This is a genomic window from Bradyrhizobium sp. CCBAU 21365, from assembly GCF_015291305.1.
GTDB classification, from domain to species: domain Bacteria; phylum Pseudomonadota; class Alphaproteobacteria; order Rhizobiales; family Xanthobacteraceae; genus Bradyrhizobium; species Bradyrhizobium elkanii.
Genome location: NZ_CP030036.1, coordinates 5894725 through 5950743, shown reverse-complemented (window position 1 = coordinate 5950743; position 56019 = coordinate 5894725). Strand labels below are relative to the sequence as shown.

The following is a 56019-nucleotide window of genomic DNA, read 5'->3' as shown; positions in this document are numbered from 1 at the left end:
CGTCAGCTTGGCGGTGGTCGGCGTGGCAGCAAGTGCTGCCGTGGGCGCGGCTATTTGGCCGCACGCCCGTGATGCCGGCACCGTGCTGGCGGCGCGGGACGATCCCGCTGCGCTCGCCGACATCAGGCTCAATTCCGTGTTGCGCAACAACCCGGCGTTGATCTCGGACAATATCGAGGCGGCGCTGGCCTCCGGCGATGCAGACCTTGCGATGAGCTTTGTCGAACTCGCCGGCGAGAAGAACATCGCGCTCAGTGATGATCTCACCAAGCGTGTCGACGACGCGCGTGCCGAGCAATCATCCAGCATGCATTTCGCCAAAGGGTTCGCCACCGGTCTGGTGACCGGCAATGCCGACGATGTCGCAAGCCTGTCCGGCACGGTCGCCGGCGACCTGTTCGTGTTCGGTGATGTCAGGGACGTCGTGCGCGAGGGCAAGCACCTCGTGATGGGCGAGGACACCGACCAGCTGGTGCTCGGCCTCGCCGCCGCCGGGCTTGCGGTGACCGCGGCCACCTATGTGTCGGTCGGCGGCGCCGGGCCGCTGCGCGCCGGGCTGACGCTGGTCAAGGACACGCGCAAGGCCGGGCGGCTGAGCGAGGGGATGATCGAATGGGCCGGGCGCTCGACCCGCGAGGTCGTCGACCAGCCGGCGCTGCGCGAGGCGGTCGCATCCGGCTCGGTGCTGCGGCCGGTGGAAACCGCAACCGCGATCCGCGCGGCGTTCCGCGCCGAGAAGGCTGGCGCGCTGGTGCGCGTCGCCAAGGACGTCGGGCGCATCGGCGAGGCGGTCGGGGTTCGCGCTGCGCGGGATACGCTGAAGGTCGCCGAGAACCCGAAGGAGATCGCGCGGGCGGCGCGCATCGCCGAGGTCAAGGGCGGCCAGACCCGTGCGATCCTGAAGCTGTTCGGCCGCGGCGCGCTGCTGCTGGCCGCCGGCGCATTCAATCTCACCATGTGGCTGTTCGGCGCGCTGCTGGCGCTGTTCGGCTTCCTGTCGTCGATCAAGGCCACCACCGAACGGGCCACCGCCTGGTGGCTCAGACGAAGCAAGGCGCTGCGCCTGAAGCGGCAGATGGCCGCTCAGGCTACCTTGGCGAGTATGCCCGCCCAGGGTTAGGCTTGCGGTCGCCTGTCGATCGCCAATCGCAAATCCCAAGAAGAAACGGAATGGATGATGCCGAGTTTCCATCACGGCGATGTTGAAATTGCCTATATCGACGAAGGCGCAGGCGAACCGATCGTGCTGGTGCACGGCTTTGCCTCGAGCAAGAACGTCAACTGGATCTACCCGACCTGGGTCTCGGATCTCGTCAAGGCCGGCCGTCGGGTGATCGCGCTCGACAATCGCGGCCATGGCGAATCCGCCAAGCTCTACGATGCCGCGCAGTACGAGATCGCGACCATGGCCGGCGACGTGATCGCGCTGATGGACCATCTCGGAATCGCGCCCGCCGACATCATGGGCTATTCGCTGGGCTCGCGGATGACGGCGATCCTGGCGCGAGAGAATCCCGATCGGGTGCGCTCGGCGATCCTCGGCGGGATCGGCATCGGACTGATCGAGGGCGGCGGCCCCGGCGAGACGGTCGCGCTGGCGCTGGAGGCGCCGGCGCTCGACGATGTCACCGACCCGGTCGGCCGTACCTTCCGCGCCTTTGCCGATCAGACCCGCTCCGACCGCCGCGCGCTCGCCGCCTGCCTGCGCGGCTCGCGCCGCCTGATGACGCGGGAGGAGGCGGCCGGCATCCGCGTGCCGGTCTTGATCGCGGTCGGCAGCAAGGACGAGATCGCGGGCTCGGCGTCAGCGCTCGGCCGGATCATTCCGGGGTCGGAGGTGCTCGATATTCCGAACCGCGATCACATGCGGGCGGTCGGCGACAAGGTCTACAAGACCGGGGTCATCGACTTCCTGTCGCGGCGAAAATAGATCGCCGGCTTCATCCCTGGCGAAGGCGCGCGCGGCCGCGATCAGCACCACGAAGGTCGCGACCCACACCATGCGCGCGCCGTAGCGGTCGTGCGGCCCCGAGATCACGCCGCAGACGAAGGCATTGCCGAGCAAGGCGAGCGTGACCGTGCCCGCCAGCAGCGTCAGATCGTCGAGCCGCCGCTGCCACAGGCCGCGGCCGAACAGGATCACGACCAGGAGCATCGAGCCCAGCGCGACCGGCACGTGGATGCGGTTGATCGCGGTGAAGTCGAGGTGCCAGCGTTGCTGCCGCGCCGCGCGCATCGGCGCGACCTGTCTCGGGATGTAGCGCTCGATGATGCCGTAGGTATGCGGGATCCAGCCGTTGCTGCCTTCACCGGTCGCGACATGCATGAGCTGGTCGGCGGTTGCGGTCAGCGCTGCCTTGGCCTGCCATTCCGGATATTCGGCCAGCGAGCGCAGCACGATGTAGCCCATCTCGTCATTCAGTCCCTTGAAGCGGCCGAGCGTGTTGAACATGCTGTGGCCCCACAGGAAGTCGTCGGCGGTCGGCGGCAACTCGTCGCGATAGGGGCAGAGCTTGAGCTTCTCCGTCGCGCAATGATCGTGCAGGTATTGCGCGACGATGCCATCCTGCAGCATGCGGCCGAAAGCGACGCCATAGCCGCCGGGCGTCCAGGCCAACTGTCCGGACAGCGCAAAGTTCGCCGCCAGCAGCATCGCCGCGCCGGCGACGGTGGTCAGGCTGCCTTGTACGAGGCCCGCGACCGGGATGCGCCGCCCGAGCCACGGACGCAGCATCCAGCCGACGCAGCACAGGCCGAGCAGCACCGCCAGCGTCGCGCTATGCGTGGCGGCCGAAAACGCGATGAAGGCGAACAGCACCGCCTTCTCCAGCGTCGAGATCCGTTCGCCGTGCAGGATGAGGATGAAGAGCGCGAGCACCGAAAGGCCGGCGAAGATGTCGGTCAGCAGCATGCTGTCCAGCCAGGGCAAAGCGGTGGTCGCGATCAGCGCGAGGCTGATCGCGATCAGCCGGACCGGGCGGGCGAGGCCGAGCACGCGCAGCGTCAGCTGCAGGATCCACAGCGTCGCCAGGGTCTGGATGCCGAGGTTGAGCCAGAAATCCGACGTCTCGCCGACATGGAGGTAGATGCCGAATACCGTGGACCGGCTCGGCACCAGATAGCCCTCATACCAGCGCGCCAGATAGCCGCCGGTATCCCACTGGAGCAGCGGATAGCCGTTACAGAAGGCAGGGGCGAGCAGCAGGAGGGGGATGGCAATGGTAGCGATCCAGACCGACCGCGCGTCGGTCAGGCGGGCACCTAAACTCCGGGTATTGATGATGTTTCCCCCTTTTATTGGGGCCGACCATGCCCAAAACCACACTGGGGACGAAATCCGCCAATAGTTGCAGAAGCACGGCTTGATTTCGGCAAAATCCCGACCAATTCCCCTAGACGCCGGTCCGGGGGTGTTCGGCTGGGGTTTACCGTACCGAGCCATCCCGGGACGCGCTGGGTCCATCGTGCTATAACGCACATCAGAACAACCGAATTGCGAGAGCAGCTATGGCAGTTCATCAGGTCAATCCGCAGGGGAGCAAGCTGGCGGCGCTCGATCCAATCTGGGATCGAATCCGCGGCGAGGCGGAGGACATCCTGCGGCGCGAGCCGGAACTCGCATCCTTCATCTATGCGACCGTGCTGCATCATGAGCGGCTGGAAGATTCGGTAGTCCATCGCATTGCCGAGCGGCTCGATCACGCCGCGCTGTCGGGCGATTTGATCCGCCAGACCTATGGCGAGGCACTGCGCGATGAGCCCGATATCGGCAACGCGTTCCGCGCCGACCTCGTCGCCGTCTATGACCGCGATCCCGCGACCTCGCGCTTCATCGATCCCTTGCTCTACTTCAAGGGCTTTCACGCGCTGCAGACCCATCGTCTCGCGCACTGGCTGTATCAGAAGGGCCGCAAGGATTTTGCCTTCTACCTGCAGAGCCGCTCCTCGGCGGTGTTCCAGACCGACATCAACCCGGCCGCCAGGATCGGCCGCGGCATCTTCCTCGATCATGCCACCGGTTTCGTCTGCGGCGAGACGGCGGTCATCGAGGACGATGTCTCGATCCTGCATGGCGTCACGCTCGGCGGCACCGGCAAGGAGAACGAGGATCGCCATCCGAAGATCCGCCACGGCGTGCTGATCGGCGCCGGCGCCAAGATCCTCGGCAATATCGAGATCGGTCATTGCGCGCGCATCGCGGCCGGCTCGGTCGTGGTCAAGCCCGTGCCGCACAACGTCACGGTTGCGGGCGTGCCGGCGAAAATCGTCGGCGAAGCCGGCTGTGCCGAGCCGTCGCGCACCATGGACCAGATGCTCAGCGCGATCGGGCTTTGATTTCACTCGCTTTCTGATCGCGGCGAAAACGCGCCCAAACAAGAGTCGTGTGCGCAACATCACGTCGCCAAAGCCTGAAAAGGCTCTGGCGATCTTTGCCGTCTCGTCCTAAAACTCCCCCGAAAATCATCGACCCGATTGGAGACGGCCGTGGACGTTCAGGAAGTCAGGAAGCTCGACGCGTATCTCAAACGCGTGTTCAGCAATCCCAAGATCCGCGTGGTGCCGCGGCCCAAGAAGGACGACTCGGCCGAGGTCTATATCGGCGAGGAGTTCATCGGCGTGCTGTTCGTCGACGACGAGGACGATGATCGCTCGTTCCAGTTCCAGATGGCGATCCTGGAAGAGGATCTGGCCGAGTAGGGCTGAACGACCTCTCGCTGCCACCGGCGCCGGCGTATGATCGCCCGCGCCGGTGAGCATCGGCGCGTGCAGCGCGGATCAACCGATCCCACAAGCCCAGGCTCCGCGATGGCAAACAAGCCGGCTGCCGGGTCCAGGGCAAACGACTCAAGCTCCGCCTGAGACCAGCGGCGGCACGATCAGCGACAGGCCGGCGAGCAGCAACAGCGCCAGCACCGCCTTGCGGAACATCTCGTCATCGATCTTTCCGTACAGCCTGAAGCCGCTCCACAATCCGGCGAGCAGAAACGGCAGACCCAGGCCGTACAATTTCACGGTTTCCGACGTGAAGGCGCCGGTGATGCCCATCGAAATCGAGATCACCACAAAGGCGGCGAACAGGACCGGCTGGAACACCCCGCGCTGCACGTCTTTCGTCCAGCCGCGCCATTGGCAGGAAATGGTCGAGACGATGCCACCAAGCCCGGTGAGGCCGCCGACCAGCCCGTTGACGAGGCCGATGGCGATGTCCGCCATGATACCGATCTTCATCGGCTTGAATGCCGGTCGCGCCAGACTGTAGATCGCGTAAAGCGCCAGCAAGGTGCCGACACCAAATCGCAAATGGACGGGGCTGAGGTAGGTGAGCAAGACCACCCCGGTCGGGATGCCAATCGTCGTGCCGAGGGATAACGGCCAGATGGCGCGCCAGTTCAGCGCCTGACGCAATTTCAGGATGCCATAACCCTGTGTCAGCAGGCCGTAGCCCGCGATCAACGCCGCGGTCTGGACCGGCGTGATGATATGCAGCCACACACCGGACACGACGAGCCCCATCGCAAACCCGGAAAAGCCGCTGACGAACCCGCCGGCAAAGGCGGCGACTGCAAAAAGAACGAGTCCCATCTCATCCATCGGTCGCTCCTCCAAAAGCGAGGTGACGCACACTTGGATGGAGGGTCCATCTGATGGGGAGGATGCGGATCCCCGCGCTTGCTGATTTGGCGGTTACCGGCTTGCTATTTCGCTTCTCCGTGAGTGATTTGATCGAACACCGTCACGCTGTCGGACTCGAGAGGCTCCGCCGGCTCGGGAAGTTGATCGAATCCCGCGATTCCCATTGCACGTAGCGCAATGAGAAATCCTTGCCGGACCTCTTCTCCGTTCCGGTGATAGACGGCGACGAGAGATTCATCCGAGCAATCGTTCCCGCCCGGCGGCGTTGGCCCGGAGCAATCTTGCCGCCGGCCGGCGACGCATTCGTCTGACCTTGGGGCGGCAGGATCGATATCCGCCGAGGTCCGCGAAGACGCAGACCACAAGGGAAATTGGCTGGAAGGAATTGCTGGCTTGCTTTCGTCCATGTGCATATGCCCTCGACGAGTCGAGCGTTGCACAGTCTTGGACCGAAGCCTCAAGGGGAGACCGTACTTCCCCTAAACAAATTTTAGTCCAGCGAGGCGACAAACGCAACATGCGTCGACCGGTGCTGCCACGGAATGCCTCGCGGAGCCTGTCATCCGGCGGCGCCTTGCTTCGAACAGGTGGCGAAGAGGCGGCTATCCCTTCGCGCTGTGCATCTGCGCGGAGAGACGGTTCATCGCGGTGGCGATGTCGCGCCACTGCGCGAGCCAGCTGCGCGGAAAGCGGAAGGTCAGGTCGGCGCCGTCGATGCGCCGCTCGCTGAGGCACATGCCGGGCGTCGAGGTATCGCGCGTGCAGCGCGCGGTCAGCTGCGGCTCGCTCGCCGTGAACAGCTCCTCGCCGCCATAGGGCGTGCCGTCGCGGAACGCGCGCGCCGTCAGGCCGTCATCGGTGTTTGCGCGCTCGTCGAGATAGCGCGGATAGATCGTGCGCAGGCGCATGTCCGGCGCCAGTGAATCGTGGTGCGCCGCGATCGACACGAAGATCCTGTCGATCGGCTGCACCTTGTCCTCGACCGTATCGGCGCTGTAGTGCTTCGGCGCGGCAGGCGCGTCCAGCGACGGATAGAGGAAGCTCAAATCGACGCGCTCCTGCGGCCCGGAGTGGCGCTGGATCTTCATGCGCACGGCCATGGTCGGCACGTTGAACAGCGTGCCGCCGACGCTCACCGGCAGCCGCGACGGATCGCTCGGCGGGATGGTCGTGTAGGTCGGCCACAGCAGATAGGCGACGAGCGCAATCGCGCCGGCCGCGATGACGGCCGAGGCGATGATCGGAACGAGATGCGCGCGCGGGTTGCGGCGGGTGTCGCGGGCGAGATGCTGGGCGGTCGAGAGAAGCGTCATGAGCAGGGCATAGATCAGGTCGGGAGTGGCCGAATCATCTGCCGAATATGCCACGTGGCGGGGAATTTCCGTACGATTCCAATGGAATCCGGGACCGAATGGCCATGCGCAAACGCCGCGCCTGACCTGTCCGGTTAACCTTTCCTTAAGGATGATGTGGCGGCCGGCGGCCAATTCTGCGAAGCAGGGCAGGTGGCCTGTTGCGTAGCGGAAGTTCCGATGTCGCCCGATACCTTGAATTCCCTGTTCTCGCTCCTGATCGGTTTCGCGCTCGCGGGCGCACTGGCCAACGGCTACCAGGCGATGGCAGAGCGCCCGGCCGGTTTCGGCCTGCTGCAGGAGGGCGTGGCGCCGAAGACCTTCGCCGCAGTCCCGTTCCTCGTCTTCGCCGCACCGTTCATCATCATGCGCAACACGCTGCGCGGGGCACGCATCGAGCGCCGTCGCTTCGAATTCGTGATGATGGCAACCGTCATCTCCGGCTTCTGGAGCCTGATGTCGGGCACCTTCTTCGTGATGACGCTGCGCGCTGCGGGCGTGCTGGCCTGATCCGATCATGATCCGCGGCCGATCACGGTCGCGCTTGCTTGAAACCATGTCGGCCGTCGTGCCAAGGTCTCCTGCGATCAGAGCTTCGGTTCTGATTGAATCAGAAACCGAAGCTCTGGATTTTCGTTTCGACGCGTTTTCTTCACGCGAACCGGTGTCCACTTCGCTCGAAACGCTCCAGGGAGACCTCAATGGCGATCTACGAACTCGACGGGCAGGCGCCCGATCTTCCCGCCGACGGCAGCTACTTCATCGCCGACAATGCCGTTGTGATCGGCAAGGTCCGCCTCAAGTCCGCCGCGAGCGTCTGGTTCGGCGCGGTGCTGCGCGGCGACAATGAGTGGATCGAGATCGGCGAGGGCTCCAACGTCCAGGACAATTCCACGCTGCACGTCGATCCCGGCTTTCCCCTCAGCATCGGCAACAACGTCACCATCGGCCACAATGCGATCGTCCACGGCTGCACGCTGGAAGACGGCGTGCTGATCGGGATGGGATCGATCGTGATGAATGGCGCGCGGATCCGGCGCGGCAGCGTGGTCGGTGCCGGCTCCGTCATCACCGAAGGCAAGGAGTTTCCGGAAAATTCCCTGATCATCGGTGCGCCCGCGCGTGTGGTGCGTACGCTTGACGCGGCGCAGGCCGAAGCGCTGTCGCGGCCGGCGAAGTCGTACGCGATCAGGGGTCCGCAATACAAAGCGGGACTGAAGAAGATCGGCTGAGAAGCCTCAGCGCTTGCGGCCGCGCTTGCGCGCGGCGTTTGCTGCCGTGGTGCGAGGCTTCGCTCTGTCTTGCGGTCTCGTTGCCTCCTGAAGTCTTGCGCTCCTGCGCAGCGCATCCTTCAGGTCGATCGGAATGCCGTGCTTCTTGAGCAGGTCGGCGAAAGCCTCGTCGGCGAGCTCCTGCAAGGTCGCCATCCGGTCGCGCCCGAGCTGCTTCAGCTTGTCGAAAGTGTCGTCGTCAAACTCGATCAGTTTGCGCAAATTGCATTGCTCCCAAACTGTATTGCTCCAACGCCTGCGGGAACCGGCGTCTTGCGGACTCGTTGACGTCCGCAAGGGAGAATTGCCATGCGCAAACTATCTGTCACCACCGCGCTCGCGACAATCGCGATTGTGCTGGCGCCCGCGGTTACCGTCGCCCAAGGTACTGGGAGCGGCGGCCCTTCGTCAGCCAGCCCGACATCGCCGCAAGGGATGTCACCGCCCGGGACCAACAGCGCCGGGACCGCGCAATCCTCCGGCGGCTCCAATACCGGTAGAGGCGTTACCACCGGCTCGGCAACGACGACCGAGAGCGTCGACAAGGCCATCGCCGACGAGAACAAGGCGGTCGAGCGCCGTACGAAAGGCATCTGCCGCGGCTGCTAACTTCTGACGGCCGCGCTTCGATGAACGCGGGTCGCGCAGATGTGAGCGCGACATAGGCGCGCGGTAGAAGCCGCGGTCCTAGATTGGGTTAGCATGCGCAGGACGCGGCGGAGGAGGCTTGAAAGCAAAGCCTTTGAAAAAAAGGAGTAACGGGTGATGTTGCGTAAAACGATGATTGCCTTGCTGGCGACGGCCTCGGTCGGTCTGTTCACCGTCGATGCTGCGTCGGCACGCGGTGGCTTCGGTGGCGGCGGCTTTCATGGTGGTGGCGGCTTCCGCGGCGGTGGCGGATTTGGCGGCTTCCACGGCGGCGGCGCCGCATTCCGGGCCATGGGCGGTGGCGGTGGCTTCCGGTCGGCTGCGATCGGCGGCGGTTGGGCCGGCCGCGGCTGGCACGGCGGAGGCTGGCGTGGTGGCGGCTGGAATGGCGGTTACTATCGGCGCGGCTGGGGCGGCTGGGGCTATCCGCTCGCGGCGGCAGCGGTCGGCTTCGGGCTGGGCTATGGCGCCTACGATTACTATGACGGCTACTACGGCAATCCATACTACGCGGGCTACGGCTATGACGATGGCTACGGCTATGGTTACGGCGGCTGTTACATCGTGCGCCGCGGCGTGATGACACCGTATGGCTGGCGCGTTCGGCCGGTGCAGGTTTGCAATTGAGCCATTCGCTCACGCATGGCCGGTCCATTCGGTCGCCATGCTGATGGTCTTGCAATGATCGGCGCGGCCGGCGTTTCGATGCCCGGCCGCCGCGCTGGGTCGCGCACTGGTATGCAGCTTGCAGCGCCTTGCAGCAGTCCGTGCGTGAGCGCGCCGCGAAAACCAATGGTCCGGCTGCGATTGAAGCCGGGCCCAGAGGACATCAGAGATGCTGACCATTCCTGACCTGACATTGCTGCTCATGGTGGTTGTTGCGAGTCTTGCCGTTGCGCTGATCTTCACGCTCCGCGAGCTCGAGCCGAAGCTTGCACGGCTGCGACTGCGAGGTGGTCGCACCAAATAGGCGGCAGTGCCGTTCGCCGCGGCTTTTGCCGCGGTGGTGCTGCGCGGGCAGAGCCGTCGGCTGAGCACGCCGTATTCCTTCAGCCGGTCTGCATCTTTCGCGCGGTGAGGGCCGCGTTCTTGGTGGCGGTCCCGAGCGGGATTCAAGGGCCAAAAAAACAAGGCCGTCGACGTAGTATACCGTCAACGACCTTGCCAGCCCCGGATATTGAAATCGGCTCACGCCATCCGGTCGTTCGAAGATGACTCGGATTCGAGGGCCGATATGTGAACCAGTTCACAAAGTCCGGATTAATTCACGGTAGCGGGCACTCCTGATCGGCCGCTGCAGCGGCCCGTGAGCCCGAACGTTCCCCGTTAGATGATGATCTTGCTCGGGATTTGGCGCGTTTTTATGGCTGGCCACCTCGCCGGGCGCCGGCCTTTCGGGGGCTCAACCGCGCGACCTGTGGCGCTTCCGGTTGGCGCTGCGGGTCGCCTTTGAGCGCTTGCGCGGCGCGGGCTCGGCGGCCGGCTCGTTGGCCTGCGCGCTCGCCAGCGACTGGCGCAGACCCTCGACCTGTTCGGTCAGCGCGGCGACCTGGTCGGAGAGCCTCTTCGCATCGGCCGCCTGCAAGGCGGACTGCTTGCGCATGGTCTGCAGCTGGTCCTGCACCTCCTGCAACTGGTCGATGGATTCCTGCTGGGTCACCTCCATCCCCTTGGTCTTTTCCACCAGGGCCTCGGAGACCTGGGCGGTCCGCGCCTGCAACTGACGCGCGGCGACCATCCGGTCGGTCTCCGGCACGTTGCCGGTAAAGGCGCGCCACAGCGCAATCGAGCCGATCCCGAACAGCACGAGCACCAGTGCCACGGCGCCGATCGCGATCGGCTGCACGCCAATCAGGCTGCTGGCTTGTGAATTCCGGGGGGCAAGTTCGACCATGCGACCAACAACCGGACATCAATTGAAAGGTTCGAAATAGCACAAACCTCGGCGCGGGCAAAACCGGGGGGTGTGTAGACCACTGCGGCAGCAGGGAAATTTGTATCACATGTTAATCTTCGGCCGCGCTGCTCGGCCTGCTCGAGGCGCCGATCGGCCACTGGCCGACGCGAATCCAAGCTCCCGAATTCAGCCTCTGGGCGCGATCAGGCCGACCCTCATGTCCTTTGCCAGATAGACGCAGGCGCCGTCGGCGAGCACCCGGCCGTCGGCGATGCCCAGCACCAGCCGACCGCGCCGGGCCTGGCGTATGTCGACCTCATAGCGCACCACCCTGACGTCCGGCGTGATGTGCCCCCTGAACTTGACCTCGCCGACCCCGAGCGCGCGGCCCTTGCCCGGCGAGCCCGACCAGCCGAGCCAGAAGCCGACGATCTGCCACATGGCGTCGAGGCCGAGGCAGCCGGGCATCACGGGGTCGTCGGCGAAGTGACAGGCGAAGAACCAGTGGTCCGGAGCAATCTCGAGCTCGCCGGCGACATGGCCCTTGCCGAAGGCGCCGCCGTCCAGGCTGATCTCGGTGATGCGGTCCATCATCAGCATCGGCGGTGCCGGCAGTTGCGCGTTGCCCGGGCCGAAATAGCCGCCTTCGCTCGAGCGCAGCAGATCCGGCTTGCTGTAGGACGATTGCGGAGCGTGAAAATCGTGCGGGTTGAACAAGATGGTCACCGATGTTCGGGTTCTGGCTGAAGCTTAGCTGCGGCTGCGCCGCGTGGCTCTTGGCCGCGCGGACAGGGGTTTGGCAGGCAAGCCCAACGCGGCGGCCATGAAGGCCCAGATGTCGCCGGTCAGCCTTGCCGGATCAGGACGTCTTTCGCTCATGAGCGCCCCGATCAACGCCTGGCGGATGCCGCCGATCATCAGCGCGATGGCGAGGTGAGGGTCGATGCCACCGGGCACGATCCCGTCGCGCTGGGCCGCCTCGAGCATGCGGGCGCCGGCTGCAAGCTGCCGGCCGGTGAAGGCGGTCTCGACATCGAGCACCTCGGGCGCGCGGCTGAGCGGTCCGATCACGAGGGGCGCAAACGGGTGATCGTAGTGAAAGGCGACATAGGCGCCGATCCGCGCCTTCTCCCGGTCCGCCCAGTCGGTGGCGGACAGCTTGGCACCGCCGAATGCCGCCGCATCAAGCTGTTCATAAAAGCCTTCGACCACGGCGGCGATCAGGCCGGCCTTCGATCCGAAGTGATGGTAGGCGAGCCCGACCGAGACCTGCGCCCGTCTCGCGACGGCCTGCATCTCGAGATGTCCGTGGCCCTCGATGAGTTCGGCCTGCGCTGCCGAGAGCAGCCGTTCCCGTGTCCCCAGGTTCGCGTCCATCGTGGGCTCATTCGCTGAATTGAATTCAATTCAATAGTGACAATGCCAGGATGTCAAGCTGGGGCCTTATCGCCAGGCCACCAACAAGATCGTCGGCATCTCAGACGAGACCGCGGCGTTTCTCGAGCGGTTCTTCCAGACGTCGATCGAGGCCGCTCAAAAAGGTTGCGGCCAGCCTTTGGGGGAAGGCTGGCCGCGCGCGAACCGGTCTGGGACGGGGAGGGGTGGGGATGTGACCGGGTCGCGAACTCGAAAATCCTCAGGTCTGCTCAGCGCGAGCTTGCCGTTGCAACTGCGGGGCGGTTGTCGCCGAGCGAGACCCACACATTGGGATCGCCCTGCGACTGCCGCTTGACGAAGCGGTAGCCAGTGTCGGTCCAGGCGACGATGCTCTCGCTCTGGTTATCGAGCACGAACTCGCCCTTGTCGGTCTTCACCGTCAGCACCGCGTGGCCTTCGCCCTTCTTGTCGCGGACCACCGTGATCAGCAGCGCCTCGCGGGGCCAGCCGGCGTCCATCAGCATCTTGCGCTTCAGGAGCACGTAGTCCTCGCAGTCGCCATAACCGTCTGATGGCAACGACCATTTCTCGATCACGCCCCAATGATCCATGTCGGTCATCGGCTTGATGGACTCGTTGACCCACTTGTTGACCCGTACGAGGTCCCGCCAAGCGGTCTGCGACAACACGATGTCGCGTGGTTGCGTCGCACCGCCGCGGCATTCGCCCGGATTGTCGGCACAGAATTCGACCCAGCCGATCGGCGAACGCGCAACGTCACCCAGGCTGGCGTAGACCACGTCGCCGGCCTTGGCCGACACGCACGTCGCAAACAGAATGGCGGCAACCGCCAAACCTTTCCCCTGTCCCCTGAACCCAAACATCGCGGCCCCCGTTCTTCTTGTTGGGACCACGTTTCGCACAAAGCTTTTGCGCCGCCGCTAAGTACGCAAAGTAGATTTGACGCGAATACTGGTAAAAGCTGCGGCGAATTCGAACTGTACTTGAATCGAATTCGCGTAAAATTTGAAACAACTGCAATTGATTCAAACTTTATGCATTAACCCGACAAGCGCTGCGCCAGAGCGGTTTGTTGCGTCAAGCGCTGCGGCCGTTAACCGCCGATTTTCACCGGGCCGAACGCGCCGAAGGCGGCCACCGGTGCACCGGTGGCCGCCTTCGCGGGCCAAAACAGGGGTCTTGAGCGGTTTTTCGCTTTACCTCGCGGTAACGCTCTCTTCGAGCGTTTCCGCCGATTGCTCGTGAACGAACTCGAGCGCGAAGCCTTCCTCGAGATTTCGCACCACACGGGCCTGCACCCGCCCGAGCATCACGAGCGATTTCAGCGGCGGGCGGTTCTCGGCGGCAATCGCAGCACCGGACAAGGAAAGATCGATGATGCGGCAGGTCATCCGCGTGCCGTCTTCCTGGGTCAGCAGCGCGATCGGGTTGCGCGGCACGATACGGTCGTGGCGGCGATCCTCGGGCAGATTGAGGATGTCGCGGTTGGCGAGCCAGGTCAGCTGGGCGGCGAGCTTGTCGCGCTTGCGCGCGGTGGCGCCGATCGTCATCGCAAAGCCGTTGTCGATGATGCGGGTGATGCGTCCTTCGACCCGGCCGATATGGTCGAGATAGGCGATCACACGGTCGCCGACATTGCCGATGCCCGGCGCCAGCAAAGCGAGGCCGCCCGGCGACATGTTGATAATCTGGCAGGGAAACTCGCGCCGGTCGGGCAGCATGTAGCGGCCGAGCAGGTGCACCTTGACGCGCTGGAAGCGCCGCCGCTCCTCGGCTACGGGGACGACGGTAGTTTTCTTCTGTGCAAACGACATCACGACAAACCCGGCCACCGTCCATTCGGAGCCCCGACGACCCTAAGGCCGATAGGGTTAACGGGGCGTTACGGTTGAGGCGGGGAACCCGCACACGGTGCAAGAGAAGTGTGAGTGAAGATGCGCGGTTGCGGCCGGCGGCTTCAGCCGGGTTGGCGGCGCCCGGCGGATCCGGGGCGTGCGGAAGCGACGCGGAGAGGTTATTTGGTCTCGGCGTCCATTTCCGGTTCGACAGCGGTTTCCGGTTCGACAGCCGCCGCTGGTGGTTCAACAGTCACGGCTTTCAGCACCTTTCGTTTCGCCGCGCGGACCTCAATCTGCAGCGGCGGCTGATAGGACTCGCTTGGCGGCACGAAGACGAAGGCATGGTGTCCATCGCCCTTGTTGAGCTTGAGAAGATCGTTGCGGAACTCGTCGGCGACGACTTCGCCGACGAGGTTGCCGTTGAAGTAGATATCGATCGCGACCCTTTTGTCGGGGTGTTGATTGTAAAGGGCCCAGCCGGCGATCCTTTTCTCGTTGACCACGTCGACATGACCGGCGATCTCGCCATACAGACTCTCGATGCCCGCCTCGATCACCTCGAGGTCGCTCTTGTAGATCGATCTCGTCACATCGAAGCTGAAATTCGCGGTATCGACGCATTGGTCGAGCAAGCCCTGTCGATGCTCCTTCATGCGTTGCAGCGTGTCCAGTTCGCCCAACTTGACGTACATGCCGACGATACCTTCGATACCAGGATTCATGGTGTCGTTCCCCGCAATGCTACAAGCCAATTCGCCCTCGGCTGCTTTCACAATCGATGCCTCCTTGCGGAAAATACTCCGCCAGGACTAGAAGCGCCTCGTTCCGCCAAGGTCTGTCATGAAGACCTCCATGACAGGCCTTCATGACATCCCAATCGTCCTGACCTAAAGTCGGCTCGGCCGAACCTGGCCCAACGACAAGGACAGGGAGAGCGAACCGATGGAGCAGATCCGCGTCTGCACGCATGATGGACCTGGAGCCAAGCCGGTAATCCGGACAGTGCCATGGCCGGAAATCGGCAAAAAGGCGGCCTTGATCAAGGTGGGCGCCTGTGGCGTTTGCGGAACCGATCTGCACATCCTGAAGGGACATTGGCCGAAGCCGTTGCCGTGGCCGTTCACGCTCGGCCATGAGCTCGGCGGCGTGATCGTGGAATGCGGCGCGGAGTTCACCGAGGATTTCATGAGTAAGCCGCTGCAGGTGGGATCGAAGGTGATGATCCCGCCCTTGATGCCGTGCGGCCGCTGCTACTACTGCATCCATTATCCCGAGAGCGCCAACAAATGCCTGACGCCGGTCTATTACGGCCGCTATCTCGGCTTCGACAAGGCGCCGCACATGTGGGGCGGCTGGGCCGAATATGTCTATGTCGATCTCGACATGCTGCCCGGCACCAAGATCTACAAATTGCCTGACGACATGTCGCTGCGGCTCGGCGCGCTCTCCGAGCCTCTGACCTCTTGCATCCGCGCCTTCAACCGCGCCACGCGCGCCGGCGGCGTCAGATGGGGCGACACGGTGGTGATCCAGGGCTCGGGGCCGATCGGCATCCTCGCGGTCGCCGCCGCGCAGGAAATGGGCGCAGGGCGCGTGATCTGCGTCGGCGCGCCGGAGACGCCGCGCCTTGCGCTGGCGCGCAAGTTCGGCGCCGAGGCGACCGTCGATATCGAGCAGCTCGAGACGCCGGAGCAGCGCATCAAGGCGGTGCGCGACATCGTCGGCGGTTTCGGCGCCGACCTCGTCATGGACTGCTCGGGCCATCCGACCGCCGGCCCCGAGGGCATCGAGATGCTGCGCGACGGCGGCACCTATGTCGAGATGGGGCAGTTCACCGATGCCGGCTCGATCAACACGTCATGGCACCGCATCTGCACCAAGGATCTCAACGTGCTCGGCTCCTGGGGCTTTACCGGCAACGACCTGCCGCTCGGCGTCGACATGCTCTACCGCACGCGCAACAAATATCCCTGGCTCGACATGCAGACGATCTATCCGTTCACCGAAGACGGCATCGTCCGCGCGGTTGCCGACGCAATGGCGATGAAGACGGTGAAGTCGACCATCGTGCCGTGGCCGGAACTGGTCGGGTGAAGCAGATGGCGGATGCTGCAAGTCCTGCTGCAGTGCTCCCAAGGATTTGTGACCAGGGTGCGGCGATTGGGCCCTGATATCGCTCGCCGGGACGACGGCCCGGCGCTAACATCGGAGCATGCATTCGAACCGTGTGCCGCCGAGCGCGACGTTTGCGTGGGGAAACGTGTCCGAGGACTTCGCGCTGTTCAGAACCCTCAGCGCGGAGCAGCGGCGGATTGCCTTTGGCGCAATGACCCGGCGCGACCTCGTGCGCGGCGAGCTGCTGGTCGAGCAGGGCGGCGCCTCCGACGCGCTGTTTCTGGTGCTGCACGGCGCGCTCGCGGTGTACCGGACCAGTCATCCCGAACCGATCGCGGAGCTTCGCGCCGGCGAGCTGGTCGGCGAGATCGGCTTCTTTGCCAATATCCCGCGCACGGCCAATGTGATTGCGATCCGCGATACCAGCGTGCTGGTGTTGACGCGCGCCGCCTATACGACGCTGGCGCGGGAAACGCCCGAGATCGTCGAGGCGCTGCTGGCTGCGCTCGCGCGGCGGTTTGCCACCGAGACCGCGCGTCTGTTGCCGCTCCGGGCGTCACCGAAGGCGCGCACCGTCGCGCTGATCTCGGGTGGACGCGAACCGGTGCCTGCCGCCTTTGAGCACAGGTTGCGCGAAGGCCTTGCCGCTGCGGGTGCCGAGATCGTCGACCTCGCGCGGGTCCAGGCGATGTTTCCCGGCCGCGCGCTGGACGCATCCGAAGTCGCCGACTGGCTCAACAGGATCGAGTACGACGCGCCGCTGGTGGCCTATTTCGGTGGTCCTGACGCGTCGGATTGGGCGCGGAAAACCATCCGCCAGGCCGACCTTGTCGTGTTCGCCTGCCGTGGCCATGCGCCCACGCCCGATCTGACGGAGATCGAGCGCTTCGCCTGCGGAGTGCATCCGGCGTCGACGCGGCGCCTCGTCCGGGTTCATGATGTCAGGCGCCACGAGGTCAGCGGCACCGCGGCGTGGCTGGCGCGGCTGCCCTGCTTCATGCACCATCATGTCGCGCTCGAGGACCAGCTCGACATCGACAGCCTTGTTCGCTTTCTGTGCGGTCGCGCCGTCGGATTTGTCGCCGGCGGCGGCGGCAGCCTCGGCACGGCGCATGTCGGCGTCTACAAGGCGTTTCGCGAGCGCGGCGCGATGTTCGATATCTTTGTCGGCACCAGCGTCGGCTCGGCGATGGCGGCGGGCTTTGCCAAGAACTACGACGCCGAGCATCTCGAGCGCGGCACGCATGAGATCTTCGTCTCCAGCCGCAGCTTTCGCCGCCCGACCTGGCCGCGCTACGCGCTGCTGGACCACAAGGCGTTCGATGCCGCGCTCGCCGATCAGTACGGCCACAATTGCCGGATCGAGGACTGCTGGCGGCCGTTCGCGGCGGTCGCGACCAATCTGTCGACGCACAATCTCGAATTGATCCGCACCGGTCTGCTGTGGCAGGCGGTGCGGGCGTCGAGCGCCATCCCCGGTCTGCTGCCGCCGTTCTATACAAGGGACGGCTCGATGCTGGTTGACGGATGCCTCGTCGACAACGTTCCGCTGGCGCAGATGCACCAGATGAAGAGCGGACCGAATCTGGTGGTCCATTTCGGCGACCCGGCAACCGAGATGTTCGACGTCGACTATGCCGCGCTGCCGGGCCGGCTTGAGCTGCTTGCGTCGCTGCTGACGCCGTTCCGCAAGAAATTGCTCCCGGCCGCGCCGAGCGCCGTCAACGTGCTGTGGCGAAGCCTCGTTGCGCATCAGCGCTATGATACGTTGCCGACCACGCCGCTCGACATGGTGATGCGTCCGCCGACGCCCGACGGCATCGACGTCACCGATTTCGACCGCCATCAGGAAATCTTCGAGTCCTCGTACCGCTGGGCCCGCGAGACCATTGCTGCCTCGGAGGCGGCGCATCATCCGGCCATTGCGGCCATCGTCGCGTCGGCCAACGGAGCGGACAGGGCAACGGAGATGGTTGCTGACAGGGGCGCGGATCGCGCGACAGCGACCGCGCCGGTTTCCCAACAGGCCCGTGTCGGTTGACTGGCTTGCAGGCGCCGGCGAACTCGACCATCGTGCCGGACCGAATCCGGAGAACACGATGCCTTTCGATTTGATCCTGCGCGGCGGACGGGTGGTCGACCCGTCGCAAAAACTCGATGCCGTGACCGATGTCGGCTTTGCCGCGGGCAAGGTCGCTGCGCTCGGCCGCGAGTTGCAAGCCGATCCCGCCACCGAGGTCCGCGACGTCTCGGGGCTGATCGTCTCACCGGGGATCATCGACCTGCACACCCATGTCTATTGGGGCGGCACCTCGCTCGGCATCGATGCGGAGGAGTTTTGCCGCAACTCCGGCGTCACCACCTCGGTCGATACCGGCAGCGCCGGCCCCGGCAATTTTGCCGGCTTCCGCAAGCATGTGATCGAGCCGAGCCAGGTCCGCATCCTCGCCTATCTGCACGTCTCGCATGCCGGCATCTTCGGCTTCTCGGATCGCGTGATGGTCGGCGAGAGCGAGGAGCTGCGGCTGATGAATCCCATCGACGCGGCGCGGGTCGCCGACGAGAACCGCGACCTGATCGTCGGCATCAAGGTGCGGGTCGGCCTGTTCGCCTCGGGCACCTCGGGGCTGGTGCCGCTCGAGATCGCGCTCGAGGTTGCCGAGCAGGTCGGCATGCCCCTGATGGCGCATATCGACCATCCGCCGCCGAGCTATGAGGAGGTGCTCGCGCGCCTGCGTCCGGGCGACGTGCTGACCCATGCGTTCCGTCCGTTCCCCAACACGCCCGCGACCGCGCAGGGCACGGTGAAGAAGGTCGTGCTGGAGGCGCGCGAGCGCGGCGTGCTGTTCGACATCGGCCACGGCAAGGGCTCGTTCGCCTTCAAGACCGCGCGCGCGATGCTCGCCAACGGCTTCTATCCCGACACCATCTCCTCCGACATCCATCAGCTCTGCATCGACGGACCGGCCTTCGACCAGGTGACGACGATGTCGAAATTCCTCTGCATGGGGATGCCGCTGCCGGACGTGATCGCGGCGTCCACCGTCAATGCCGCGATGGCGTTGCGGCGGCCGGAGCTCGGCAGCCTCAAGCCGGGCAGCGTCGGCGACGCCACGCTGCTCTCGGTCCGGCAGGGGACGTTCGACTATGTCGATGTGGTCGGCGAGCACCTGACCGGCGATCGCAAGGTCGCATCCGAAGGCGTCGTGATCGGCGGACGCTGGTGGCATCCGCGTTAGGATTGATGGACGCGCCGCCGAGGGCGTCGAGGTGACTGACATGATCTTCTGGATCGCGGGTGTGGCTGGACTGGCGATCGCCTATCTGCTGGGTTCGACGCCGACGGGGTATCTGGCGGGGAAGCTGCTCAGGGGCATCGATATCCGCCAGCATGGCTCCAAATCCACCGGGGCAACGAACGTATTGCGAACCCTCGGGAAGTGGCCCGCATTGGCGGTGCTCGTGGTTGACGTGCTGAAAGGCATGGCGGCAATCCTGTTCGCCCGCTGGTTTTATCCCTGGTTGTACACCTTGCCATCCGTCACGCCGCCGGCAGCGCTTGATCCGCAAACGTGCGTGTCGTGGGCTGTTTGCCTGACCGGACTTGCCGCGTTGCTAGGGCACGGCCGTTCGATCTGGCTGAATTTCACCGGCGGCAAATCCGCCGCGACCGGGCTCGGCGTGTTGCTGGCGATGTCCTGGCCGGTCGGCCTCGGTGCTGCGGCGGTCTTTGGCGCTGTGGTGGCTGTCTTTCGGATTGTTTCCCTCGGCTCGATGCTGGCGGCATTGACGGCGATCGTCCTCGTCTGCAGCCTCGAGCAGCCGTTGCCCTATCGCTTGCTGGTGATCGCAGGCGGCATCTACGTGATCGTGCGCCATCGTGCCAACATTCAGCGGTTGCTGGCCGGCACGGAGGCACGGCTCGGGCATTGATAAAAGGTTCGGATTTCCTCAGGGAAGGGGCTTGCGGACCTGCTCGACCGTCTTCTCCGGCGTCGCGGCATCGTCGTGGGAGATCAGATTGATCCGGCGGCCGTTGATGCCGCCCCGCTCGTTGATCATCCGGAAGTAGGCGGCCTGCACCTTGCCGATGCCAACGGGCGACGTCGTCCCTTGCCAAATTTCAACTAGATCAGCGAATGCAAAGCCATGACCGCGGCCTCACGGCTCTCCACCGGAACAAAGAAGCTTACCGAATGCGATGACAAGACATACTTGTCGGCGATGATTCCGTGACGTTGCAGAATCTGAACCGCCTTGTATGGCAGGTCCGAGGAAATGCCGCCGAAGCAAGTGAGGCTCACCGAACTCAGCGTCTCGCGCTGTTTGCGCAGGTCTTTGCTCCGTTCCAGTGTACGCAGCAACGCGTCGAGTGTCTCAGAATCGCAAGTCATCATGATGCGGGTTTTTTCGGCGGTGAAAGCCGAGGCGAGGAGTTGCGGCCAAGGCAAGCCATTTTGCTGGAGATGCCGCGCGAACTTCTCGAAGCCTTGATTGAGGTCCGCCGAATCGATCTCCACATGCTCAATGCGAGCCATCGAGTTGACGGCCAGGACTTTTCCGTTCTCCATGTCTGCGACCTCCTTCATCACTTGCGTGCTGTGTCGCGCGCCGCCCCACTTTCTCAGGACCAAAGGCACGTTTTGGCTGTGGGCCAGCTCCACGCTGCGAAAGTGCAGGACTTTGGCGCCCCAGAAGCACATTTCGGACAGGGATGCGAAATCCAGCTGACGCAAGGGTTTTGCGTCCGCGACGATGCGCGGGTCAGCCGAGCAAACTCCGTCGACCTCCTTGATAATCTCGCAGCACTCCGCCTTGAGCGCAGCAGCCATGGCGACCGCGGTGGTATCGCTGCCACCCCGGCCAAGCGTCGTGATTTCCTTGGTCAGCGGGTTCACGCCCTGAAAGCCCGCCAAAACCACGATGCGTCCACGATCGAGCTCTTCGCGCACGCGAATGGGCCGCACATCCAGAATGCGTGCGGAGGAATGGGACCCGTCGGTCATGACACCGGCCTGACTGCCGGTAAAGCTGATCGCCGGCACGCCGAGATCGGACAGCGCCATGCTCATCAAGGACATGCTGATGCGCTCGCCGGTGGTCAATAGCATATCGAGTTCGCGGCGATTGGGATGCGGGCTGACCTGATAGGCCATCCTGACGAGTTCATCGGTGGTCTTGCCCATCGCTGAAACGATCGCCACGACACGATGACCACGGCCATGCAAATCGGCGACACTGCTCGCGGCCGCGCGGATTCTTGCCGGTGTTTCGAGACAGACGCCGCCGTATTTTTGCACGATGATGGGATTGCTAGGCATTATTGCCCGCGTCGTGTTGGAACGCGCAGCTGAACCCGATCAGATCGTTCTCCCCTTCGACGCTTTTGCGGTCTTTGATCGTTTCGCTACGACCCGTACAGCGCCCCGGTCGCGCTTCTTGCGATCCGCTTCCGCGTGCTGAGCTTTCGTCCCGCCGCGGTGAGCGGCGTATTCCTTGCCGTCTATCGGCGCGACATGCGGTGGATCTCGATCGAGATACGGTCGCCCGATTCCAAAATCCGGTCCACGCGCGTCGATCCATTTCCAAAGGGCCTCGGTGGTGACCCAACGCTCCGCCCGCGTCGCGCCTTTGACGCTCACGACATCGACGGCAAGCCCGTGGCCATAGCCGCCACGGAAGCTCCCTCCATGGTATGACTTGTCGGACGCCGCCTTCAGGCCGCTCGCGATCGATTGACGGTAGTCATCACGGAACGCGCTGGTGATGCCGGGCGCCAACCCGGCCTGCTCGGCCGCGTAAAGCGCGTGAAACAGCTTGAGCTTGAAGCTCCGATCCACCCCTCCAATCACGTAGTCGATCATCGGCATGCCCATTCGCTCCGCCGCCTTCGGATCCTTCCACGTGAAATCGTTGTCGACGCGCCTGGTGAACGTCCTGGTGACAGTCACCGTCTTGCGCTTCTTCTTGACGGTCACTTTCCGCTGCTCTTGTACGCTGATCGTGTCTTGCTTCGGCGTCCGTTCGTAGAGCGCCCACAGGTATCGGTCGATGCAGACATCGACGACGAGGCACTCCTCGAAAATATCCAGGGGTCTCGCGACCTCCTCGGTGTCACCAGACACTGGAGGCAGGCTCGCCGTCGCCGCCTGCACCGGCGATGTTTCGGCCGGCAGCGTCTGCGATGAATCCGGCAACGCAGCCACGACGATTGACTTCGGCTCGCTCGAGGTCGCCGTCGCATCAGGGGGCGTCGCCGGCACCGATTCAACCGCCATCGCCGCATCGGCGTTAGCGACAGCGTTACCCATGACGGCTGCCTGCGGCGAGGCCATCCTGTCGGACGCCGGCCCCGTTACGGGTTCTGCAGCCATCGCTGCTTCAGCATTCACTTTGGTGACGTTGTCGACTGCAATGGCCTGTCGCGTATCAGCCGGTTCGGCGTTGGCGGCGAGAGATGGTGCGAGGTCCTCGATGGACACTGCGCCGGTGTTCCCGATGCCGGCAGAGCCGGCAAGCCAGGCAACGAGCCAACCTGCGAGAACGACGGTCCCGCACATTTCCGGAGTCGCAATTCGCCGCGGGTTCATCACCCCGTAGCCTCCAAAGGCTCGATCCGAGCCCTGTTGCACCGCCCAGCACGCGACGGCATCGATCATTCGGATCAAAATGGAAACGCGCAATGGGCGGAAGCCGTCGGCGCTACGCTTTTCCAGAAAGTGTTGCCCGACCGCAACGCACGGCCGCGAGCAACCCGGTACGGCGCGTGCTGCTGTGTTCGGTGATTTTTGCCAGCGATCGAGCTTTGATTCCCATTTTGGGTCAAAGCCGACCGAGCCGGGTGACTTCCGGTTCACCTCGAAGAGCCGACGTTCGCGATCGTCATGCAGACCGTCAGTTATGGGCCGATATGAGACATCGTAGGCTTGACCAGGTACGAGGGTGGCCACCAATAGAAACCCCATTCCAGGGGAGACATCGCATGAGCTTTCAGGCCGAACTTCACGAGGAAGCGGTCCATCTGCTTAACGGCAAGGGAGTACTGACGGAAAGTACAACTCCTTCCAACGACGTGAGAGTTACGTTCGGACGCTACGAACTTTGGATTTATGAGGACGGGGCAAATGTCCTAGGCCCTTCGCTAGATAAGCGCTTCGAAGTCTACGATTTTGATGACCTCGACCATCTCAAGCACTCCGCGCTGGCGTTTCTGGAAAAGCTGCTGACCGTGTAGCGCAGCAGATGGCTGGCGACGAATGTCTGCCACGGGTCAAAAGCCGCCCATAGCGACCGAGCCGGGGACTTCCGCTTCACCGAGAAGAGCGGACGTTCCCGATCGTCCATGCAGATCGTCAGCTATGGGCCCAGGCCGTGTGAAAATCGCGCAACTCGGGGCGCTGATTAGGTCGCTCAGAGGGCCGGCCTCACGCCCGCATCGCCTCCAGCAATCCGCCCACGCCCACGATCATCATCACGCGCTTCATATTGTAGGCGAGGACGTTGAGCGCCATCTCGGTGGCCACCTTTGGCAGATTTTTCGTGAGAAAGTGTGTTGCTCCCATCCAACACTTCATTGTGCCGAACGGATGCTCCGCTGTCTGACGGCGGACACCCATTGCATTGGGGTTGTGGTCGAGCCGATTCTGAACTCTCTCCAGAACAGCTTCGTGCTCCCAGCGTGAGATGCGGCGCTCGGGGCCTGTCGTGCACTGAGCTTTTAGCGCGCAGGTTTTGCAGGCGCTTGTCCAATAGCGGCGCAGTGTCTTTCCGTCCTCTATGTTCGTATAGTGATAAGTTAGCCGCTCGCCGGCGGGACAGCGATAGACATCGTCGGCAGCGACATAGACGAAGTCCTGTTTGCCGAAGCGGCCAGCAGCTTTGGCGCCCGAAGTCATCGGCTTCGGCAACGTCACCGTGATGTCGGCTTCCTCGCAGGCCTTGATCTCCTCTCCATCGTAATAGCCGCGGTCTGCCACGGCTTCGAGCGTCTCGACAGCCATCTCGTCGCGCGCCCGCCCGGCCATGTTGGCGAGTTGGTGGCGGTCGGTGCCCACGTTGGTCACCTCGTGAGCCACGATGAGATGATGCTGCGTATCAACTGCAATCTGAACGTTGTAGCCAACGATCCCGGTGTCCTTGCCACTTGTCGCCATCGAGCGCGCGTCAGGATCGGTCAGCGAGATCTGCTTGTCCTCGCTCTTCATCATCTCCGCATTGATCGCATTGAGCCGGACGGTCTCCTCTTTGAGCTTCTCGATTTTACCTTTCAACCGCTCAACCTTCGCCTCTGGCACCGCATCGCCGTGCCGATCGGCGGTCTCGAGCTGCGAGAGATAGCGGGCGATGCTCTCGTCGATCCGCTCAAGGCGCCGCTTCATCTTCGCCTCAGTGAAGTTCTTGTCCCGCGCATTGACGGCCTTGAACTTCGATCCATCGATGGCGACGCTCGCTGCAACAAGCAGATCAAGCTTGCGGCACAGCGCGACAAACTCGCGGCAGACCTCACAAATGGCCTTGCCATTGTCCTTGCGGAAATCCGCGATGGTCTTGAAGTCCGGCGCCAACTGCCCGGTCAGCCAGATCATCTCGATATTGCGCTGGCATTCTCGCTCCAGGCGTCGGCTCGACGGCACGCGATTGAGGTAGCCGTAGATGTAGAGCTTGAGCATCATGCCGGGATGGTAGCCGGGTCGCCCCGTGTCGAGTGACTGGACGCCAACGAAGCCGAGCTTATCCAGATCGAGCCCGTCGACGAACACATCAACCGCACGCACCGGATTGTCCTCGGACACGTAGTCGTCGAGCAGTGCAGGGAACAACGTGCTCTGTGCGCGATCAACCCCTTCCACGAATCCCGCCATCGCTCGTCCCCGCCGATTCATCGGAGAATACTAATAGCAGAGGCGGAGTTTTCACACGGCCTGGGCCAGTACCGGAAAAGCAGACCGCCGGTTCAATGATGCTCAATGATGTCACAATCGTCCGAGAGGAAGTGTTTTTCCAGAAATCTATCTACGTGAACTCGGCAGCGACGGAGTTGTCGGGAGTGAACGTCATGCACTACGACCGTATCGGTGGCCCGATCAGCCTCATCCATCGGCAGTCTGCCAAGGTCCTTCAAATGCAGGCTGAGGTCTTCAGCGAAATTTCTAATTTTGTGAATGTCTAAGGCTCGATCAGCAGCCCTGTCGCGTATACGGAATTTCAATTCGAGGGATTTCATGTTGATTTCCGAGATGTCCGGTTCGACCAATCGTTAAGGGCGAATAGCTTGTGGGTTTGCATCAAGGCGCTGCTGCACAGCCTCGAGCAGATGCTCATCTGCCAATATGGCCAAGCAGAATGACCGAACCATCGCCTTGCGGCCGGCTTTGATCGCGTCAAACCTCGAGATAGTGCTCAATGTTGGCACGCGCTACAAACTGGTCCATGTGGTCCACGGCGCCGCTCCGCCGATTGGGCCAATAAGCTAATCGGACGGAACATGCAAAATGTGCCGGCATCTTCAATGCAAAGCGCTGCCCCTGGGAAGTGAACAGACCTAGGTTTGCGAGCCAGATTTCATTTGGTTGACTGACGCTTCGAAGCCTTTTCGAAACAGGACGGCGTGGTCCGCGAAAACTGCGACGCACAGATGACTTCGCGCGAAATTCCGAACACGAGTTAGAGCTGCGTCGTTTGTGCCGAACAATCGTTCGTAATCGCGATGTGCAATCTGGAGCAACGAGCCCTCTGAAAGCGAGGCGAGTTTTTGCTCCAGATCGGGAAGGGTGAAGCCTCGTCGCACGGAATCAACCTCCAGCAGATCGATGGAAGGCGGCTCATGAGGCGGCTCGACACGACCGCGCCGCCTCATGCACGCTACATCATCGGCCGATTGTCAGCCGGTCTTGAACGAATTGAACGCCATCCACCGACCAGGCCGCTCGCTCGACCGCCTGTCTTTCATCCCAGCAGTCCACCTTGCCTTCGAGCTTGACGTTGTTCCCATCCGTCACGTTCGCACGAATAGCGTCCGCTTCAATGTGAGCGCGGCGAGTCAGTGCTTGCTCGATTTTCTTTTTAATATCCGAAGCAATCGGCCGGGGAATGAGCTCGATATCGTTGAGCACGCCCACGACGCCGGACAATCTCCGGACCGCCTTCTCGGCAGCATTCTTCTGGAATTGCCAGGCGACCTTTCCTGTAAGAGTCACCAGCCCTTTTTGGACAGTGACCTGAACCGCATCGTCCGGGATGGTCGTGTCCCAACGAATGATACTCAACGCCCGTTTCGCGATTTCGTCGTCGGAGGTCCTTTTGTCGCTCGCGTAGCGCACTTCAATTTCCTGCGCGACGCCGTGGACGCCCTTAACGCGGCGCGCTGCCTGCTCGGCCGCAACCTTCTGCGCATAGCTCGGAACATGGCCCGTCAAGGTCACAACACCATCGTCCGCTACAACACCAATGTTCGCTGAATCGATGCTGGGCTCGAAATCGAGTTCATCGAGAACCATCTGCTGCAATTGGCGATTGTCCATGATCAAGTCTCCATATGCATAATTTAAAGTATGGATGAGGCATCCCAACACGACGTTGACATGCGTCAATATCTAGGAGGGAAACTCTGCATCCAAAACGCAGAACCGATCTGCGTGGATCGACCAATCTTTCAGGCGCTCCGCTTCGCAGAACTTTGTCTTCGCCAGTTCGGCTGCGCTGCATTGGTTTGGTGCGTCTACTTCAATAAAACGTTGGCAAATCTCGGCTTCCCGTCCATTGTCACCCGAAACCGTTTTCATAAAGCGCACGATATATCGAGGCATTTTCATCACTCCGCCGAAAAGCCAAGTCGCCCTGTGCTCATCATGCGACGGGTGAACCGGCAAGGCTTTGACGTCGATCAACGAGATCTGACAGCAAGTGAGCTATGCTTAGTCTACGTTGCCGAGCTGGCCAGCCTATTTGTCCACCGACCGCAACGAGGATCGCTTCATACTAAGCAGATCCGGGAGGTCGCCTTGCTGGCGGCCTCCCTTTTTCTCAGGGGGGCGGTCATTCCTTCAACGCTCGCGGCCCCACCGGCCGTTAACACGATTTCGGAATATTGGAAATATGTCACTGAGTTGCCCGACGTGTCAAGCTGCTTTGTCGAACGCCGGCCGCCGCCAGCTCCTTTGCATGGGGTTGTTTTCGATATTTTGGCCGCGCGCAGCTGCAGCTATTCGGTCTTGTCGACGTTCCAGAACACAGGCGGCGCCGGGCCTTCCAGCACGCCGGTGAGCGATTTGCGCCAGGCGCTCGGCAAGCGGAACTGGCCGAGCGGGATATAGATCACCTGCTCGTAGGCTTGCTTTTGAATCTCGACCGCGACCTTCTTCTGCTCCTCGGGCGAGGTGGCGCGCGCATAGGTGTCGCGCATCTGCTCGAGCTTGGCGTCTTCGGGCCAGCCGAACCAGGCTCGCTTGCCGTTGGCGGCGATCTGGTTGTTGACGATCGGGTTCATCACCTCGGTCGCGCCGGTGAAGGTGAAGAACAGGTTCCAGCCGCCTTCCTTGGGCGGCTTCTGGCTGGCGCGGCGGCTCACCACGGTCTGCCAGTCCGTCACCTGCGCGTCGACGTTGAAGCCGGCCGCGCGCAACAGCTGCGCCGCGACGGTCGGCGGCCCCTTCAGCGTCTGCACGTCGCCGGGGATCATGATCACGACGGGCGTGCCGTCATAGCCCGAGGCGGCGAGCGCCTTCTTCGCCTCGGCCATGCCGTTGCCCTTGATCAGCGTCTCCGCGCCGGCGTCGCTGGCGAGCGGCGTGTCACAGGCGAAATAGGAGCCGCAGATCTCGTAGTATTTGGCGTTGCCGACGGTGGCGTCGAGCACGTCCTTCTGGTTCATCGCCAGGAAGGCCGCGCGGCGGATTTTGGGGTTGTCGAACGGCGGGTGCAGGAAATTCATCCGGCCCTCGATCTGGAAGCCGAACCTGTTCAGCACGGCCACGGTGAGATCGGAGTTGGCCTCGAGCACCGGCAGCAGGTCGACCGACGGCTGCTCCAGGAAGTCGATCTCGCCGGATTGCAGCGCGTTGATCGCGGTCTGCGCGTCGGGCATCGTGACCCATTCGACGCGATCGACCTTCGCGACCTTGCCGCCCGACAGCCAATCCGGCTTGTCCTTGCGCGGCACGTAGTCGGCGTTGCGCTCATAGACGGCTTTGACGCCCGGCTGGAATTCCGCGCTGACGAATTTGAACGGCCCGCAACCGATCTGCTCGGCGATCTGCTTGCCCGGCGGCGTCTCCGCGAGCCGCTTCGGCATCATGAAGGCAACGTAGGAGGAGGGCTTTGCCAGCGACTCCAGCACGAGGCCGTACGGCTCCCTGAGCTTGAGCATGATCGTCTTCGGCCCGCTCGCCTCGAGGGAAGCGGTGAATTCGGCCAGCTTCTGCGCCATGCCGTCGACGGCGGTCCAGCGCTTCAGCGAGGCGATGCAGTCCTCCGCGGTGACGGGCGCGCCGTCGTGCCATTTCAAGCCGTCGCGCAGCGTGAAGGTGTAGGTGAGCCTGTCGTCGGAGATCGCCCAGTCCGCCATTTGCGGGCGGACCTTGAAGCTTGAATCGATGCCGAGCAGCGTGTCGTAGACCATGTAGCCATGGTCGCGGGTGATGTAGGCGGTGGTGAAACCGGGATCGATGATGCGCAGGTCCGAATGCATCACTGCGGTGATGGTCTTGCCCTTGCCGGCGGCAAGGGCGCGCGATGACAGGATGGCCGGCGCCGCGATCGCCGGCGGCACGCCGGCCGCAAGCTTGAGGAGCGTTCTGCGCGAAACATCGACCATTCGCCGTCCCCCGATTTGTCGTTGCGCCGGCATGCATGCCGCAGCGAGCCGCATGCTTCACCAATCCGTGACGCAAAGCAAGCAAGGGCCATGCCGCTGATCTCTGAATCTCGGCGCAGGTTCGCGCGGACAGGTGACGTGGAACGTCCGATGACCTTCGGCGGCGCCGCCGCCGGCACCGCACAAGTCCGCATCCTGCATAGGAGCCTGCGTTTCCTGCCGCACCTCGCAGGCTGTTCGGACCCCGATCCGCCGTGTAGGCTCGCGCTCTGCCGGCCAGCAATAAGGCTACATCCCGCAAATCTTAAGGGAACAAGCAGTCGAGGGAGACCGAAAGAACCGTCATGACCGATATCCGATACGTAGCACCGCGCACGCTTGACGAAGCGATTGGCGCATTTGCTGCCGCCGGGAGTGCCGCCCGCATTATGGCAGGGGGCACCGACTTATTGGTGCAAATGCGCTCCGGCCTGGTGCGGCCGGGACTGATCGTCGACATCAAGAAAATCGGCGAGATGACCGAAATCAGCGAAACCGCCGATGGCGGTTTCCGCGTGGGCGCCGCCGTCTCCGGCATGGAGCTCGCCGAGCACGCGCGCTTCGGCAAGGTGTGGCCCGGCGTGCTCGAGGCCGTGAACCTGATCGGCTCAAAGCAGGTGCAGGGCCGCGCCTCCGCCGGCGGCAATCTCTGCAACGGCTCACCGGCCGGCGACAGCGTGCCGGCGATGATTGCGGCGGGCGCCGTCGTCACCGTGCAGGGTCCGAACGGCCGGCGGGACATGAAGGTTGAGGATGTGCCGGCCGGACCTGGCCGCACCAACCTCAAGCCGGGCGAGATCCTGGTCAGCTTCACCTTACCGCCGCGGCCGAAAGGCTCGGGTGACGCTTACCTGCGGATGATCCCGCGCACCGAGATGGACATTGCGGTGGTCGGCATCGGCGTCAGCCTGACCCTGAAGGATGGTGTCTGTACCGCGGCCCGCGTCGGCCTCGGCGCGGTGGCGCCGACCGCGCTGCTGGTTGCGCCGGCGGCGAAGGCGCTGATCGGCTCGAAGCTCGACGATGCCGCGCTCGAAGCCGCGGCCGCCGCGTGCCGCGCCGCCTGTCGTCCGATCGACGACAAGCGCGGCACCATCGCTTACCGGACCAAAACCGCCGGCGTGCTGCTCAAGCGCACCGCCGCGATCGCCGCCCAGCGCGCCGGAGGACACTAGCACCATGGCGAAACTGCACGTCACCACCTCAGTCAATGGCGAGCCGGTCGAATTCCTGTGCGAGCCGTACGAGACCATGCTCGACGCGCTGCGCGGGCAATTGGGGCTCACCGGCTCCAAGGAGGGCTGCGCGTCGGGCGATTGCGGCGCCTGCTCGATCACGCTCGACGGCCGCCTGGTCTGCTCCTGCCTGATGCTCGCGGCCGAAGCCGAGGGCCACGAGATCAGGACCATCGAGGGCATGGCCAGGGGCGAGAAGCTGCATCCGCTGCAGCAGAAGTTCCTCGAGCATGCCGCGCTTCAGTGCGGCATCTGCACCTCGGGCATGCTGGTCGCCTCCGAGGCGCTGCTCGCCAAAAATTCCAATCCGACCGAAGAGGAAGTCCGCTTCTGGCTGGCCGGCAATCTCTGCCGGTGCACCGGTTACGACAAGATCGTCCGCGCGGTGATGGAGACCGCTGCCGAAATGCGGGAGATGCGCCCATGAACGTCGTCAACAACAAATGGATCGGCCAACGCACCATCCGGCCGGATGGCGTCGACAAGGTGACGGGCCGCGCGGCGTTTGCCGCCGACACCACCATGCCCGGCATGATCTGGGGCAAGGTGCTGCGCAGCCCGCATCCGCACGCCCGCATCAAGTCGATCAACACCGCCAAGGCCGAGGCGTTGCCCGGCGTCAAGGCGGTGGTCACCGCGCGCGACATCGTCGATTTCACGATCGAGAAGGGTGCCGTCATGCTCGGCATCCAGGACATGCGCTGGATGTGCCGCAACGTGATGGCGCGCGACAAGGCGCTGTTCCCCGGCCATCCCGTCGCCGCCGTGGCCGCGACCACGGAGGCGATCGCGGCGGAAGCCTGCAAGCTGATCGAGGTCGACTACGAGGTGCTGCCGTGGGCGATCGAGATCGATGACGCGCTAATGCCTGATGCGCCGATCCTGCACGAGTTCAACAAATTCGACGGCAAGCCCTCGAACATCATGGGCCGGCTCGAATCCAGGAAGGGCGACATCGCGCAGGGCTTCAAGGACGCCGAAGTCGTCATCGAGCGTTCCTTCACCACGCGCCCGGTGCACCAGGGCTATATCGAGCCGCATGCCTGCCTGATCTCGGTCGCCGCCGACGGCAAGACCACGATCTGGTCGTCGAGCCAGGGCCAGTTCATGGTGCGCGCGATGACCTCGATGCTCACAGGCATCCCGCAGAGCGACATCCGCGCCATCCCCGCCGAGATCGGCGGCGGTTTTGGCGGCAAGACCATCGTCTATCTCGAGCCGCTCGCAACCCTGCTCGCCAAAAAATCCGGCCGCCCGGTCAAGATGGTGATGACCCGCGAGGAGGTGATGCGCGCCACGGGACCGACCTCGGGCTCGAAGAGCACGGTGAAGATCGGCGCCAAGAAGGACGGCACCATCGTCGCCGCCCACGGCAGCTTCTATCTGCAGGCCGGCGCCTTCCCGGGTTCGCCGATCCGCGGTGCGGTCGGGTGCAGCTTCGCGCCCTACGACATTCCGCACGTGCTGTCGGAAGGCTTCGACGTCTGCTCCAATCGCTCCAAGGTCGCGGCCTATCGCGCGCCCGGCGCGCCGATCGGCGCCTATGCCGTCGAATGCGTGCTCGACGAGCTCGCAGAAAGCCTCAAGATGGATCCGCTGGCGCTGCGGCTGAAGAACGCGGCGAAGGAAGGCACCAAGGCCGCCCACGGCCCGGTGTTCCCGCGCATCGGCTATATCGAGACGCTGGAAGCCGCGAAGAACCATCCACACTATGCCGCGCCGCTCGGCAAACTGCAGGGCAGGGGCGTCGCCTCCGGCTTCTGGTTCAACGCCGGCGGTGAATCCTCCGCGCAGGTCAACATCACCGAGGACGGCAACGTCGTCGTCACGACAGGGCACCCCGACATCGGCGGTTCGCGCGCCGGCATCGCCAACATCTGCGCCGAGCTGCTCGGCATCGACTACAAGCGCGTCTCCGTCATCATCGGCGACACCCAGACGGTCGGCTTCTCCAACCTCACCGGCGGCAGCCGCGTGCTGTTCGCCTCCTCGATGGTGGTGACGCAGGCGGCCGACAAGGTGATCGCGACCTTGCGCGAGCGCGCGGCGAAGATCTGGGAGATCGACCCTGAAGCCGTGAAGTGGGAAAACGGCGCCGCGCATCCGGTCAGTCCGAATGCCGGCCAGTTCGAGCCGTTGACGCTCGCCGACCTCGCCGAGAAGGCGCCGTCGCAGGGCGGCCCGATCGGCGCCAGCGTGCAGCTCAACACGCAAGGAGCGGAGGGCGGCTTCGGCACCCATATCTGCGACGTCGAGGTCGATGTCGATCTCGGCATCGTCAGGGTGATCCGCTACACCGCGGTGCAGGATGTCGGCCGCGCCATCCATCCGAGCTATGTCGAGGGCCAGCTGCAAGGCGGCGTCGCACAGGGCATCGGCTGGGCGCTGAACGAGGAGTACATCTACAACAAGGACGGCAAGGTCGATAATCCGGGCTTCCTCGATTATCGGATGCCGGTCTGTTCCGACCTGCCGATGCTCGACTGCGCGCTGGTCGAGGTGCCGAACCCGAAGCATCCGCAGGGCGTCAAGGGCGTCGGCGAAGTGCCGCTGGTGCCGGTCATGGCCGCCGTCGCCAACGCCGTCCACAACGCGCTCGGCAAACGCTTCTACAGCCTGCCGATGTCGCCGCCGAAAGTGTCGGAGGTGCTGGACGCACCGACGCAGCAGGCCGCGGAGTAGGGAGTGGTGGGCGGGTTGCGGTTCGCAAGCCGCCCTGCGGTTCTACAGCGGTTGCCGCGTAGCCCGGATGAGCGAAGCGATATCCGGGGAGGGTGTTCCCGTATGTCGCGGCCCGTCATCGGGCGCACGTTCGTGCGACCCGTTGGCTCATGCGGGCTACTGAATAGTTCCGCTCACCTTAGCTCCTTCCCCAGCTGCGCAAACACCGTCTCGCAGGTCATCAGATCCAGATGCCCGCCGCCGGCGTTCTTGAAGAAGGTGATGTCGCTATCCGACAGCCGGCCGGCGACGGTGCCGCTCGCGAGGTCGTAGTGATCGCCGAGCACATCGGTCTCCTTGATCGCGCCGCCCGCAATCGGTTGCAAAATGTCGCCGACGCCGTCGAAGGCGGATTCGCGGCGGTCGACAAAGATGCGCGAACGCCGCGCCGCCTCGTCGTCGGACTCGCGGGTCTCCGGGGTGAAGCCGCCGACCAGATCGAGATGGGTGCCGGGCCTTAAATTGGCGCCCTTGACCAGCGGCTCGCGCGAGCGGGTGCATGTGGTGATAATATCGGCCTCGCGGGTCGCGGCGTCGAGATCGGTGACGGCTTCTGTGGCGATGCCGTCGCCTTCCAGCAGCGTCGCAAGCTCCTGCGCGCGCTCCACCGTCCGGTTCCAGACCCGCACCCGCTTCAGCTGCGGCCGCACGGTGCGGTGGCCGCGCACCAGCCAGCGCGCCATCTCGCCGGCGCCGACCACCAGCAGCGTCTCGGCATCCGGCCGCGCCAGGTGTTTTGCGCCGAGCGCGGAGTCCGCGGCGGTCTTCCAATGGGTGATCTCGGCGGCGTCCATCACCGCGAGCGGACGCCCGTCATTGCCGTCGAACAGCACGCAGACCGCCTGCACCGCCGGCAGCTTGCCGTGGGCGAGGTTGCCCGGAAAACTGGTGTAGAGCTTGGTCATCATGAAGCGGCCGGCATCGACCGCGCTGCGCGTCACCAGCTGCTGGCCCTTGTCGTCGCCGAGATAGCTGTCGTGCACCGCGATCTTCGGCCGCCGGTGCGCGACCTCGATCGCCTCGATCAGGACCGGAAAGCTCAGGACGCGGTTGACCTCGCTGTCGTCGACGATATGCACGTGCTATCTCCCCTGGAGCGCCCCTCGCGCTCTCGCCGGACGTTCCCGAAACCTGTCCGGACTGGATAGCGCGTGGGGACGGCTAGTCAACCGGACATGCACCATTGGGCGTCCCTTGCTATCCTGCGGACCTGATTCTCTCGCAGGTTTTCGCAAGCCGTGGTTGCATTCATCGTCGCCGTCCTGATCTTCATCCTGCTCGGCGGCGCCGCGCTTGCGACCATGGCGATCCATGCCCGGCTCGCCGATCATCACCGCAGCGACGAGACAAACACCTCGGTACGCCTGGTCGCGACGCTGTTCGTCACCATGCCGTCGCTGCTGCTTGGCCTGATGATGAATAGTGCCGCCAACACCTATGTGGCGGTCGATCGCAATCTGCATGTCTTCGCCACCGATCTCATCCTGCTCGACCGCAGCCTGCGGCCGCTCGGCCCAAGCGCCGACGAGCCGCGCAAGCGGCTGCTCGCCTATGTCGAGCAGGTGCTCAAGGATGTTCCGATCTCCAGGGCAAGCGCGGTGTCCGAGCGTCTGCTCGACGAGGTCGGCACCAGCCTGCGCGAGCTGCGGTTCGACGACGAGCAGAAGGTCGCGCTGTGGAACGACGCCCGGTCGGTCTACCGGCAGGCGGTGCAGCAGCGCTGGACCTTCGTCGAGCAGTCCGACGGCTCGTTTCCGTCGCCGCTGATCTGCATCCTGGTCGGGTGGCTGACGCTGATGTTCGCAACGCTGGGCTTTCGCGCACCGCGCAACGCAGTGGTGCTCTCGACCACCGTCGCCGCCGCGGCGCTGATCTCGGCCGCGATCTACCTGATCCTCGAAATGAGCACGCCGTTCTCCGGCCCGATCCAGCTCTCCGACCGCCCGCTGGTGCGCGCGGTCGAGGAAATCAGGCGGTAGCACATTCGGTGTTGTAGCCCGGATGAGCCAACGGGTCGCGCGAACGCGCGCCCGATGACAGGCTCCGCGATATCCGGGGCGGCTCCCGCATGTCGCTCCGCTCATGCGGGCTACGCGACGGTATCGGCACGCGCCTGCGGCTTTATTCCCCTCGCATTGATCGCCGTCCCGAAAATTCTTCACGCGCGATCAGCGGAATAGCATGCGCCCTCCGGCGTCCTTACGCATGCAAGCCATTTGCATTCGAAAAGGAGACATCATGAAGACATCGATCTCGCTCGCGCTCGCCACCGCCGCGTCGCTTGCGTTCGCCTCAGCGGCCTTTGCCGCGCCGCCGACCAAGACCGCAACCAGCGCGAAGGGCTCCGTCCTCACCGACGCCAAGGGCATGACGCTCTACACCTTCGACAAGGATTCAGAAGGCAAGTCGGCCTGCAACGGTCCGTGCGCGACGAACTGGCCGGTCTTGAAGGCGGACGCCAACGACAAGGCCGAAGGCGCCTACACCATCATCTCGCGCGACGACGGCTCCAAGCAGTGGGCCTACAAGGGCAAGCCGCTCTATACCTTCGCCAAGGACCAGAAGGCCGGCGACATCACCGGCGACGGCTTCCTCAACGGCGCCTGGCACCTCGCGCAGCCCTGAGGCTTGCAGGCGGATTGAGCGCAGGGCGGGTTAGCGCAAGCGCAACCCGCCGTCTCTCCGCACGCAAAACATGCGGCGGGTTACGCGGAGCCTGCCATCGGGCCGCCCTGCAGGCGGACCCGTTGGCTAACCCGCCATGCGATCCTGCCTGAGGCGACGATCGCGCCTCACGCCCTGCGCTTCAGCGCCATGCCCATGCTGATCCAGCTCACGCCGGCGCAGATCAGATCGACGCTGAGGAAAATGCCGAGCACGTAGAGGCTCGACACCGGCCAGCGCGCCAGGATCATGGCGCCGAGCACGAGCGTGATCAGGCCGGAGATCGCAACCATTCCCCACGGCGCTTCCGAGTTCATGCCGAAGGCGAGGAAGATGCGGACGATGCCGGAGACCACGAGCGCTACGCCGAGGAACAGCGTTAGCGTCGCCGCCGCGAGCAGCGGGTTCTCGAAGGTGACGAAGCCGGCGACGACATAGAGCGCGCCGAGCAGCAGCCAGAACAGGAACTTGCCCCAGGTCTTGAACTGGAACGCGTTGATGATCTCGGCGACGCCGGCGACGATCATCATGGCGCCGACGAACAGCACGCTGACGACGGTGGCGAAGAAGACGCTGCCGAAGGCGAGCACGCCGGCGATCAGGTAGATCACGCCGAGGGCGACGATCCAGCCCCACTTGGCGCGGAGGTTGGAAAGCCCGGATCCGAGGCTGTGAGGAGGTGTGGCGGGTGAGCTGGACGCAGTGGACATCGTATCGCTCCCGAATACTTGATGAAACCATGCTACCATAGGTCAAGGCACGGACAAGGGCGGGTGCGCAGCTGGCACGAAATGCATGCTGGCACCAAAGGCGCCGCGACACGTTTGATTCAATTCGTCCGGCATGTTGCCGCGCAGCATTCGCCGGTTTGACGACGGCCGGCCCGCATCGGACGATGGACTGTCCGGACCGCAGCGCAAGCGGTTCGGATCGCGCAGCCACAGAGGAGGTCGACATGCCCGCCACGCACGACAAGGATCACGTCTACAAAATCCTGGAACTGGTCGGATCATCGGACAAGAGCATCGAGGCGGCGATCGAGAACGCCGTCAGCCGCGCGTCAAAGACGATCCGGGAAATGAAGTGGTTCGAGGTGGTGCAGACGCGGGGCCATATCGAGGACGGCAAGATCCGGCACTACCAGGTGGCGCTGCGGGTCGGCTTTACGCTGGAGTAGGGCGGCCTTAGTTCGTCATTCACCGGTGCGCAATTCGAACGCGAACCTGCGCCCCACTATGCTGTCATCGCCCGGCTTGACCGGGCGATCCAGTACGCCGGGGCCTCTCGGTTCAAGCACGGCCGTCCCTGGAATACTGGATCACCCGCTTTCGCGGGTGATGACACCGCGCTGTTTGACGTCCTGAATTGCGACGCATCCTCATCGTCGTCCCGGCGTAGGCCGGGACCCATAACCACCGAAGGTCGTTGGTACGCGCGCTGGGACCACAGCCTTTCTCACCAACCAAATCCTGTGGTTATGGGTCCTGGCTTTCGCCAGGACGACGAATGGAAAGTGTCGTCCCCGTCACCGTCGCGACAGCGGCGCGGGCGGCGGCGGGGCGGTGGCGCCGGCGGCGAGGGAGCGCTGCACCATCACGGTGTCGGACCAGCGGCCGTAGCGATAGGCGACACCGGGCAAATGCCCGACGCGGGCGAAGCCGAAGCGGTCGTGCAGCGCGAGCGAGGCGGCGTTGTCGCTGTCGATGTAGCCGATCATCTGGCGGAAGCCGGCGGCGGCGCAGGTGTCGATCAACTCCTGCAGCAGCCGGCCGCCGACGCGCTGGCCGGTGAAGCGGTGATGCACATAGATCGAATGCTTCACCGTGTAGCGGTAGGCCGGACGCTTGCGGAACAGCACGACATAGGCGTAGCCGACCACCTCGCCGTCACAGATCGCGACGAGATGGGGCAGGCGGGTGTTGCGCAGATTCTTGCGGCGGTCGCGCAGATCGTCGGGCTCCGGCGTGCCGCTGTCGTCGACGCTCTCCTCGACGCCGCGGCGGATGTGGTGGCGGTAGATCGACAGCATGGCGTCGACGTCGCCGTCGCGGGACGGGCGGACGGTGATCTTGTGATCATTCTCCATTGTGTTGCGTCCGTTCGCCTATTCGGACACGACATAGGTGTAGAAGCGGACGCGGCCGGAGTCGTCGATCTCCTTGTAGATGCCCTGGACTTCGACCTCGAAGCCCGGGAACGCATTGAAGCTCGCCTCGAACATCTTCAGATAATCGATCATCGGCTTGCTGCGTTCCGACAGCCGCTCGCCGGGCACGATGGTGGCAATGCCGGGTGGGTAGACCACAAACGGCGTCGCGGCGACGCGGCCGAAGATCTGGTCGATCGGCAGATAGTCGACATCGTTGCGGATGAGATATTGTGCGGCCTGGCGCGGCGACATCGCGATCTCGGGCAGGTGCTCGGGCAGGAATTGCCTGGCCTGCAGCGTGCTGACGCCGCCGTCGCGGAAGAAGCGGTGCATGTCGCCGCAGAGGTCGCGCAGCCGCACCCCGCTATAGCGTTGCGGGCGGCGGCGGAAGAATTCGGGGATGACGTCCTCGATCAGCGCGTTGTCGTCGTGCAGCTTCTTGAAGGCGACCAGCCCCGACACCAGCGTGCCGGCCTTGCTGGCCTCGACGCCGGGCGTCAGCAGGAACAGCAGGGAGTTGAGGTCGTTCTTCTCGGCGACGATCTGGTTCTCGCGGAGATATTGCGCCACCACCGGCGCGGGGATGCCGTGATCGGCATAGGCGCCGGTGGCGTGATCGAAGCCCGGCGTCAGCAATGTGAGCTTGTTCGGGTCGGTCATGGCGAAGCCCGCGGTCAGCTCGGGGAAGCCGTGCCAGGTTTCGCCGGGACTGAGCTGCCAGTAGGACGGATTGGTCGCGAGCTGGTCGGTCGAGATCGTCTCCCAGGCGACATTGTGCACGCCGTTCTCGCGCGCGACGTCGGGGATCATGACGCGATCCGGCACGAACGGCTCGAAGAACCAGCGCCGCTCGGCCCGCGTCTCCTTCTCCTCGAACTCGCGCTTCACGGCGCGGATCTTCTTGCGCAATTCGATGCCGAGCCGGATCGTGTCGTCCCACAAGACTTCGCCGGAACGGCCCTTCATCATCTGAGCGCCGACATCGAGCGAGGCGAAGATCGGATAGAACGGCGAGGTCGAGGCGTGCTGCATGAAGCTTTCGTTGAAGCGGCGGTGCTCGACCCGGCGCTTCTGGCCCTTGATGTGGCGGTCGCGGATGTGGATCTGCGAGGCCTGCGAGAAGCTCGCGAGCTGCTTGTGGGTCGATTGGGTCGCGATGATGCCGGGCGCCTCGGGGCCGAGATCGGACAGTCCCATGGCGAAGCGGCCGGCATAGATCGGGTGGAATTTCATGAAGCCGGCCCAGGCCTCGTCGAACAGGATATAGTCGCAGAGATGGCCGATCCGCTTGAGGATCATCTCGGCCGAGTGGATGGTGCCGTCATAGGTGCACTGCTCGACCACCGCGACGCGGAACGGACGCTCCTTCTTCCAGGCGTTCTCGTCCCTCACCAGCGGATGCTTGCGGATGTGATCGCGCAGCGTGCCCTCGTCGAGCAGGTCCCAGCGCATCGGGCCGATCAGGCCCCAGGCGTTGCGCACCGTCGGCACATAGACCGGGATGCCGCCGCCGATCAGCAGCGCGCCGTGATGCGCGGCCTTGTGGTTGTTGCGGTCGAACAGCACGAGGTCGCCGTCGGTAACCAGCGAGCCGAGCGCGACCTTGTTGGAGGTCGAGGTGCCGTTGAGCACGAAATAGGTCTTCTCGGCGCCGAAGATCCTCGCCGCCTCCTTCTGCGCCCGCAGCGCCGGGCCCTCATGGGTGAGGAGGTCGCCGAGGTCGAGCACGGAATTGTCGAGGTCGTCGCGAAACACCGCTTCGCCGAGATGTTCGACGAACACCCGTCCGATCGGGCTGCGGCTGTAGAACACGCCGCCGTTATGGCCCGGGCATGTCCAGAGCTGGTTGCCTTCCTCGGCATAGTCGACCAGCGCGCCGAAGAACGGCGTCTTCAAATTCTCGGCATATTGCTTCAGCCTGGAGATCAGGTTCTTGGCGATGAAGGGCGGAGTTTCCTCGGACAGGAACACGTAGCCGTCGATGAAGTCGAGCACCTCGACCGGCAGGTCCTCGAACCGCTTGCGGCGGATCAGGAGGATGATTGGGAAGTCGAGGCCGCGCCGGCGCATCAGGTTGATCAGTGCCGCGGTCTTGCCCTCAAGCCCCTTCTTGCCCCAATCGACCACCATGCAGCCGATCGCGGCATCGGTCTGCACCGCGATCTCGGCATCCTCCAGCTTGCGGGCGCGAACCACCTCGAAGCCGGAGCGCTCGATCTCGGCGATGATCTGGTTGAAGCGGATGCCCTCGAGGTCGTCGGCCTCGAACACCGGTGCTGCGAACAGGAAGTTGAAGCGTTTGAAATAGTCCATGCGTGTCCCCGAACTGGTCCGGCGCTGACGTGTCGGCACAATTCATGACAGGCAGATGACAAGGGGGTGGATCGAGGATCGAATAGATTGTGGGGACGCAATCCCTCACTGCACGGCGTCAGCCCGTGGATATTCGAGCTGCATGGCGACGAAGTCCGCCGTGCCGCGGCCATAGCGTGTCTCGATCCTGGCAAGCGCCCGGTCGAGTGCCTGCGCGGGCGGCGCGGTGCCGACCGCGGGCAGCAGACCATCTGCGGACCAGGCCGACGCCACGACCTGCGGATAGATGCGCAGGCCGTTGCGGGTCGTCACGACGTCGCCGGTCGCAGCGAAGGTCACGGCATGCGAGCGATAGGTGCGCGACCAGCTGTCGGCGACCAGCGCAAGCGAGACCTCGTCGACGCCGGGAGCAAGCGCGAGCCCTAGCTGTTCCCGGTTCCAGAACGCCAGCGTGTTCTGGATCGCGGTCAGCGCGAAAGGACGTGTGAACTTGAAGGCGTTGCTGTCATGCCGCGCGTCCCAGCCGGGCAGGCCGATCTCGCGCGCGACGGCCTCGGCCTTGGCGCGGCCGGCGATCGCCTCGATCAGCGTCAGCGACATCGGCATCGACGCCGAAATCCCAGTCGTCGTCGCGAGGCCGCGATCGACCACGATGCGGCGGTCGGCAACGTATTGGATGGCGGGATGTTTGCTGCGCCAGTTCTTCAGGTAGAACCAGTGCGTGGTGGCGCGCCTGCCGTCGAGCAGGCCGGTCGAGGCGAGCACCTTGGCGCCGGCGCAGACGGCGACGATCACAGCGCCTTTCTCCGCCTGCTGCCGGATCCATTGCATGACTGTGGGATCGTCGTCGCGGCTCATCGCCGGCACGATGACGTAGTCGGCGCCGTCGGGATGTGCGGCATCGAATGCGGCGATGGTCGCATCAGGCTCGACCTTCAGCACCGGGAACAGCGCGACCGGACCGGGTCCCGTCGCCAGCGTGACGACATCGGCAACATCGGCGCGCTTGAGGATGCCGTAGGGCATCAGATAGTCGGTGGTCTCGGTCATGTCGTTGATGCCGAGGATCGCGATCAGCGGTCGCGCCCGCTTCGGCGGCTTCAGCGCCGCGAGCATCGCGTCGTGCTCTTGCGTCGCGATCGGCGGCGGAACGCGGAACGCCGATGCGGCGGGCAGGGTGAAGAGCCAGATGCCGCCGATGATTGGAACCAGCGCGGCGACGGCGATGCCGCACCACGCGAGAAGCCGCCAGGTCATGATGATCGATCTCAACGTATCCGCGTGCGTCGCCCGGCACGCAAGCTACTCGCCGGTCACGTCGACCAAAACGGCGAAATTCCCGCAAAAACGGACACGCCAACAACGCGGCTCAAACGCGTAGCCCGGACGGGCGACAGCGACATCCGGGGCCGGTCCTTCCCCGCATGCCGCTCCGCTCACGCGGGCTGCTATGCGACGCGCTCAGTAGACGAGGTTCGTACCCGTCGGCTTTTCCAGTGCCGCCGCCAGCGTCCGATACTCATCGCAGTCGGTGCCACAGATCTCGGCGATCCGCTGCAGATGATACTGCGCCTGGTCGCGGTTTCCCTGTTCGATCTGCCACAGGCCGTAGTAGTTCCACGTCAGGACGTGGTTCGGATCGGCCTTGAGCGCACGTTCGTACCAGACTTGCGATTGCTTGTAGTCGCCGAGCTTGCGATAGGAATAGCCGATCAGGTTCGCGACATCAGGATGATCGTCGCGGCCGAGCGCGTGCAACTGATCGATCGCGGCGTCGTAGTCGTTGCGTTCGTAGATTGTCGCATAGGCCGCGCGATAGCCGTCGCGGAGTGCCGGGTCTTCGAAGCCGGACTGCTTGACGGGTTTCTTGATCTTGTGCGTGGTCTTTCTGTCCTTCTGCTGGGGATAGGACGGCGCGGGAGTGCTGTAGCTCGATCCGTATGGGTCGCCACCGCCGCCTCCGCCGCCACCTCCGCCAGCCGCGATGGCGGTCTGCAGTGGGAACAGAATGATCGGCGCTGTCAGAAATGCCGCAAGCATCATCGGTGACTTGATCATGGACACCTCCCGATTTGACAAGGACAGTCATTGGCCTGAAGCACTAACTCCCGATCGCGAGAGACATTCCGCGCGTTCCGAGAAATTGTTTGCCGAAGCGGCAATCGCACTGTCTCTTCGGGACGTTGCGCTCTCTCGCGCACGCTGGCTGAGTGTTTTGTTCGCGCCACCGGACATCGGAGTCGAAACTAACATCGGTGTTAGAATCGCACTCAAATGCTCAATGTCCATTTGCACCCCCGGCAAGAAGGACGATCGATGATGAAGACGGAGCTCTCCGAGATCTACCGAAGCTACATCGCCTGTTTGAATCGCCAGGACTGGCCGCAACTCGGTCGGTTCGTTGACGAGGATGTGTGCCACAACGGCCGACGGCTCGGATTATCCGGCTATCGCGAGATGCTGGAAGGGGACTTTCGCGACATCCCGGACCTTCGCTTCAACATCGAACTGCTGGTGTCGGATGCGTCCCATGTCGCGAGCCGGCTGGCGTTCGATTGTTCGCCGAAGGGACGATTTCTGGGCCTCGCTATCGACGGCAGACGCGTCTCGTTCGCCGAGAACGTGTTCTACGAATTCCGCGACGGGAAGATCGTGCAGGTCTGGTCGGTGATCGACAAGGCTGCGATCGAGGCCCAGCTGTAGCGGCGGCGCCTGGATCAGCGTGACGCCGCTACTTCCGCTCCAGATGCCAGGCGCCGTCCCAATCGGCCGCCGGCGGATCTTGCCTGAAGGCTGCGACGCGCGCCTTCATGGCGATCGACGGGCCGTCGCCGGGCGCCGCCGCCAGCGCCGCGGCGAAGGCTTGCTCGGCGTCATCCCAGCGGCGGTCGCGATAGGCGGCGAGACCGTCCGCGTAACGCTGCCGCAATTCGGTCTGCGCCGGCGTCAGTTCGTCCTTCTTGCCGAGGATCTCGAACACCGCGACCGGCTGGGTCTGCCCCATCACGACGAGACGATCGATCTCGCGCAGCTCGATCGTCGCCGCGCAAGCGGCCGCAGTGGCTTCCGAGATCAGGCTGCGGCTGCCGTAAAACTTGTTGGCGCCTTCCAGCCGCGAGGCGAGGTTCACGGTGTCGCCGAGCACCGTGTAGCTCATCATGAACTCGGAGCCGATGCTGCCGACCAGGGCCTCGCCGGTGGCGATCCCGATCCGGATGTCGCAATCGGCCGGGATCACGCGCACGCCGAGCAGTTCCGGCAGATCCTTGCGCAGCTGGTTGACCTGGCCGATCATGTCGATGGCGGCAAGCGCGGCCAGATGGGTCTGCTCGGCTTCCTCGACGAAGGGCGCGCCCCAATAGGCCATGATGGCGTCGCCGATATATTTGTCGATGATGCCGCGATGCGCATGGACCGGCGCCGACATCGTCGACAGATAGAGGTTCATGATCTTGACGAGGCCGCTCGGCGTCACGCCCTCGCTCAGGCTGGTGAAGCCCTTCATGTCGCAGAACATCACCGTCATGACGCGGCGCTGTCCTTCGGTCGCGGCGATCGCCGGCTGTTCGAGCAGGCCCTCGGCGATCCGCGGATTGATGTAGCGGCCGAACGTCTCGCGAATGCGCTGGTTGTGGCGCAGCGTCTCGATCATGCGGTTGAAGGCGGCCGACAGCTGGCCGATCTCGTCCTGGGTCGTGATGGTGATGGCGCCGTCGAGGCGGCCGGCCTCGACCTCGCGGGTGCTTTCGAGCAGGCGCATCACCGGACGCGTGATGCCGCTGCCGACCAGCATCGCGAACACGAAGCCGAGGATCGCGGCAATCGCGGTCACGACGCCGGAGATGATGATCGCCCGCTGCTGGGCACTCATCACCTTCGCTGCGGCCGAAGCGACCTGCGCCAGCATGTCGGAACGGATGCCCTCGATCCTGGTGTTGAAGTCGTCGCGCAGGCCGTCGGCGCGGAGCGTGGTCGCTCTCGCCGCCGCAAAGTCCTTGGCGTCGATCTGCTCGAGCAGCGTCTTGTTCTCCGCGTTCAGCCGCATCAGGAGGTCGTTGACGGCATTGTCGATGCGGTCGTCGAGGCGTCCGAGCGCGGCGTTGTCGGATGGCGTCGAGGGATCGGCGATGATCGCATCGATCAACGTGCGCGCGGCGTCGGCCTCGCGCTTGATCAGGGGCTCGATCTCCTCGAAGGCCTTGCGCGCGCTTTCGTACCCGGAATCCTCGCCCGGTGCCTGCATCTTCGCCATCATCATCCGGCGCATGGCGAGCGACCGCTCCAGCGCGCGGATGTTGACGCGGGCGAGATGGCCATAGGCAGGGATGTAGCGGTTGGTGAGCTCGTCGAGGAGATGGCCGACCTGGCCCGCCATCACCATCGACAGCAGCGAGGTGATCACCGCGAGGATGATGAGTCCCGCGGCAATGCCGACGATCTTCTGCCTGATCGAATTTCGAAACATGCCCAGCCCGGCCGCAGCTGCAATGAGCGGGTCCACCCCGCCGTGGCGGCCAGACAGCTAATAGAGTTCCGCGGGGCGCGGTGCAAGCGACCGGCGCCTGCCATCCCGTCCCAAGGCGGCGCCGGCGGCTAGCGCAGGCCTTCGTAGACCATCAGGCCGCGCGCGATGGCGAGCTTGCGCAGGGTCCGCGGCACGAACCGCTCCTGGGGATGCAGGTAACGCCATGAGGTCAGCACCAGGTCGTGCAGCCGGCTGACGTCGTCCTCGAACGGGGCGAGCAGGCCGGTGAGGCTCGCCGGCATATGGACGCGGGCGGTGAAGGGCAGCAGCAGCAATTCGAGATGCGCCTTGGCGCCGGCCTCGGTGGTGGCGGTGATGCCGGCGATGGCCGGCAGGGTCTCTTCGACGACGCAGGTGATGATGTCTTCGATCTCGCCGCGGCTCTCGCCGGCGAACAGGGCGGAAAAGCTCCGGTTCTTGAGATCGCAGCCGAGCAGGGCGGAGGTACGGGTGCCGGCGACGCGGAACGGAAAGCGGGTCTCGCCGTCATAGGACAGCACGAAGATGTCGGACAGGAGGTCGCGGACCGCGGACGGCTCGAACTCACTCCTCTCAGGTGCACGTGCGTTGCCGCGCTTCGCATTCCAATAGGCGAAGAACGCGCGGCTCGAGCTGTGTTTCATCTAAACCTTGCCCGGCGCCTGTCTCAGCGGGACACATCTGTCCCGGTTTTGCTCAGGCGCCTTCCCTTCTCTGTTGTGCAGGGAAGGCTGTGCAGCGTCCATGCCGTGGCCGCGCTTTGGGCGGCTTATCGGCAGGTTTGTGTCGTTAACGTAAATTTAACTATGTCCTTGGCGCCCGCGGAACCTGTGGGTAGGGTCCGTGCGTTCCCGTTCGCGCCGACTGCCCCAAGCGCCGGCGCCGTTGGTACACAGGTGGCGTCAAACAGTTTGGTCACCGTGCGGGGAGGGGTGGGGATGTTCTCCCGATCCCTCCGGGGCACGAGAAGACCAGCCGATCAGGGAGGGCGTTCTCAGCGCCCTCCCTTTTCTTTTGTCCCGATTCCGCGCTGCGCGACACCCGGTGTCCGATTTCGGGATTGTGCACTTGCACAGGGGTGCGAAAGCCGCCTATCTCTGATCCACCGCCGCATCGAGGTCGCCGACCCCTTGGACTCCCATCCCGAATCCCCGCTTGCGCCGCCGCCGGAGGCGCCGCGCGAGCCGATCCTGACCTTGCCGCCGGCGCTCACCGCCTACATCCTCCTGATCGCGGCGATCCATCTGCGGGTGCTGCTGCCGCCGGAGCTGGAGAACTGGACCATCGACGTCTTCGGCTTCATCCCGAAGCGCTACGATTCGACGCTGCTCGACATCACCTTTCCGGGCGGCGAGGGCGCCAAGGTCTGGACCTTCGTCACCTATTCGCTGCTGCACGCCAACCTCACCCATATCGGCTTCAACGTGCTGTGGCTGCTGCCGTTCGGCAGCGCGCTGGCGCGGCGCTTCGGTGCGCTGCGTTTCTTCGTCTTCATGGCGGTGACGGCGGCCGCCGGCGCGCTCGCGCATCTGTTGACCCATGAGCACGCGATTGCACCGATGATCGGAGCGTCGGCTTCGGTGTCGGGGACGATGGCGGCGGCGATCCGCTTTGCCTTCGTGAAGGGCAGCTTCCTGTCGTTCAGCCGTGGCGATGCCGAGGCGGCGGCCAGGGTGCCTGCGCTGTCGCTGTGGCGGGCACTGCGCAACGGACGGGTGCTCGCCTTCCTGGCGATCTGGTTCGGCGTCAACATCCTGTTCGGCGCCACCTCGCTGTCGCTCGGCGGCGAGGGCGCGAGCGTCGCCTGGCAGGCGCATATCGGCGGCTTCCTCGCCGGACTGCTGCTGTTCTCGTTGTTCGATCCGGTGCCGCGCACGCGGGACGATGCTGCAGATGCGTCGTCGGTGGATCAGTCGGGGCGCGTCTGATCGCCGCTTGCGGCGTGGATCGAATTCCTCCATCATCTTTGCGAAGCAGAAACAAAGCGGGCCGACAAATCGAGCCCTGCTACTCACCGCGCCCCGGAACCGAAATCGGCGCGGAACTGTTGATTGAAGACTCTGGCGAACAGGCTCGACCCCGCCCAAGGCGGGGCACGAGCGGATTCAGGGAGGCCGACAATGACGGTACGTTCCATTCTCGATGCAAAAGGCCATCAGGTCATGAGCGTCGCGCCCGGCGCGAAGCTCTCGGCCGCGGTCAAGCTGCTCGGCGAGCGCAAGATCGGCGCGGTGCTGGTGATGGAGCAGGGCCGCATGGAGGGCGTGCTGTCGGAGCGCGACATCGTGCGCGTGCTCAGCGAGCGCGGCGCGGGCGCGCTGGACGAACCGGTTAGCGCTGTCATGACCAGGAAAGTCGTGAGCTGCCGCGAGTCCGATACCGTCAGCGGCATCATGGAGATGATGACCACGGGAAAATTCCGCCATCTTCCTGTCGTCGAGGACGGCAAGGTGGTCGGGCTGATCTCGATCGGCGACATCGTCAAGCGGCGCGTGGAGGAATATGAGCGCGAGCAGGAGGCGCTGCGCGACTACATCAAGACCGCCTGACTGCTACTTCCCGGTGCCGCCCGCGCCGCTCGACGGCGGCACCAGGATGTCGATCGCTTCCTCGATCGCGCTGATGGAGCGTTCGGCGGCGCGGATGCCGTGCGCGATCAGGTCGTCGGCGCGGTGGAAGTCGAACCAGCCGATCTGACCGACCCGCGGCGAGATCAGCATGTCCGGCGGATCGCCGGCAAGGCGTGCGCGGGTGATGCGGTCCTGCATGATGTTGAAGGCGTCGACCATGACGCTCGAGATGCCGGGCCGGCTCGCGCTGCCGAAAAACTCCCGCTTCACGGTGCGTTCGGCGGAGAAGAAGCGGCCGAACCGGCGCTTCGGCGGCTCCGGCTCGAGCTCGGCGTCGGCCGTCACCGCAACCGTCACCTCGGGCGCGGCCGACGGGCCGTGATTGTAGATCGTGGTCGAGTGCGCGAACACGTCGCTGGAGAGGTTCGCCGCAATGACGATCTCGGCGCCGAGCGCGCGCGCGGCCGAGACCGGCACCGGATTGACCAGCGCGCCGTCGACCAGCCAGCGGTCGCCGATCAGGACCGGCGCGAAGATGCCGGGCAGGGCGTAGGAGGCGCGCATGGCGTCGACCACGCGGCCCTGGGTCAGCCAGATCTCGTGCCCGGTGCGCACTTCGGTGGCGACACTGGCGAACTTGACCGTGAGGTCCTCGATCATGACCTGACCCAGCGCCGCCTCGATCTCGGCGGCCAGCTTGGCGCCGCGGATCAGACCTGAGCCGTTGAGGCGGATGTCGAGGTAGCCGAGCACGCTGCGCGGCTGCAGGCCGCGCGCCCACTGCTCCAGCGTCTCGATATGGCCGGCCGCGTAGGCGCCGCCGACCACGGAGCCGATCGAGGTGCCGACCACGACATTGGGGACGATGCCGTGGGCCAGCAGGGTCTTGATGATGCCGATATGGGCGAAGCCGCGCGCGGCGCCGCCGCCGAGCGCAAGCCCGATGACCGGCCGGCGAACCGTACCCAGTCCTACCTTGTCGGGACCGTCGGAGCTCTTGTGGCCTCGGCCCATCCAGCTATCCAACACGACAAATCTCCTGCCAGCGCGAGACTAGGCCGCGCAGCATGGCTGCGCCAGCGTCGTCCGTCTTCATGGTTATTCCCACAGGCATGATTCATGCCCGGGTGGTCCGCGGTAGGCAGGGAATGTGACTGGACCGCGACGACAGGGCTAACATCGGCTTGATCGCGCGGTTCCAAATGGCGGACGCCGCCCGCCCGGACTGTGACAAAGCCTTGGACGCCGCCTGGATCCCCTTGGACGAAGGCTTGAATTTGCCGCGTTTTCGTTGAAAAGCATGGTGATGACTTCGAGGGGCAACGGCATCGGCGGATGCGGGCGGGGCGTGCGGCTCCTTCCGCTGTTGACGCTTGCGGCATTTTTGCTGGCCCTGATCCCCGGTTCCGTATCCGCGCAGTTCTTCAGCGACCGGCCGCCGCCAATTCCGCCCGCCTCGGTCCCGGAGGTGCCGTCCGGTCCGGCGCTCAACCTGGCGCCGCCATCGGGCGGCGGTTCAGGGCCCGTTCTGCCCGGCCCGCTCAACCAGCCGACCATCGTCCAGCCCTCGATTGCGACGGTGCCGCCGGTCGTAGCAGCGCCGCCGGCCGGTTCGCCGGCCGCCGGGCAGGCGGTGCTGTCGCTGACGGCGCGGTACGGCAAGGACCTGCCGGTCATCAATGCCGGGCTGGTGTGGCGGGTGTTCGCCGACAAGCCTGACGACAACGGTACCTACAAGCTGATCCGCGAAGAGCGCGGGGCGACGCCCAACGTGGTGCTGCCGCCCGGCAACTATGTCGTCCATGTCGCGCTCGGCCTCGTCAGCGCGGTGCGCGCCGTCAGCCTGAAGTCGGAGACCGACCGCGAGTCCTTCGTGCTGCCTGCCGGGGGCCTGCGGATCGAGGGCCGGGTCGGCAGCAGCAAGATCCCCGCCAACCAGATCTCGTTTGCGATCTACAAGGGCAGCCAGTTCGACGGCTCGGACCGTGGACCAATGGTGCCGAACGTTGCCGCCGGCGACGTCGCGCTGCTGCCCGAGGGCACCTACTACATCGTCTCCAACTATGGCGACGCCAACTCGGTGGTGCGCTCCGACATTCGCGTCGCGGCGGGCAAGCTGACCGACGTCACCGTTACCCATCGCGCCGCCGTCATCACCCTCAAGCTGGTCAGCGAGCGGGGCGGCGAGGCGCTGGCCAACACCGCCTGGTCGGTGATCACGCCGGGCGGCGACGTGATCAAGGAATCGATCGGCGCGTTCCCGCGCGTCGTGCTCTCCGAAGGCGAGTATCGCGCGATCGCCAAGAACGAAGGCAAGGTGTTCGAGCGTCCCTTCAACGTCGTCAACGGCGTCGATGGCGAAGTCGAGGTCGTGGCGCGCTGACGTCCGACCGGCCTGCATTTCATGCAGCTGTCATAGTCTCTAATGTGAACTAACCATCGCGCGAATTTGAGCCGTCATAATCGCTCGCGGCGATACCGGGCCTGCCTATTTTTACACGACGTTAAGCCGCGGCATGACTTGGATGCCGTGGGGACTAGTGTTTGCGTGGGGCGCGCCATGGTCATGGCCAACAAGAAATCAGCACAGGCATCGGCCAAATTCAATTCCGAGATGTTCGCCGACGTACCGGTTCTGCAACGCAAGTGGCAGGCCGCGGTCCGTCCCGGCGAAAGGCTGCCGCACTATGAAGATGTGATGCTCGGCAGTCTCGGCCGGCTCGCGGATCACATCGTGCTGCTGCGGAGCGTCGATGGCATGCTCAGCGTCTCGCACGCCGGCCGCTATGTCCAGACATGGCTGAACGACGAGCGCTGGGACATTCCGCTCAGCGCGCTGCCGCCGGACTGCGCCACCGCGTTGACCGAAGCTGCCGCAAACGCGCGTGAGAACTGCCGGCCCTATCTGGCGTCAGCGCATTGCGTCCGCGACGGGTTGGTGCGGACCTTCGACGTGCTGGCGCTGCCGACGCGGTCGCGCTGGGGCGGTATCCTGGTCGGCGTTTACGTCAACGAGCGCAATGCGCAGTACAATCTGCTCGATACGATTTTCTCAGCCGCCGACGAGGGCGTGCTGTCGCTCGCAGCGATCCGCGATGCGCGCGGCGAGCCGGCCGACTTCCAGATCGTGCATCTCAACCAGGGCGCCGCAAGGCTGCTGATGCAGCCTGCGACCGACTTGCTGTGGTGCCGGCTCAGCGCCGGCGGCAATCCGCTTGCGGCGCCGGCGGTGATGAGCCGTCTGCGTGGATTTGTCGGCGGCGGCCCGGGCGGGCAGTTCGAGATCGACAGCGGCGATCGCTGCCTGCGGCTCGGCGTCACGGCGTTCGGCGACATGCTGTCGCTGACCGTCTCCGACGTCACCGCGCTGAAGCAGCGCGAGCTGTCGTTCCGCCTGCTGTTCGAGAACAATCCGATGCCGATGTGGGTGTTCGACGCCGGCACGATGGAATTCCTCAGCGTCAACGACGCCGCCGTTCAGCATTATGGATACAGCCGGGAAAAGTTTCTCGGCATGACGCTGCGCCAGATCTGGCCGGTGGACGAATGGAGCGTGCACAGCGCCGCCTTGCGCGAGATCGGCGACGTCTATCAATCGAGCCGCGACTGGCGGCACATCAGGGCCGACGGCAGCGAGATCCATGTGCTGACCTTCGGACGCAAGGTGGCGTTCGAGGGCCGCGACGGCTATCTGGTCGCGGTGGTCGACATCACCGAGCGCCGCGCCGCCGAAGCGCGGATCGCGCATATGGCGCACCATGACGGTCTCACCAATTTGCCGAACCGCGACTACTACCAGGAGCGCCTGCGCGAGGCGCTGGAGCGCGGCCGGAGCGGCAACAAGCGTGTCGCGGTGATGTGCATCGACCTCGACCTGTTCAAGAACGTCAACGACTCCTTCGGGCATCCGATGGGCGACCGGCTGCTCAAGCTGGTGGCGGAGCGGCTGCGCGAGGTGGTCCGCGACGACAACGTGGCGGCCCGCCTCGGCGGCGACGAGTTCGCGATCGTGCTTGCGGCCGACGTTTCGCCGAACGAGGCCAGCGCTTTCGCCGAACGGCTGATCGATGCGCTGAGCGCGCCCTACAACATCGACGGGCTCGAGGTCGTGGTCGGCGCCAGCGTCGGCATCGCGCTGTCACCGGGCGACGGTACGACGTCGGAAGAGCTGATGCGCAATGCCGACATGGCGCTGTACCGCGCCAAGTCGGAGGGCGGCGGCGTGCATCACTTCTTCGAACCGGAGATGGATCAGCAGGCGCAGAAGCGCCGCGACATGGAGCGCGATCTGCGCGCGGCCTTCAGCAACGGCGAGTTCGAGCTGTACTACCAGCCGCTGGTCGATATCGCGGCCGGCCGCATCTCTGGCTTCGAGTCGCTGCTGCGCTGGCGGCACCCGCAAAAGGGCATGGTCTCGCCTGCGGAGTTCATCCCGGTCGCCGAAGACATCGGCCTGATCGTCGCGCTCGGCGAATGGGTGCTGCGCGAAGCCTGCTCCGAGGCGATCAAGTGGCCCGCCGACGTCAAGGTCGCCGTCAATCTGTCGCCGGTGCAGTTCCGCAGCCGCAACCTGGTCCAGGCGGTGATCTCGGCGCTGGCGCATTCCGGCCTGCCAGCGCGGCGGCTCGAGCTCGAGATCACCGAGTCGGTGTTTCTGGCGGAGACCGAGGCCAACCTCGCGATCCTGCATCAGTTGCGTGAGCTCGGCGTCAGCATCTCGATGGACGATTTCGGCACCGGCTATTCCTCGCTGAGCTATCTGCGCAGCTTCCCGTTCGACAAGATCAAGATCGACCGCTCCTTCGTGAAGGATCTGGCGCGGCGCTCCGATTGCCTCGCGATCGTGCGCGCGATCTCGGGGCTCGGCCGCAGCCTCAAGATCACCACGACGGCGGAAGGGGTCGAGACGACAGACCAGCTCGACTGGCTGCGCGCCGAAGGCTGCAACGAGGTGCAGGGATTTCTGTTCAGCGCGGCGAGGCCGGCAGGCGAGATCGCGGCGCTGCTGAGCGGTTTTGCGGAGCGTGCGTCGAAGGCGGCGTGAGTCTCGCGTCCACGCGCCAAGTCCGGCAATGGCTGCCTTCGTAGCCCGGGTGAGCGAAGGGACACCCGGGGCCAAAGTCCCGCATATCGCTGCGCTCATGCGGGCTACAAGGTCGCCACAGGGGCGCGCCTCGTCTAGAACCGCGTCACGATATCCGACAGGGCCGGACGCGGGCGATCCTCGCTGGGCTTGGTCGGGGTGCCGATGTGAATGAGCCCGGCGAGCTTCTCGTCCGGCTTGAGGCCGAGGCCGTCGAGCACGTCGCGGTCGAAGGCGAACCAGCCGGTCAGCCAGCAGGCGCCGTAGCCGAGCGCGGTCGCCGCGGTGACGATGTTCATCGCGCTGGCGCCCGCCGACAATTCCTGCTCCCACGGCGGTACCTTCGGGTGCGGCTTGGTGAAGGAGACCACGCCGATCACCAGCGGCGCGTCGGTCAGACGTTTCTTCTCGACCTCGATGTCGGAGGCCGGCGCCCCGGGATTCTTCCGGGCGAAGACCTTTGCGATCACGTCGCCGGCCCGCGCGCGGGCATCGCCCTCGAACACGATAAAGCGCCAGGGCGCGAGCTTGCCGTGGTCGGGCACGCGCGCGCCGATCGTCAAAATGGTCTCGAGCTCGGCCGCGGACGGGCCCGGGCCGGTCATCTCGCGCGGTTTCATCGAGCGGCGCGTCTTCAGGAGTTCAATGGCATCGGGCACGGAAATGTCCTTCAAGGGGAGTCGTGCCCCCAAGATGGGGGCACGACCAAACCAATGAAAGCCAGTTTAGACCGATTGTGAAGATCAGGCGACGGATCGCGCCCGCTTCACGTCGGGCGGCGTCGCCTCATCCACCAGCGCGGCGATCGCCTCATCGGTCGGCATCACGGTCTGCCGCTCGCTGCCGAGGCGGCGGACCGAGACCGAGTGGGTCTCGGCTTCCTTCTTGCCGACGACGAGCAGGGCCGGGATCTTGGCCAGCGAGTGCTCGCGGACCTTGTAGTTGATCTTCTCGTTGCGCAGGTCGATCTCGACCCGCAGCCCGGCGCGGCGCGCCGCGGCCGCCACCACCTTGGCGTATTCGTCGCCTTCGGAGGTGATGGTCGTGACCACGAGCTGGGTCGGCGCCAGCCAGAGCGGGAAGTTGCCGGCATAGTGCTCGATCAGGATGCCGATGAAGCGCTCCATCGAACCGCAGATCGCGCGGTGCACCATGACGGGTGCCTTCTTCGAGCCGTCGTGATCGATGTAGAACGCGCCGAACCGCTCCGGCAGGTTGAAGTCGACCTGGGTCGTGCCGCACTGCCAGTCGCGGCCGATGGCGTCGCGCAGCACATACTCGAACTTCGGTCCGTAGAACGCGCCTTCGCCCGGATTGATCTCGGTCCGGATGCGGTTGCTGCCCTTGGCCTTGATCTCCGACAGCACCGTCGCCATCACGCGCTCGGCGTGATCCCACATCTCGTCGGTGCCGACCCGCTTCTCCGGCCGCGTCGAGAGCTTGACCGTGAGCTCGCCGTCGAAGCCGAAATCGGCATAGGTCGACAGGATCAGATCGTTGATCTTGAGGCACTCATCGGCGAGCTGCTGCTCGGTGCAGAACACATGGGCGTCGTCCTGGGTGAAGCCGCGCACCCGCATCAGGCCGTGCATCGCGCCCGACGGCTCGTAGCGATGCACGACGCCGAATTCGGCGAGCCGCAACGGCAGGTCGCGGTAGCTCTTCAGCCCGTGCTTGAAGATCTGCACATGGCCCGGGCAGTTCATCGGCTTCAGCGCGAACCAGCGCTTGTCCTCGGCCTCGTCGCCGGCGGACTGCGCCGCGAACATGTTCTCGCGATACCAGTCCCAATGGCCCGAGGTCTCCCACAGCGCCTTGTCGAGGATCTGCGGGGCGTTGACCTCGTTGTAGTCGCCGAGCAGCCGGCGCCGCATATAGGCGATCAGCTGCTGGAAGACGGTCCAGCCCTTGGGGTGCCAGAACACCACGCCCGGGCCTTCCTCCTGGAAGTGGAACAGGTCGAGCTCGCGGCCGAGCTTGCGGTGGTCGCGCTTCTCGGCTTCCTCGATCTGCTTGAGATAGGCGTCGAGGTCTTCCTGCTTGGCGAATGCCGTGCCGTAGATGCGGGTCAGCATCGGATTGTTGGAGTCGCCGCGCCAATACGCGCCCGCCACCTTCATCAGCTTGAAGGCGTTGCCGATCTTGCCGGTCGAGGTCATGTGCGGGCCGCGGCACAGATCGAACCAGTCGCCCTGGAAGTAGATCTTGATCGGCTCGTTGCCGGGAATCGCGTCGACCAGCTCGACCTTGAAGGCCTCGCCTTTGTCGCGGAACACCTGCTTGGTCTTCTCGCGATCCCAGACTTCCTTGGTGAACGGCTTGTCGCGCGCGACGATCTCGCGCATTCGTTTCTCGATCGCGGCAAAATCTTCCGGAGTGAACGGCTCGTTGCGGAAGAAGTCGTAGTAGAAGCCGTTCTCGATCACCGGGCCGATCGTGACCTGGGTGCCCGGCCACAGCGACTGCACGGCTTCCGCCAGCACATGCGCGGCATCGTGCCGGATCAGTTCCAGCGCGCGCGGGTCTTCGCGGCCGATCAGCTCGATTTTGGCGTCGGCCTCGATCGGATCGTTGAGGTCGGCAAGCGTGCCGTCGAGCGCCATCGCGACGGTGCGCTTGGCGAGCGAGGGCGAAATGCCTTTGGCGATGTCGAGACCGGTGGTCCCTCTCGGGAAATCGCGCCTCGCTCCATCAGGGAAGGTGAGGGCGATCTTGTTCACGGGTTCTGCGGGTTTGAGGTTAGAGAGGCTGTACTGGAATCCGGATTCGGATTTGGGTGGCGTATCGGCCATGGTGTCTCCTGTAGCTCACTCCTGCGAACGAGCGCAGGTAAGCGGAAAGCAGCGGTATAGCAGGGGATTTGACGCCTGCAATCCGGCAATATCAAGAAAATGGGCCGCCGGCCGCACCGAATCGAGGGACGCTTGCCTGCAGCTGACGCGTTGCGACGCTGCCGATCATCGTCTAACGTCCGGCGTCCATTTTTCCGCCATCGCGCAATCCGCAAGGTTCATGTTTTCCCGTCTCCTGTTTTTCGTGGCGTTGCTTCTGATCCCGGGCGTGTTGCGGGCGGAAGAAACACCGGTCCAGAAGGCCGGATTCGCGAAAAAGCTGACCATCTATCTCGCCAAGGGACCGGCGAATGCCTGCGGCGCCGGCTGCGATCGCTGGATCGCGATCGAAGGCGAGATCGATCGGGAAGCCGCGCAGCGGATTCGCACCTTCCTCTTTCCGATCAAGGACCGGCAGCTTCCGATCTACCTTCATTCGCCGGGCGGAAACGTCGAGCAGTCCTATGGGATCGCGCGGTTCCTGCGCGCGCACAAGGCCATCGCCCGGGTCGGCCGTACCATCGTGCCGGCCTGTTCCACAGGCACGCAGGTCGACGCCGCCTGCCTGAAGATCAAGGCTGCGAAGGGGGAGGTCGAGGCCGAGCTCACCACGCGCAACGCGATGTGCGTGTCGGCCTGCGCCTATCTGTTCCTGGGCGCGACCAGCCGCGAAGTGGCGCCTGACTCAGTGCTCGCGGTGCATAACTCCAAGCTGATGTTCGTCGTCCACGGGCATCCGCCGGCGCAGGTCGTCGCCGACTTCAGACGGCGCGAGATGGTGAGCGCCGACCGCGACCGCAATGTCTTCCTCGCGGCGATGGGCATCAGCCATGAGCTCAGCGACCTCATCAAGTCCGTGAAGTTCGAGGACCTGCACGTGTTGACGCGGCCGGAGCTCTATCGATTCGGCATCGATACGCGGCCGCTGCCGGAAACCCTGTGGGCG

General features: G+C 64.5%; 53 protein-coding genes and 2 pseudogenes (2 of these 55 cut by a window edge). 26 read left to right on the top strand and 29 right to left on the bottom strand.

Annotated elements, in window-relative coordinates; translation table 11 throughout:
* Positions 1–1120: the 3' portion of a hypothetical protein gene (locus tag XI02_RS27990; RefSeq protein ID WP_172647724.1), read on the top strand. The gene continues 14 nt to the left of window position 1, outside the view; 1120 of the gene's 1134 nt are visible here — the last part of the coding sequence; its start codon lies beyond the left edge, outside the window; its stop codon occupies positions 1118–1120.
* Between the two features lie 57 nt (positions 1121–1177).
* A complete protein-coding gene (locus XI02_RS27985; protein WP_075969139.1) occupies positions 1178–1930 on the top strand; it encodes an alpha/beta fold hydrolase in 753 nt (250 codons plus the stop codon).
* On the opposite strand, the pseudogene XI02_RS27980 reads toward XI02_RS27985, so the two are convergent.
* Positions 1931–3325, bottom strand: a pseudogene (locus XI02_RS27980) (hypothetical protein); the annotation flags it as partial.
* A gap of 182 nt (positions 3326–3507) precedes the next feature.
* Here XI02_RS27980 and cysE point away from each other — a divergent pair.
* Both cysE and XI02_RS27970 read left to right on the top strand, forming a co-directional pair.
* Positions 3508–4335, top strand: a complete 828-nt coding sequence (gene cysE / locus XI02_RS27975; protein ID WP_172647725.1) for a serine O-acetyltransferase — start codon at positions 3508–3510, stop codon at positions 4333–4335.
* Between the two features lie 150 nt (positions 4336–4485).
* Positions 4486–4698 carry a DUF3126 family protein gene (locus XI02_RS27970; RefSeq protein ID WP_021077729.1) on the top strand — a complete coding sequence of 71 codons (213 nt, stop codon included), beginning with the start codon at positions 4486–4488 and terminating at the stop codon, positions 4696–4698.
* 147 nt (positions 4699–4845) lie between these two features.
* Here XI02_RS27970 and XI02_RS27965 read toward each other — a convergent pair whose 3' ends face one another.
* Positions 4846–5592 (bottom strand): sulfite exporter TauE/SafE family protein, encoded by a 747-nt coding sequence (locus XI02_RS27965; RefSeq protein WP_172647726.1) that lies wholly within the window; start codon positions 5590–5592, stop codon positions 4846–4848.
* Between the two features lie 644 nt (positions 5593–6236).
* Positions 6237–6947, bottom strand: a complete 711-nt coding sequence (locus XI02_RS27960; protein WP_026192959.1) for a hypothetical protein — start codon at positions 6945–6947, stop codon at positions 6237–6239.
* 219 nt (positions 6948–7166) lie between these two features.
* Here XI02_RS27960 and XI02_RS27955 point away from each other — a divergent pair, with 219 nt between their 5' ends.
* A complete protein-coding gene (locus XI02_RS27955; protein ID WP_016840676.1) occupies positions 7167–7496 on the top strand; it encodes a hypothetical protein in 330 nt (109 codons plus the stop codon).
* Positions 7497–7687: 191 nt separating this feature from the next.
* Positions 7688–8218: a gamma carbonic anhydrase family protein gene (locus tag XI02_RS27950; protein ID WP_028336118.1), complete on the top strand. Its 531-nt coding sequence runs from the start codon at positions 7688–7690 to the stop codon at positions 8216–8218.
* A 6-nt stretch (positions 8219–8224) separates the two neighbouring features.
* Here XI02_RS27950 and XI02_RS27945 read toward each other — a convergent pair whose 3' ends face one another.
* Positions 8225–8479 (bottom strand): hypothetical protein, encoded by a 255-nt coding sequence (locus XI02_RS27945; RefSeq protein WP_038380573.1) that lies wholly within the window; start codon positions 8477–8479, stop codon positions 8225–8227.
* A gap of 87 nt (positions 8480–8566) precedes the next feature.
* Between XI02_RS27945 and XI02_RS27940 the strand changes: the two genes are divergently transcribed.
* From XI02_RS27940 to XI02_RS46060, 3 genes are all read left to right on the top strand, one after another.
* Entirely contained in the window at positions 8567–8866 is a 300-nt protein-coding gene (locus XI02_RS27940; protein WP_026192958.1) for a hypothetical protein, read from the top strand.
* A gap of 156 nt (positions 8867–9022) precedes the next feature.
* Positions 9023–9532, top strand: a complete 510-nt coding sequence (locus XI02_RS27935; RefSeq protein WP_026192957.1) for a hypothetical protein — start codon at positions 9023–9025, stop codon at positions 9530–9532.
* A 208-nt stretch (positions 9533–9740) separates the two neighbouring features.
* A complete protein-coding gene (locus XI02_RS46060) occupies positions 9741–9875 on the top strand; it encodes a hypothetical protein (protein WP_256438761.1) in 135 nt (44 codons plus the stop codon).
* Between the two features lie 432 nt (positions 9876–10307).
* Here the strand turns inward: XI02_RS46060 and XI02_RS27930 are convergent, their stop codons facing one another.
* The 6 genes from XI02_RS27930 to XI02_RS27905 all read right to left on the bottom strand — a co-directional run bounded on the left by XI02_RS27930 (position 10308) and on the right by XI02_RS27905 (position 14811).
* The gene (locus XI02_RS27930; protein ID WP_018272326.1) at positions 10308–10799 is read right to left on the bottom strand and encodes a hypothetical protein; all 492 of its coding nucleotides are present in this window, start codon (positions 10797–10799) and stop codon (positions 10308–10310) included.
* A 189-nt stretch (positions 10800–10988) separates the two neighbouring features.
* Positions 10989–11519: a bifunctional 3-hydroxydecanoyl-ACP dehydratase/trans-2-decenoyl-ACP isomerase gene (gene fabA / locus XI02_RS27925; RefSeq protein ID WP_172649153.1), complete on the bottom strand. Its 531-nt coding sequence runs from the start codon at positions 11517–11519 to the stop codon at positions 10989–10991.
* Positions 11520–11552: 33 nt separating this feature from the next.
* A complete protein-coding gene (locus tag XI02_RS27920) occupies positions 11553–12179 on the bottom strand; it encodes a TetR/AcrR family transcriptional regulator (RefSeq protein ID WP_172647742.1) in 627 nt (208 codons plus the stop codon).
* Positions 12180–12448: 269 nt separating this feature from the next.
* A complete protein-coding gene (locus XI02_RS27915; protein WP_172647743.1) occupies positions 12449–13063 on the bottom strand; it encodes a transglutaminase-like cysteine peptidase in 615 nt (204 codons plus the stop codon).
* Between the two features lie 333 nt (positions 13064–13396).
* Complete coding sequence (locus XI02_RS27910) at positions 13397–14014, bottom strand: PilZ domain-containing protein (protein WP_028336124.1); 618 nt, start codon at positions 14012–14014, stop codon at positions 13397–13399.
* Positions 14015–14214: 200 nt separating this feature from the next.
* Positions 14215–14811, bottom strand: a complete 597-nt coding sequence (locus XI02_RS27905) for a hypothetical protein (protein WP_172647744.1) — start codon at positions 14809–14811, stop codon at positions 14215–14217.
* 169 nt (positions 14812–14980) lie between these two features.
* Between XI02_RS27905 and XI02_RS27900 the strand changes: the two genes are divergently transcribed.
* The 4 genes from XI02_RS27900 (at position 14981) to plsY (ending at position 20086) form a co-directional block, all read left to right on the top strand.
* Positions 14981–16132, top strand: coding sequence for a zinc-binding dehydrogenase (locus XI02_RS27900; RefSeq protein ID WP_172647745.1), 1152 nt, complete (start codon positions 14981–14983; stop codon positions 16130–16132).
* Between the two features lie 118 nt (positions 16133–16250).
* Entirely contained in the window at positions 16251–18194 is a 1944-nt protein-coding gene (locus XI02_RS27895; RefSeq protein WP_018272317.1) for a patatin-like phospholipase family protein, read from the top strand.
* Between the two features lie 58 nt (positions 18195–18252).
* A complete protein-coding gene (locus tag XI02_RS27890) occupies positions 18253–19392 on the top strand; it encodes an amidohydrolase/deacetylase family metallohydrolase (RefSeq protein WP_026192953.1) in 1140 nt (379 codons plus the stop codon).
* Positions 19393–19432: 40 nt separating this feature from the next.
* Positions 19433–20086 (top strand): glycerol-3-phosphate 1-O-acyltransferase PlsY, encoded by a 654-nt coding sequence (plsY, locus tag XI02_RS27885; RefSeq protein WP_018272315.1) that lies wholly within the window; start codon positions 19433–19435, stop codon positions 20084–20086.
* Positions 20087–20116: 30 nt separating this feature from the next.
* Here the strand turns inward: plsY and XI02_RS27880 are convergent.
* From XI02_RS27880 to XI02_RS45500, 3 genes and pseudogenes are all read right to left on the bottom strand, one after another.
* A pseudogene (locus tag XI02_RS27880) lies at positions 20117–20248 on the bottom strand (ABC transporter substrate-binding protein); the annotation flags it as partial.
* A 32-nt stretch (positions 20249–20280) separates the two neighbouring features.
* Complete coding sequence (locus XI02_RS27875; protein ID WP_026192952.1) at positions 20281–21474, bottom strand: aspartate kinase; 1194 nt, start codon at positions 21472–21474, stop codon at positions 20281–20283.
* A 39-nt stretch (positions 21475–21513) separates the two neighbouring features.
* Positions 21514–23118, bottom strand: coding sequence for a peptidase M15 (locus tag XI02_RS45500; RefSeq protein ID WP_244620815.1), 1605 nt, complete (start codon positions 23116–23118; stop codon positions 21514–21516).
* A 17-nt stretch (positions 23119–23135) separates the two neighbouring features.
* Here XI02_RS45500 and XI02_RS27865 point away from each other — a divergent pair, with 17 nt between their 5' ends.
* Positions 23136–23387: a hypothetical protein gene (locus tag XI02_RS27865; RefSeq protein ID WP_018272311.1), complete on the top strand. Its 252-nt coding sequence runs from the start codon at positions 23136–23138 to the stop codon at positions 23385–23387.
* A 190-nt stretch (positions 23388–23577) separates the two neighbouring features.
* Here XI02_RS27865 and XI02_RS27860 read toward each other — a convergent pair whose 3' ends face one another.
* From XI02_RS27860 to XI02_RS27840, 5 genes are all read right to left on the bottom strand, one after another.
* Positions 23578–25014, bottom strand: coding sequence for an IS1182 family transposase (locus XI02_RS27860; protein WP_018271438.1), 1437 nt, complete (start codon positions 25012–25014; stop codon positions 23578–23580).
* Positions 25015–25106: 92 nt separating this feature from the next.
* Positions 25107–25376 (bottom strand): hypothetical protein, encoded by a 270-nt coding sequence (locus tag XI02_RS44895; protein WP_210339747.1) that lies wholly within the window; start codon positions 25374–25376, stop codon positions 25107–25109.
* Between the two features lie 643 nt (positions 25377–26019).
* Positions 26020–26673 (bottom strand): BON domain-containing protein, encoded by a 654-nt coding sequence (locus XI02_RS27850; protein WP_026192950.1) that lies wholly within the window; start codon positions 26671–26673, stop codon positions 26020–26022.
* A gap of 72 nt (positions 26674–26745) precedes the next feature.
* Positions 26746–27039, bottom strand: coding sequence for a hypothetical protein (locus XI02_RS27845; RefSeq protein ID WP_370143214.1), 294 nt, complete (start codon positions 27037–27039; stop codon positions 26746–26748).
* A 314-nt stretch (positions 27040–27353) separates the two neighbouring features.
* Positions 27354–28964 carry an ABC transporter substrate-binding protein gene (locus XI02_RS27840; protein WP_018272307.1) on the bottom strand — a complete coding sequence of 537 codons (1611 nt, stop codon included), beginning with the start codon at positions 28962–28964 and terminating at the stop codon, positions 27354–27356.
* A gap of 353 nt (positions 28965–29317) precedes the next feature.
* On the opposite strand from XI02_RS27840, the gene XI02_RS27835 reads away from it, so the two are divergent.
* From XI02_RS27835 to XI02_RS27825, 3 genes are read left to right on the top strand one after another with little or no spacing between them, the layout of a single operon-like run.
* On the top strand, positions 29318–30178 hold the full coding sequence (locus XI02_RS27835) for a xanthine dehydrogenase family protein subunit M (RefSeq protein WP_026192949.1): 861 nt from the start codon (positions 29318–29320) through the stop codon (positions 30176–30178).
* 4 nt (positions 30179–30182) lie between these two features.
* Positions 30183–30665, top strand: a complete 483-nt coding sequence (locus tag XI02_RS27830) for a (2Fe-2S)-binding protein (protein ID WP_018272305.1) — start codon at positions 30183–30185, stop codon at positions 30663–30665.
* Positions 30662–32920 carry a xanthine dehydrogenase family protein molybdopterin-binding subunit gene (locus tag XI02_RS27825; protein WP_018272304.1) on the top strand — a complete coding sequence of 753 codons (2259 nt, stop codon included), beginning with the start codon at positions 30662–30664 and terminating at the stop codon, positions 32918–32920. Before XI02_RS27830 ends, XI02_RS27825 begins: the two co-directional genes overlap by 4 nt.
* Before the next feature lie 173 nt (positions 32921–33093).
* Here XI02_RS27825 and XI02_RS27820 read toward each other — a convergent pair whose 3' ends face one another.
* Positions 33094–34038 carry an ornithine cyclodeaminase family protein gene (locus XI02_RS27820; RefSeq protein ID WP_018272303.1) on the bottom strand — a complete coding sequence of 315 codons (945 nt, stop codon included), beginning with the start codon at positions 34036–34038 and terminating at the stop codon, positions 33094–33096.
* A 159-nt stretch (positions 34039–34197) separates the two neighbouring features.
* Between XI02_RS27820 and XI02_RS27815 the strand changes: the two genes are divergently transcribed.
* Both XI02_RS27815 and XI02_RS27810 read left to right on the top strand, forming a co-directional pair.
* Complete coding sequence (locus XI02_RS27815; protein WP_172647747.1) at positions 34198–34938, top strand: hypothetical protein; 741 nt, start codon at positions 34198–34200, stop codon at positions 34936–34938.
* 259 nt (positions 34939–35197) lie between these two features.
* Entirely contained in the window at positions 35198–35584 is a 387-nt protein-coding gene (locus XI02_RS27810; RefSeq protein WP_016844412.1) for a hypothetical protein, read from the top strand.
* Between the two features lie 167 nt (positions 35585–35751).
* On the opposite strand, the gene XI02_RS27805 is transcribed toward XI02_RS27810, so the two are convergent.
* Entirely contained in the window at positions 35752–36333 is a 582-nt protein-coding gene (locus tag XI02_RS27805; protein ID WP_026192948.1) for an HdeD family acid-resistance protein, read from the bottom strand.
* Between the two features lie 245 nt (positions 36334–36578).
* On the opposite strand from XI02_RS27805, the gene XI02_RS27800 reads away from it, so the two are divergent.
* Positions 36579–36800 carry a dodecin gene (locus tag XI02_RS27800; protein WP_026192947.1) on the top strand — a complete coding sequence of 74 codons (222 nt, stop codon included), beginning with the start codon at positions 36579–36581 and terminating at the stop codon, positions 36798–36800.
* Positions 36801–37148: 348 nt separating this feature from the next.
* Here the strand turns inward: XI02_RS27800 and XI02_RS27795 are convergent, their stop codons facing one another.
* From XI02_RS27795 to XI02_RS27780, 4 genes are all read right to left on the bottom strand, one after another.
* On the bottom strand, positions 37149–37709 hold the full coding sequence (locus tag XI02_RS27795) for a GNAT family N-acetyltransferase (protein WP_018272300.1): 561 nt from the start codon (positions 37707–37709) through the stop codon (positions 37149–37151).
* A gap of 18 nt (positions 37710–37727) precedes the next feature.
* Positions 37728–40085 carry an Orn/Lys/Arg decarboxylase N-terminal domain-containing protein gene (locus tag XI02_RS27790; protein WP_018272299.1) on the bottom strand — a complete coding sequence of 786 codons (2358 nt, stop codon included), beginning with the start codon at positions 40083–40085 and terminating at the stop codon, positions 37728–37730.
* Positions 40086–40190: 105 nt separating this feature from the next.
* Positions 40191–41342 (bottom strand): DJ-1/PfpI family protein, encoded by a 1152-nt coding sequence (locus XI02_RS27785; protein ID WP_018272298.1) that lies wholly within the window; start codon positions 41340–41342, stop codon positions 40191–40193.
* 204 nt (positions 41343–41546) lie between these two features.
* Positions 41547–42143, bottom strand: a complete 597-nt coding sequence (locus XI02_RS27780) for a lipopolysaccharide assembly protein LapB (protein WP_018272297.1) — start codon at positions 42141–42143, stop codon at positions 41547–41549.
* A gap of 258 nt (positions 42144–42401) precedes the next feature.
* On the opposite strand from XI02_RS27780, the gene XI02_RS27775 reads away from it, so the two are divergent.
* The gene (locus XI02_RS27775; protein ID WP_018272296.1) at positions 42402–42788 is read left to right on the top strand and encodes an ester cyclase; all 387 of its coding nucleotides are present in this window, start codon (positions 42402–42404) and stop codon (positions 42786–42788) included.
* Positions 42789–42816: 28 nt separating this feature from the next.
* On the opposite strand, the gene XI02_RS27770 is transcribed toward XI02_RS27775, so the two are convergent.
* Complete coding sequence (locus XI02_RS27770) at positions 42817–44550, bottom strand: adenylate/guanylate cyclase domain-containing protein (protein WP_172647748.1); 1734 nt, start codon at positions 44548–44550, stop codon at positions 42817–42819.
* Between the two features lie 128 nt (positions 44551–44678).
* On the bottom strand, positions 44679–45233 hold the full coding sequence (locus XI02_RS27765; RefSeq protein WP_016844421.1) for a PAS domain-containing protein: 555 nt from the start codon (positions 45231–45233) through the stop codon (positions 44679–44681).
* A gap of 486 nt (positions 45234–45719) precedes the next feature.
* Here XI02_RS27765 and XI02_RS27760 point away from each other — a divergent pair, with 486 nt between their 5' ends.
* Together XI02_RS27760 and XI02_RS27755 are read left to right on the top strand one after the other, a co-directional pair.
* Complete coding sequence (locus XI02_RS27760) at positions 45720–46517, top strand: rhomboid family intramembrane serine protease (protein ID WP_018272294.1); 798 nt, start codon at positions 45720–45722, stop codon at positions 46515–46517.
* 192 nt (positions 46518–46709) lie between these two features.
* Positions 46710–47138, top strand: coding sequence for a CBS domain-containing protein (locus tag XI02_RS27755; RefSeq protein WP_016844424.1), 429 nt, complete (start codon positions 46710–46712; stop codon positions 47136–47138).
* A 3-nt stretch (positions 47139–47141) separates the two neighbouring features.
* Here XI02_RS27755 and XI02_RS27750 read toward each other — a convergent pair whose 3' ends face one another.
* Entirely contained in the window at positions 47142–48188 is a 1047-nt protein-coding gene (locus tag XI02_RS27750; protein WP_026192945.1) for a patatin-like phospholipase family protein, read from the bottom strand.
* Between the two features lie 277 nt (positions 48189–48465).
* Between XI02_RS27750 and XI02_RS27745 the strand changes: the two genes are divergently transcribed.
* Together XI02_RS27745 and XI02_RS27740 are read left to right on the top strand one after the other, a co-directional pair.
* Positions 48466–49542, top strand: a complete 1077-nt coding sequence (locus tag XI02_RS27745; protein WP_038380565.1) for a hypothetical protein — start codon at positions 48466–48468, stop codon at positions 49540–49542.
* 177 nt (positions 49543–49719) lie between these two features.
* Positions 49720–52203 (top strand): bifunctional diguanylate cyclase/phosphodiesterase, encoded by a 2484-nt coding sequence (locus XI02_RS27740; protein WP_038380555.1) that lies wholly within the window; start codon positions 49720–49722, stop codon positions 52201–52203.
* Positions 52204–52337: 134 nt separating this feature from the next.
* Here XI02_RS27740 and XI02_RS27735 read toward each other — a convergent pair whose 3' ends face one another.
* Together XI02_RS27735 and thrS are read right to left on the bottom strand one after the other, a co-directional pair.
* Complete coding sequence (locus tag XI02_RS27735; protein WP_038375597.1) at positions 52338–52901, bottom strand: nitroreductase; 564 nt, start codon at positions 52899–52901, stop codon at positions 52338–52340.
* Between the two features lie 84 nt (positions 52902–52985).
* Complete coding sequence (gene thrS / locus XI02_RS27730; RefSeq protein WP_026192942.1) at positions 52986–55034, bottom strand: threonine--tRNA ligase; 2049 nt, start codon at positions 55032–55034, stop codon at positions 52986–52988.
* A gap of 220 nt (positions 55035–55254) precedes the next feature.
* On the opposite strand from thrS, the gene XI02_RS27725 reads away from it, so the two are divergent.
* Positions 55255–56019, top strand: partial view of a hypothetical protein gene (locus XI02_RS27725; RefSeq protein ID WP_038380551.1) — the 5' portion only. The gene runs 522 nt beyond the window's last position; only the first 765 of its 1287 coding nucleotides appear in the window; its start codon is at positions 55255–55257; its stop codon lies beyond the right edge, outside the window.

Bases quoted from the DNA above. Each gene is read 5' to 3' on its own strand.
- XI02_RS27770 (WP_172647748.1), bottom strand. From the start codon at position 44,550: ATGTTTCGAAATTCGATCAGGCAGAAGATCGTCGGCATTGCCGCGGGA.
- XI02_RS27790 (WP_018272299.1), bottom strand. From the start codon at position 40,085: ATGGACTATTTCAAACGCTTCAACTTCCTGTTCGCAGCACCGGTGTTC.
- XI02_RS27985 (WP_075969139.1), top strand. From the start codon at position 1,178: ATGCCGAGTTTCCATCACGGCGATGTTGAAATTGCCTATATCGACGAA.
- XI02_RS27920 (WP_172647742.1), bottom strand. From the start codon at position 12,179: ATGGACGCGAACCTGGGGACACGGGAACGGCTGCTCTCGGCAGCGCAG.
- XI02_RS27840 (WP_018272307.1), bottom strand. From the start codon at position 28,964: ATGGTCGATGTTTCGCGCAGAACGCTCCTCAAGCTTGCGGCCGGCGTG.
- cysE (WP_172647725.1), top strand. From the start codon at position 3,508: ATGGCAGTTCATCAGGTCAATCCGCAGGGGAGCAAGCTGGCGGCGCTC.
- XI02_RS27740 (WP_038380555.1), top strand. From the start codon at position 49,720: ATGGTCATGGCCAACAAGAAATCAGCACAGGCATCGGCCAAATTCAAT.
- XI02_RS27805 (WP_026192948.1), bottom strand. From the start codon at position 36,333: ATGTCCACTGCGTCCAGCTCACCCGCCACACCTCCTCACAGCCTCGGA.
- XI02_RS27755 (WP_016844424.1), top strand. From the start codon at position 46,710: ATGACGGTACGTTCCATTCTCGATGCAAAAGGCCATCAGGTCATGAGC.
- XI02_RS27785 (WP_018272298.1), bottom strand. From the start codon at position 41,342: ATGACCTGGCGGCTTCTCGCGTGGTGCGGCATCGCCGTCGCCGCGCTG.
- XI02_RS27780 (WP_018272297.1), bottom strand. From the start codon at position 42,143: ATGATCAAGTCACCGATGATGCTTGCGGCATTTCTGACAGCGCCGATC.
- XI02_RS27900 (WP_172647745.1), top strand. From the start codon at position 14,981: ATGGAGCAGATCCGCGTCTGCACGCATGATGGACCTGGAGCCAAGCCG.
- XI02_RS27875 (WP_026192952.1), bottom strand. From the start codon at position 21,474: ATGCCTAGCAATCCCATCATCGTGCAAAAATACGGCGGCGTCTGTCTC.
- XI02_RS27765 (WP_016844421.1), bottom strand. From the start codon at position 45,233: ATGAAACACAGCTCGAGCCGCGCGTTCTTCGCCTATTGGAATGCGAAG.
- XI02_RS27745 (WP_038380565.1), top strand. From the start codon at position 48,466: ATGACTTCGAGGGGCAACGGCATCGGCGGATGCGGGCGGGGCGTGCGG.
- XI02_RS27965 (WP_172647726.1), bottom strand. From the start codon at position 5,592: ATGGATGAGATGGGACTCGTTCTTTTTGCAGTCGCCGCCTTTGCCGGC.
- XI02_RS46060 (WP_256438761.1), top strand. From the start codon at position 9,741: ATGCTGACCATTCCTGACCTGACATTGCTGCTCATGGTGGTTGTTGCG.
- XI02_RS27860 (WP_018271438.1), bottom strand. From the start codon at position 25,014: ATGGCGGGATTCGTGGAAGGGGTTGATCGCGCACAGAGCACGTTGTTC.
- thrS (WP_026192942.1), bottom strand. From the start codon at position 55,034: ATGGCCGATACGCCACCCAAATCCGAATCCGGATTCCAGTACAGCCTC.
- XI02_RS45500 (WP_244620815.1), bottom strand. From the start codon at position 23,118: ATGGGGTTTCTATTGGTGGCCACCCTCGTACCTGGTCAAGCCTACGAT.
- plsY (WP_018272315.1), top strand. From the start codon at position 19,433: ATGATCTTCTGGATCGCGGGTGTGGCTGGACTGGCGATCGCCTATCTG.
- XI02_RS27825 (WP_018272304.1), top strand. From the start codon at position 30,662: ATGAACGTCGTCAACAACAAATGGATCGGCCAACGCACCATCCGGCCG.
- XI02_RS44895 (WP_210339747.1), bottom strand. From the start codon at position 25,376: ATGAAATCCCTCGAATTGAAATTCCGTATACGCGACAGGGCTGCTGAT.
- XI02_RS27795 (WP_018272300.1), bottom strand. From the start codon at position 37,709: ATGGAGAATGATCACAAGATCACCGTCCGCCCGTCCCGCGACGGCGAC.
- XI02_RS27940 (WP_026192958.1), top strand. From the start codon at position 8,567: ATGCGCAAACTATCTGTCACCACCGCGCTCGCGACAATCGCGATTGTG.
- XI02_RS27955 (WP_016840676.1), top strand. From the start codon at position 7,167: ATGTCGCCCGATACCTTGAATTCCCTGTTCTCGCTCCTGATCGGTTTC.
- XI02_RS27915 (WP_172647743.1), bottom strand. From the start codon at position 13,063: ATGTTTGGGTTCAGGGGACAGGGGAAAGGTTTGGCGGTTGCCGCCATT.
- XI02_RS27895 (WP_018272317.1), top strand. From the start codon at position 16,251: ATGCATTCGAACCGTGTGCCGCCGAGCGCGACGTTTGCGTGGGGAAAC.
- XI02_RS27935 (WP_026192957.1), top strand. From the start codon at position 9,023: ATGTTGCGTAAAACGATGATTGCCTTGCTGGCGACGGCCTCGGTCGGT.
- XI02_RS27890 (WP_026192953.1), top strand. From the start codon at position 18,253: ATGCCTTTCGATTTGATCCTGCGCGGCGGACGGGTGGTCGACCCGTCG.
- XI02_RS27830 (WP_018272305.1), top strand. From the start codon at position 30,183: ATGGCGAAACTGCACGTCACCACCTCAGTCAATGGCGAGCCGGTCGAA.
- XI02_RS27930 (WP_018272326.1), bottom strand. From the start codon at position 10,799: ATGGTCGAACTTGCCCCCCGGAATTCACAAGCCAGCAGCCTGATTGGC.
- XI02_RS27810 (WP_016844412.1), top strand. From the start codon at position 35,198: ATGAAGACATCGATCTCGCTCGCGCTCGCCACCGCCGCGTCGCTTGCG.
- XI02_RS27775 (WP_018272296.1), top strand. From the start codon at position 42,402: ATGATGAAGACGGAGCTCTCCGAGATCTACCGAAGCTACATCGCCTGT.
- XI02_RS27950 (WP_028336118.1), top strand. From the start codon at position 7,688: ATGGCGATCTACGAACTCGACGGGCAGGCGCCCGATCTTCCCGCCGAC.
- XI02_RS27910 (WP_028336124.1), bottom strand. From the start codon at position 14,014: ATGTCGTTTGCACAGAAGAAAACTACCGTCGTCCCCGTAGCCGAGGAG.
- XI02_RS27865 (WP_018272311.1), top strand. From the start codon at position 23,136: ATGAGCTTTCAGGCCGAACTTCACGAGGAAGCGGTCCATCTGCTTAAC.
- XI02_RS27850 (WP_026192950.1), bottom strand. From the start codon at position 26,673: ATGGACAATCGCCAATTGCAGCAGATGGTTCTCGATGAACTCGATTTC.
- XI02_RS27960 (WP_026192959.1), bottom strand. From the start codon at position 6,947: ATGACGCTTCTCTCGACCGCCCAGCATCTCGCCCGCGACACCCGCCGC.
- XI02_RS27800 (WP_026192947.1), top strand. From the start codon at position 36,579: ATGCCCGCCACGCACGACAAGGATCACGTCTACAAAATCCTGGAACTG.